This window comes from Oerskovia douganii (assembly GCF_015142735.1).
Lineage (GTDB): Bacteria > Actinomycetota > Actinomycetes > Actinomycetales > Cellulomonadaceae > Oerskovia > Oerskovia douganii.
The window spans coordinates 1-51,468 of the sequence record NZ_JACSPN010000017.1 but is presented as its reverse complement, the minus strand read 5'-3'; the positions used below and the strand labels follow the sequence as shown (position 1 = coordinate 51,468).

Below are 51,468 nucleotides of genomic sequence, written 5' to 3'. Positions count from 1 at the left end.
GGGGCCCCGTGCTCATCGGTGTTCACGAGGGTCAGTTGGGCCCAGTCCGCGGTGATCGAGACCGCGTGCGTCAGGGCCAGGTCCAGGCCCAGGGCCTGCACGGCGGCGGCATACTGGGCAGGGGTGATGACGATCGGGGGGGCGGTGCTCACGAGCGCTCCTCAGGTCAGGCGGGGTAGTACGGCATGAGGCCGTTCTGATTCATGCGGGCGTCCATGCGGTCCATCCGCTCGCCCGCGGCATTGAGCGCTCCCACGAGGCTGTTGATGGTCGCGGCCTGGGTGTTGATCGTGGACTGCATGGCTGTGACGTCGTTCTCGGTCCCGCCGAGCCGTGACGCGTGGGAGTCCAGGCGACCGTTCTGGGTCGAGTTCATCGACTCGGCGGAGGTCAGGCGACCTTCAGCGGACCCAAGGCGGGTCGCGTGCGAGTCCAGTCGCCCCTCGGCCGTGCCAACTCGCCCAGCGAGGGCAGAGGTAGCGGCGGCGGCCGAAGCCTCAGCGGCGGCTTGGGCGGCGTTTGCGCGGACCTGCGCGTCGTCCTGGACTGTGTGCCACCCGCCAGCCCCATTCGGGACGCCAATGCCGAAGCCGCCGCCCGGCAGGTCGCCCAGATGCATGACGGTCCCGCCGGCGTCCGTGGTGCGGAGCTCGAGGGAACCCTCGCCCTGGGTGATCGACGAGGAGCCGAGGTTGCGGGACTGTGCCCGCAGCCGGTCGGCGCCGAACAAGGTGCGGAGGTTGGATCCGACGCTCTCGCGGTACGGGAAGCGCATCGGCCCTCCTCAGATCGCTTGGACGGTGACGGTGGCCGTGTGGGAGCCGGTCAGGGAGAAGGACACGTCGCCGAGGCGGGCCGTCCCTTCCCTGCCCGTGGGCAGAGTGTACGTCGGCTCGACGTCGATCCCGACCTGGTCCCCGACCCGGGGCCACGCGGGGATCTTCTCGACAAGGAGCGTGGCTTGGGCTGGGTCGCGCAGGATCTGTGCTGCCGCCAGTGCGCCGCGGGTCAAGGCCGTCAGGGTCGGGATGTCCTTGACGCCGGGGAATGACACGTTCTTCGTCGTGATGAGGTAGCCCTGGTTCGTCAGGGTCGGGTCGGACAGGCCGACCCACTTCTGCTTGCCGCCCTCGCCCGCGCCGATGCCGTATACGGACTGCGCCGCGCGCCGGAAGTCGTACCCCTGGTCGAACGCGGTGCAGTTCCCTGACCGGGCGCTGGGCCCGTCGTGGTCGATCACGATCTGCGTCGCCCGCGAGATCGCCGGGTACCCGAACTCGATGGTGCGGGTGACCTTCGTGGGCGCGCCGCCCGACCAGGTCAGGGTCTGGGTGACGCGCCAGTCGAAACCGTCGTCCGGCTCGCTGATCTCGTCCAGGAGGTCGCCGTAGTACGCCGAGTGGGACTTGTAGTCCATCGTGCGTGCGACTCCCGACGTCGCGGTGGGGATCGTGATCTGCATCGTGGGCTGGTAGGACACGAACGCCGCCTGCAGGAGCGTGCGTGCGATCGTGATCTGGTCGACGCCCGTGTAGATGTAGTTGTCGTTGAGGGAGCGCAGGGCGGGGTATCCGTCCCACTCCATGCCCTCGACCTGCAGGATGCCGTCGGTCGTGGTCTCGGTGTGGCGCATGATGAGCCACTCGCCGAGGCAGGTGGTACCGCGGGTCAGGACGAGGGTGTAGCGGCCGCCGGTGCACCAGGACACGACGCGGGAGACCGCAGCCCAGTCGATCTTGGTGCGGTCGCGTGTCAGGAGGTGTCCGACGGAGATCCCGGCCCGGAAGGTGCCTCCGCCGAAGCGGGAGGACCAGGACGAGGATCCGGCAAGGGTGACTTCTCCGACGATGTTCCCTGTGAGCGCCTGGGCGACCCACGCGCGGACCGCGGTCACGACCACGCCTCGTAGCGTCGGACCCGTGCGGAGCCAGCACCAAGACCGGTGACGGTCCAGGACGCCCCGCCGGACGGTACGACTGCAGCCCGGCCGGACGTGGACCCGAAGACCCGTGCCTGACCGTTCCAGACGTCGCCGTTGCGCAGGTCTACCGTGCGTGCCTGACCGGACGCCAGTGCCGCGAGTGTCCACGTGCCAGCCGCGTGCACGACCGTCAGGGCGCCATGCGGGCCCGTGACGTCCAGCACCGGGAACGCCGTCACGTCGCCGCGGTTCGGCAGCACCGTGGTGGCCTTGAGATCCATCACCCCGGACCCATACCGCAGGGGGTCATCTGCCCGCAGGAACAGCGAGAACTGGATGAACGTCGGCGTGTGCCGCTTGTACGTCAGACCGGTCTGGCGGACGTCAGCCTCGCGTGAGAAGTCACCGCCGCGCTCCGAGACGACCAAGGTCCCAGAGCGTGCGCGCTGGATCCTGCCGAGCTGCTCGATTGCCGACCCGTCACGGCCCGCATGGATCGAGCCCACGAGCTCGATCGTGCGGGCGCCCAGGCGGCGCAGCGTCGGGATGTCGCCGTCGCCGCCCGGGTGCCTGATCGTCTCGGTCTCGTCGGGCGCGCCTTCCCACCAGCCCGGCAGGTCCCGCACCGTGAACAGGTCACGGCGGACCGCGTTGAACTCGAGGCCGGCGTACCGGACCCGGATACAGCGGGACTGGAAGTCGCCTTCAAGCCAGCCGGGGGAGGTCAGGCCAAGGTCGGATGGTCGCCCGAATCCTGGTGCTCGCACGTCGCCTCCTATCCGTTCACGACGGTCATGTCGCCAAGCTCGGCGCGGATCTGGGAGAGCACCTTCATGGACACTTCGTTCGCGTCGGCCCCGAACGCTTGGATGGTGAGTTGCGCGGGGGCGCGGTTGCTCGTGGCCGCCGCGGGCTGCGCGGGCTGCGAGTACACGGCGGACTGGGTGCGCCCGACCGCCCCGCCGTCAGCGAACCGGGCACGCCCGGCCAGTGCAGCGTTGCGAAGGCCCATGACGGCGCCATGCCCGCCAGCTGCCCGGACCTCTGCTGCGGTCCACACGTGCTCGTTGTTCGAGAGCAGCGCGGGGATCGAGTCCGACGTCTCACCTCCAGGCCCGAAGACCGGCCCACCCTCGGCACGCATGATCATCGACGGAGCCCGGGCAGGCGAGTAGGACGGGTCAGCGTTCACCCGGGCCTGGATCACGATGGTCTGGGACCGTGCGACCGCGAGGAACCGGTCGATCGCAGCACGTGCAGGGTCGGTGTCAGCGATGACGCGGGCCGTGTAGTCACCCGGGATCAGGCCAAGCTTGTCAGCCAGCGCCTCCGCGTCACCCCCAGTCATGCCCATCTGGGTAGCCATGGCGATGAACTCGCCGCGGGTGCGCTCGACGGCCGCCGAGATCTCCTCCTGAGAGGCGCCGTTCGCGACCATCTGCTCGACGAGCTTCGCGCCCGAGGACGAGATCGCATCGAGGGCCGCCTGGTTCGCGCGGCCCTTCTCGGTCGTGATGTCGAGCGTTGCCCCGTTCGTGGCCAGGGCCTCCGACGCCGCATCCAGTGCAGCCTCGAACCCGCGCTGCGCGTCACGCTCCCCGAGGACGATGTTCATCAGCGTGGTGTGCGCCTCGGCCGTCTTCGCGAGGAGCTCGGCCTGCGTCGCGAGTTCGCTGTTCGCGCCGGAGGTCGACTCGCCGAACTCTTCCTGCGCGCCTGCAGCCTCTTCGGTCACGGGCTTGATCTCACCGAGGATGATGCCGAGCAGTGTGGCGTCGTCGGTCGCGAGGCCGGCGCCGTCCGCGATGCCGATCAGGGCGTCGCGCAGGCCCGGCATGGACTTGAGCAGGTCCTGTCCGACCTTCTCGGTACCGCCCGCCTCCTCGTACAGGGCAGTGAACGCATCCGACGCGGCCGGGAGGTCCGACGTCGCGAGCATCGAGATCTGCGTGCCGACCGCAGCGAGACGGTCCTCGAGCTCGGACCACTTCGCCGTGTCGTCCCCGAAGACACGGGTGATCGACACACCGAGGTCGCCAGCTTTGCTGCCGATGCGGTCCCACGTGCCAGGGTTCGCCATGTCGTCGAGGAACCCGGCGAACGCCTCGCCGCGCTTGAGGTCGGAGTCCTTCGGGACCAGGTCGCGGAACAGGTCGCCGACGACATCCTTCGAGGACCCGAGCTTGCTGATCTTCGAGTCGAGCTCCTCGGTGCCCATGTCGGCCTGGTTCGTGGCCGCGTCCAGGGCGATGAGGCCAGCGGTCACGAGGCCGATGCCGGCGGCCCACTTCCCGACCTTGCCGACGACGCCACCGACCTTGGACCCGGTGGCGTCGGTGATGAGGCCAAGGTCCTTCATAGCGGAGATGGACTCTGCGGTCGCGATCGCGAGCTTGCCCATCCCGGCGACGCCCAGGAGGACGAGGCCGCCGCCACCGACGATCGCGAGCGTGGCCTGCTGTACGCCAGCGGGCATCTCTCCGAACGCGTCGGTGACCTTCGTGGCCTGCTGCACGAGCATGCGCAGGGGCCCGTTCGCGCCCTCGCCCATGCCGATCAGTGCGCTGTCGAGGGAGCCGGTGAAGGCCTCCCAGTCGCCCTTCAGGTTGTCGAGCTTGGTCGCTGCAGTCTCGGCGGCGTACCCGCTGTCGTCGACTGCGGCCGTCCACTCCTCGATCGCCTCGGCACCCTGCGCGTACAGGATGCGGGCCGTGGTGATCTGTTCGTTGCCGAACATCCGGCCCAGCGCCGCGGACCGCTCAGCCTCGGTGAGGCTGCCGAGCTGCGTGTGGAGTTGCCCGGCGAGCGAAGTCAGGCCGACGAACTCGCCCTGCGCGTCGAACGCGCTGATGCCGTACTCCTCCATGGCGCCCTGAGCGGCCTTGGTGGGGGCCGTGAGGGACATGAGGACTCCACGGAGCCCGGTGCCTGCAGAGTCGGCCAGGAGACCGTTCTCGGCGAGCAGCGCGAGCGTGCCTGACGTCTCCTCGAGGGAGACGCCAAGCTGGGACGCGACGGGGCCCACGTACTTCATGGCGAGGCCGAAGTCGGCGACTTCACCGTTGGCCTTGCCCGCGGACGCCGCCAGGACGTCCGCGATGTGCGTGACGTCTGTGCCCTTGAGGCCGAACTGGTTCATGACCGTCGCAGCGATGCCTGCGGCGTCAGCCACAGCGAGCTCGCCAGCAGCAGCCAGGTCCAGGGCGCCCTTGAGTCCGCCACCGAGAATGTCCGCGGCCGAGACGCCAGCCTTGGCCATCTCCTCGATGCCGTTCGCAGCCTCAGTTGCCGAGAAGACCGTGTCGGCCCCGAGCTCGAGGGCCGCCTCACGGAGACGGTCGATGCTCCCTGCGGCGTCGTCGCCGGTCGACTTCACGCCAGACATGGCCTGGTCGAAGTCGGCGAACTTCGCGACTGCGATCGCCGCGACACCGGTCATGCCGGCGCCGACGAGGCCGAGCCCGTTGGAGAGGGTGTTGATCGACTGGGCGTTCTTGTCGACGAACGCGAGGGCGCCGGTGGCGGCGTCCTTCGTGCCCTTCGCGGCCTCGCCCATCTTGCGCTGGAAGTCGGAGATGTCGGCGCGTAGGCGCACCACGACGGACCGGTCGGCCACGGATACCTCCCGGTGTCAGCACTGTGTGGTTGGGGTGTTCAGTCGCCGAGGGCGCCTTCGACGAGCCGTGACGTGTCGGGTTGGTCGCCGAGGGTGTGGTCCGCGAGGGATCCGCGTGCAGGGCGATCACGGGGGCGCGGTGCGTCACCGTGGGGCTTGGTGTTGATGACGCGCGGGACGACGCCGGGCTCGGGATGCTTCGTGTCCCGTTGCCAGCGCTGGTACGCCGCTTCGGCGTGGTCGACAACCTCGTCGTCGACCTCGAACCAGCCGTCCATCTCGTCGTCCTGGGCAACGCGACGCGGGATGCCGAACCGGTTCAGGGAGTCCTCATGCAAGAGGAGCCCCTCGGTCAGCCCGCGGTCGCGTGTCGACCACGGATCACCGGCAGGCGACAGGCCCAGGTACTCGGTGGGGCGGACCTTCCATGAGCGCGCGGCCCGCAGCGCTAGGACGACACCTGGTCGTCGCTCGAGGGCCTCAGCGATTTTGGGGCCGGGATCACCACGTCCTGCATGGTGATGGCCTCGAGCGCGAGGACGAGCTCGTTGAAGTGCTTCTTCCCGCCGGGGCGCAGTGCCACGCGGCGGATGCCCTCGAGGGACGGGGCGGGCTTCACGGTCCCGGCGACGTCGACCTGCACGACCGCGGCCTGCAGGATCCGGTACTTCGACTCGGCGGTGAAGTCGGCCATGTCCTTGAGCCACGTGTCGTACTTGGTGCGGTACCGGGTCTTGGCCGTGGTGTTCGCGTTCGGGGCGAGCTTCGTCGGCTCGGTGGGTACGGTGAGGTCGGCGGTGACGGCGCGGATCTCGGCGGGCTCCAGGGCCCGCAGCGTCCACGTCTCCTTGTCGGCGTCGTACTGGGCGTACAGGTCCTCGGCCCGGGCGTACAAGGCCTCGAGGCGGGTGCGCGCTTCGGTGACGGACTCCGGCTCGGCGGCTGTCTCCCCGAGGGACTCCTCGCCGTCGGCCGGGGCTGGCGCGGCGGACTCTTCTCCGAGGCTCGATTCGTCCGAGGTGCGCTCGGTGCTCGTTGCACGGGCGGTCAGGCGGGCGAGGTCTGCTTCGGCCGCCTCGATCTCCTCGTACAGCGGCTTGATGTCCGCGTACAGGGCGGGGTTGCGGTGGATCTCGACCTTCACCTGCGTGAAGCTCACGCCGTCGATCCAGTCCTCGACTTCGATGTCGACCTGCTCGATGTTGATGCTCATGACGCCTCCACGGGTCAGTTGTCCACGGGTCTTGCGAGAGGGGTGCCTGCCGGCCCGGACCCGTGGAAGAACGGGCCGGCAGGGGTCTGGGGTCAGGGAGCGGCGACGACGCCGCCGAGCCATGCGCGCTGCACGCCCAGGGGCACGACGCGCTTGATGAACCCGGCCCGGTCGGAGGGCTTCTGCGGGTTGTCAGTCACGACCTCGTACCCGTCGACCTCGTCCGCAGCGGCCCATGCCGCGTCGTACTTCGGTCCCTCGCGCTCGTAGAGCCAGAGCTCGGTGCCCTTCTCCTTGAGCGTGTCCCAGGCGATGTCGTTGGCGGCGTCGGCCTTGCCGGCCTCGGTGAGGTAGCGGAACGGCGTCACGCTGCCCTCGTAGTTCGAGGCGCCGAACGTGACGGCGTTGCCCTCGGAGCACAGCTCGGTGTCCGGGACGGTGTCCGACGCGACGGGGGAGAGTCGGTAGTCGGACTTGAGGATGCGGCAGGACAGGTCGATGCCGGCGGTGAGCTCGGTGACCGTGGGGGCTGCGGGGTTCGCGGGCTTCGTCGTCAGTGCGACGAGACGCGTGCGTGCGTCAGCGAGAGTCTTCGGCACAGGGGATCACTTTCCCTTCGTGGTGTCCCCGGTGGCCGGGGTAGATGGTGCCGCCTGGGCGGCCTGGTCCTCCGCCTTCTGGCGGGGGGTCTTGGAGAACGGCTTCCCGAGGACCGGGTGGCCGATCCAGTGGGCGGGGATCTGGGTCTTGGCCCCGGTGTCCTTGCGGTAGGCGTCGATGAGCGCCATGACGTGCCTCCTGGGCATGACGACGGGCCCCGCGCCGGTCGACGGGGGCTAGTGGGGTGCGGTCAGGCGCTCTGCGTGCGGAACAGAAGCGGAATGAACCACCTGGCCGGAGAGACGGCCGGATCGAGAGTGGCGGGGATCGACACTTCGTCCTGGCGGAGCAGCCCTGACCGCGGGGTGAGCCTGGCCTTGTTGAGCTTCTTCCGGACGAGGTCTGCGGCTTGCAGGCACCAGGTCGGGTCGCCAGCAGCGACAGTGACCTGGACGGGCCAGGTCAGTTCGTCGCCCGGTTCCTCGCAGAGGGTGTCGGCGTCAGTGCCGGGGTAGAACCCGGCGGACGGCCACAGGACCGCGTAGGGGTATGTGCGCCCGGCGGCGTCGCCCGCGGGCGAGGGTGGGACCTTGCCATCGTGGATGGTCACGGTCCCGATGGTGCGGAGCAGCGCCAGCGTCGCGGCGTGCAGGTCGGCGGCGGTCACAGGACGCTCGCCGCGATCTGCTCGAGCACGGACGCGAACCCGGGAGCGTTGCGGTCGAACGCGGGCCCCATGTACGGCTGCGGGGCCATGCGGGAGGTGCCGGTCTCGACGAACTCGCCGTAGTTCGCGGTGGGGCCGATCTCGACCTCGAGCGTCCCGGACTGCCCTACCGTGCGGAGGTCGGAGTGGCCGATGCTGGACTTGAGGTTGCCGGTGTCGACCGGGGCTAGCTGCTTCGCGTCGGCTTCGATGTCCCGGGCGGTCTTCCGCATCGCGGTCTGGACGAGGGGCCCGATCTTTCCTCCGACCGTGGTCATGTCGGCCGCGAGGGCGTTGAGCTCGGAGGTGTCGATGCTGAAGCTCACGGCGCCTCCTGGTTCGTGTGGTCGTCGATGCAAGTCAGGTCTCGCTCCCATCGCAGGGACGAGTACCGGGCATCGGAGACCGTGAGGATGCGACCAGGAAGCGCGGCGTCGCCGTTCTGGTCGACGGTGAGGACGCGGACCTTCGCGCCGGCGTCGCCGGTCGGGATGATCGGCTGGTCGGACGGGATCACGACGAGGTACGTGTGCTGGGTGACGAGCTGGCCCGCGGCGTCCCCTGTCGTGGGGGTGGTCGCTTGGGCTTGGATGCGGCACTTGCCCTCGTACAGGACGGTCTCCGCACCGGGCCCGGTAGCACCGGTGTCTGGGTTCCAGCCGCCCGCACCACCGGTCGTGATGCGGCACGTCGCTCCCATGGCGCCCTCGGTGACGGGCTTGTGATGCGCGGCCCACCCGGCCGGGATGACCGTGGTTCCGGGGAACGGCATCAGATCCACGCCCTCTCGGTGAGCTCGGGCCCGCGGGACGGGTAGGGGTGGAACTCGACGACGCCGAAGAACCCGTCCTCGGCGGCCGCCTCTTCCTCGTCCGCCGCCTTGCGCCGGGCCACGGCCTGCGCGCGGAGCTCAGCGGCGACCTTCGCGCCGTCCGTGGACAGGTCGAGGGTCTTGATGACCTTCGACACGAGGACCTCGGACGTCGCGATCGCGTCGAGTGCGTCCGCCGCGGCCCGCTTCACGGACCACGACGGGGGCGCGGCCTCGTCTGCGGGGACGCCGTTCAGGGCGAGGTAGCCCGTGAGCATCTCGTTCGAGAGGAGGAACGCGTCCTCGTTCACGTCCGCGATGAGGAGGCGCACCTGCCCTACGGGGGTGGTGTAGTCGATCGGCATGGTGCGCCTCCTCGCTCAGTGGACGGTCAGGCGCCGACGCCGGTCGCGGCGTAGGTGTGGATCGGGTCCACGGTCGCGCCACCGACGATGTGACGGACGCGGAAGTACACGCCGTCCTCGTTGAACGAACCCTCGTCGGGGCTGATGGCGCCGCCGCCGACACGGGTCCCGGTCAGGTTCTGCTGGCGCAGGTCCGGGGTCTCCCAGCCGCGCAGGAACGCGACCGCGATCGCGGGGCGGGCCGACGTCGGGGCGGGCAGCACGAACCACGCCGTGCCCTTGAGCCGCGCGTTCACGACCAGCGTCACGACGCCCTTGAGCCAGTTCGGCTCGAGCGTCGTCTTGCTGCCGTTGGTCACGCGGACCTCGGTCGCGTTCAGGATCCGGCGCGCGTTCATCTCCTGCGCCGGGCCCACGACCAGGACCAGGCCGTTCGGGACGACGAGGTTGCCCTCGGTGTCCTCCTTCGTCGACACGACGGTGATCGCGTCCGAGAGGTTCGTGTGGTCCAGGATCTTCGCGACCGGCGCGTTGCCGTTGCCCGCGTTGAAGAACGCCGGGTTCGGGGCACCCGCGCTGGTGACGATCAGCGCGTTCGCCGTCGTGTCCTCCGTGATGCGAGCCGCGGAAGCGAACGCCTCCGGGATCGTCTTCAGCTCGTCGATGTCGTCGTTGACCGACGCCTCGAACGAGTACCCGAAGCGGCGACCGAACTTCTGCACCGAGATCTCGTACTCGTTCGTGTCGTGCACCGCGTTCGGGTACTCCGACAGCTCGGGCACGACGTCGAGGGCCGTGCGGCCGCCGAGGATGTCGATGAGCTTCTTCGGCTTGAAGTCCTTGACCGTGGTGCGGCGCGCGAACCCGGTCCACTGGACGGGGAGGTCCGTGTAGCGGGCGAGGAGCTCGCGGTCGAGGACGTCGCCGGTCGCGGAGCGGAACAGGTCGCTCGTGGACAGCGCCTCCTTGACGAGGAGTGCGGCACGGTCGGAGCCGCCCCACGCCTTGCCCCACAGCTCGGTCGCTTCGGCGATGGCCTGGCGGCGGGCGGGGGAGTAGGAGCGGCGGGCGGTGGGGCTGGAGCCGAGGAGGGTCCCGGCATCGGTGAGGCCGAACGCCTCACCCACGTTGGAGAGCGTCATGGTGGGTCCTTTCTCAGACCTGGGCGAGGATGACCGGGAGGGGGCCGGTGCCGGTCCCCTTGGTGCCGTGCGAGTACCCGAAGAGGGTGTCCGTGCCGGCGGTGGCGGTCAGCGTGTTGCTGGCCGTGATGTAGACCGGCAGGCCGACCGAGGCGATCGCGCCGGCGACCGGGAGCTCGTAGGAGCCCTCGCGCCAGACCGTCGCGGTGCCGGGGGCGTTGCCGCCCTCGCCCTCAGCGGTCGCCGTGACGCCGATGATGGAGCCGACCTTGACGGGGGCGCCGGATGCGGTGTCGGCGGGGACGGGCAGCGAGATGCGTCGCGCCTCGTGCAGGATGAGGTTCTTCATGTCAGGCCTCCTTCACGCTGCGGCCGAACGCGGACGCGCCAGCCTCGTCGAGCTGGGCGACGGTCGGGGCGCCGCCGCTGATGGTCGTGCCGCCTCCGACGCCGCGGACGCTGCCGGCGCCCTGGGCTTCGGCGATCTTCGCGGCGTGCTCGGCGACGGCCTTGGTGAAGGCGTCGGTGTCGAGGCGGCCGGACTCGGCGATGCGCGGAGCGGAGGCCAGGAGGCCCGCGGTCTGCAGCTCGTCGAAGTCGACGTTGGCCTCGGCGATGATGCGGGCGGCCGTTGCGGTGTCGGTCGCGGCGTGTGCCTCGGCGAGCTCGCGGCGGGCGGTGTCGCGCTCGGACTCGAGCACGGTGGCCCGGCCGGCGTCCGTCTCGAGCTGAGCCAGGCGGCTCTCCTCGATCTCGGTCGTTGCCATGGTTCCCTCCTGGGATTCGGTGGCGGTGGTCTGCCCGGCCGGACGGCTCGGGACATCTGTGGGGGTGGCCTCGACGGCCTGGGTGGCCGCGGGTGGCTCTTCCCAGACGTCGCGGGTGTACAGGTCGGGGGCGCCCGACTCGAGGCGGTTGACGAACGCGTCGAGGGCCTCGCCGATGGCGCCGGAGAGCGCGATGCGCTCCTCGCGGGTCAGGCGACCATCGCCGAACATCTCGTCGGCGATGACGGTGAAGTCGCGGTGGATGCGGGACTCGACCCACTGCCCGACGTTGCGGGCCTCCTCGACGCGCGCGGCCTCGAGGACCTCGATGATGTGGCCGCCGCGGCCGGCCCGGGTGACGAAGTCGACGGTGTTCGCTTCGACGAGGCGAGTGATGATGCGGGCGGGTTCGCCGTCCCAGTCACCGGCCTCGACCTCTGCGCTGGCACGGATGGAAACGCCGATGTCGGGGGCCATCTCGGCGAGCATCGTGCGGAACCGGGAGTACACGCGGGCCTCAGACACGAGGGACTCCGTCGCCTGGTCCCACCAGGCGTCCTCGGTCAGGACCGCCGCGGTGTCCCAGACGCTGCCCTCGGGGCGGTCGTACCGCTCCTGGTCGGTCTGGTGGTCGATGCGCATGTGCGTGCCGGCCTTGAAGACCTTCGCCTCGGCTGCGGCCTTGAGCGTCTCGGCAGGGTAGACACCGGACGATCCGCGGCCTGCCGAGATGATGCGGATGAGCAGGCGGCCGGGCCCGTCCGCGGGGGTCGCGGCCTGCGCGAACGGCGCGGACTCAGTGATCGCGACGGGCATGGTTGACCTCCGGGAGATGATGGGTCGGTGAGCGAAGTCGACAGGGTCGACTGCGTCGAACACGTGTGGGTGTTCACGGGCGCGGTGCTAGGCCGTGATGGCGCGCACCTGGAGCACGCCTGCGCCCGGTGCGGGTCAGTCGCGCTCGAAGGGCCGGACGACAGGTTCAGGCCGACGCCAGGGCAGACACCGGGGTGACGGTGTAGGAGTCGCGCCACCCGGTCGCGGTGCGGCGCTGGGACAGGTCGTCCCACCCGATGTCCCCGGACTTGAGCAGCTCGAGCCGGGCCGGGCCCATGATCTGGAGCTGGTCCTTCTCGGGCAGGCCGTCGAACCACGCGCGGGCGTCCTGGGTGAGGGACTTCGGTTCGGTGATGCCCTTGAACCCGAGCTCGGCCCACGACTTGGTGACGGGGACGCGCGCGCACCGGCCCTGCTGGTGGTCGTAGGGGCCGGGTTCGTCGATCGGGTGCTGGCGGCCGTGCTGCGCGAGGCAGGACGGGCACGTGCGCCGGTCGAGGCTGGCGGACCATTCCCATCCGGCGAGGACGTCGGCGTTGGCCTGGTCCTGCGCGTAGGCGGCGCCGCGGTGAGCGTCGAGCATCTCGGTGCGGGCCACGTTCATGGCGCGTGTGAGGCCACCGTTGAAGGTTGACTCGATGCGCTTGAGCATGGCCCGTGCCGCGGTCTTCGGGTTCTCACCGAGGGCGACCCCGCGGAGTAGGGCCGCGTTCATCGACGCTGTCGCTTCCATAGACAGGGGCAGGAGCGTCGAGGTGACCTGCTGGGTCGTGCGGTTCACGATCGCGGCGAGCGCGTCCGGGTCGACTCGGTTGAACGACGCGGTCAGCGTCGCCTGCGTGCCAGCCTGGGCGGGCATCTGGGACGCGGTCAGGCGCGCCTGCCACTCCGCGGCCTCGGTCGTGATGCCGGACAGGTCCTCGACGATCCGGACCCCGGCCTCACGCGCGAGCCGCTCGAGAGCGTCCTGCGTGGCGTCGAGGGCCTTGAGGACGCGTTCGGCACGGTAGATCGTGGACCGCGTGGGCCAGGCCCCGTCCTGCGACTGGGCGATCAGGTCCGTGAGGGCCAGTTCCCAGTCGCGGGACAGGTTGTCCCACGCGTACACCCACGCCTTCACGAGGTCGTTCGTCGCGGCGTCGACCGTCTTGTCGACGGCGACACGCATCGACCGTAGGAGGCGCAGGGTCTCCCGGTTCACGGCCATCAGCGCACCGCCTCGGACGGGTCGACACCCCTACGGAACGCTGCCGTGGCCGCGTCCCCGACGGCTTGCCCGACCGTGGCGTAGGGGTCGAGCCAGTTCCCGTCGTCATCGGTGAGGTCGTCGATGATCTCGTCCGCGTCCTTCACGCCGAGCGCGGCGAGCAGGAGCTTTGCGATCTGCACCGGCGGCAGGGTCTTCGTGGAGTCGGCCTTCGCGATCGCTTCGATGATGACGTTGAGCGGGACCTCGTCCAGCGGCGGCCAGTCGAACTCGATCGTCGTGTCGGTGTCGCCCGTCAGGACGATGACCTCACGGCGGGAGAACGGGTCACGCGTGATGACGCCCTGCAGCGGGCCCCGGGGTGCCTTCACAGCCTGCGTGATGACGTACTGCAGGATCGACCGGTAGGTCTCCTCCCACAGGGAGCGGCGCTGCGTCATCTCGAGGCGGGTCGGGAGGTTCAGGGTCTCGGCGACGGCGCGGGCACCGGTCTGGCCGGGGTCTGCCATGAGGGTCGTGACGGGGATGCCGAGAGCGGCTGCGATCATCGCGGCGAGGGGGCGCCCGGACTCGGAGTCGATCGTGGCGCCGGTCTTCGGGATCGCCTCGAGCGAGGCGTCCTGGCCGAGGACCGCGGTCGCACCGGTGTTGTTCTCGTTCCCGGGGACGTCGGGACCGCCGGGGCGGCGTCGCAGTGCGGCGCGAGCCGTCTGCGCCTTCGAGCCCTTCGTCGTGACCTTCCACGCGAACTGCGACAGGGACTTCACGAGGACGGCCCAGTCGGACAGGAAGTCCTTGTACAGGCGAGCCCAGGGCAGCGCCGCGTAGGCGTCGCCGATGCCGAACTGCCACCCGTCCAGGCGGTTCACGCTGGTGTGGTGGATCGGGGTGTCGAGGTTGACCTTGTACCCGTCGATCCACTTGTGGCGGGTGCGGCCGGCGTACCCGAGTGCCGGGTAGTACTCGGTCTTCGTGGTCTCCGTCTGCTTGCCGTCGAGCGTGAGCTCGCGCTGGACCCATTCCCGCTTGTAGTACCAGGGGTCGTCGAGGTCGTCGGGGTTCGTGATGGTCTCGACGATCTCGTCGAACGGGATGGAGCGGACCTGCACGAAGCCTGTCAGCGGGCTGGTGAAGCACGCGAGGAAGAAGTTCCCGTCGGTGCCGAGGACCCGCTCGGACTCTTCCTGAGCCTGATCGCCGGTGAACGCGGCCCGGTTGCCCGGGTCGTCGAGGAAGGCCTGCACGACGGCGTTGACGTCCTGCTCGGCCTTGTTCGTGTCGTTCTTCCCGGTGGCGCGGGCCTGGATCTGGACGCCCTGCCCCCACACGTACGCCTGGCGGATGCCGAGGCCTCGCTTGATGAGGGGGTTCGCGACGGCCATGACGCGGGCGGCCTGCGCGGCACGCCGCAGCCCCTCGCGGTTGAACTCCCGGTCGCCGCCCCGGATCAGGGAGTCCCAGCCCGGGTCGTCGAGGGCACGCTGCAGGTCGGCCATGGACTCGGCGAGCTGCTCGGCCTGGTTCTCGGCTGCGCGTGCGCGGTCGAGGGCGGCGGTCACGACGGGGGACTCCTGGATGCCGAGGATCTGGCGGATGCGCAACACGTCACCGCCTTCCGGGGTTAGTAGCCGCCGAGGTAGGCGTGCGGGTTGTCGTCGACGAAGTCGTCGGAGTCGAGGTGGTCCTCTTCCCACAGGGGCATGAGGAGGAGCCGGTTCACGGCTTGGGAGAACGCGTCGACGGTGTCGTCGTGTGCGCCGTTCGGGAACGCGCGGGTCTCTTCGAGGAACTCCTCGACGTTCGGGAGCATCTCTGCGGTGGGGAGGTGCACGTTCCCGGAGTGGACGAACGGCGACACCGCGGCTGCGCGCGCATACTTGCTGCCCTCAGGCTCGACCGGGATGAGGCCGGCGAGCTGGCGGGACAGGGCGTTGATGACGGCGGGCCCGTTCGCCTTGTCCTCGACGAACTTCGCGACGGCCTGGGGCCACTTCGCGGACATGGCCTTGATCGCGTCCAGTGTCGCCGTGAAGGACAGTCGGGCGCGGACCTGGTCGAGGAGGTAGACGTCGGCGCCGATGCGGAGCCAGACCTGCCCGACGACGTAGTCGCTGGCCTTGGTGTCCTTGAACGCGAGGTCCCAGGACTGCACGAGCTCGTAGTCGTGGCCGGGGATCCAGCAGGACCCGTCGGCACGGTTGACGTGCATGGGCTGGTCGAAGCGGGGCCATTCCGCGGGGAACAGGTCGCCCTGGTCCGGTGAGGGGCGGCCCTGGAAGAGTGCGGCCCAGGTGCGGGGGCCGGACTGGATCTTGCGGCGCTCCCACTGGGCCGGGGTGCGGCCGCGGGCGGAGATCATGTACTCGCCGGGCTGGCGGCCCAGGACGTCGGTCTCGCCGTGCTCGGGCCGGTGGTCGGCCTGCGCGGGGATGTTCAGGACCTTCCAGAGGTGCCCGTCTTCGGCGGCCTTGAGTCGGCCGGCGAGGTCGTCGTGGTGCCACCTGGTGAGGATGAGGATGACGGGGGCCCCGGGGGCGAGTCGCGTGGAGGCGACGTCGGTCCACCAGTCCCAGGCCCGGTCGCGGTAGACCTCGGAGTCGGCCTCGGCGCGGTCCTTGAGGGGGTCGTCGATGATCATGAGGTCGGCGGGGCGTGAGGTGAGGCCACCGCCGATGCCGACTGCGTAGACGCCGCCGAGGTGCCCGGAGATCTGGAACTCGTGCTGGGCTGCGACGTCGTCCGCGATCCGCATGCCGAGGGCGTCGGTGTGGGTGCCGACTTCGCCGCGGATGAGGCGGCCCATGCGGCGGGCGACGTTCGCGGCGTAGGACGCGATGATGATGCGCGTGTCGGGCCGGTCCTGCAGGAGCCAGGTCGGCGCCCACTTCGTGGCGAGCGTGCTCTTGCCCTCCTGCGGGGGCATGGAGACGATGAGGCGCCCGTCGGGGGTGTTCAGGGTCTCGAGGATCGCGGCGTTGATGACGTCGATCGCGGGGGTGCGCCGGAACTTCGGGTCGAGCTCGACGGCCATCTCTGCGGGGGAGGGCCAGCGTGGGGGCGGTGCGGGCTCGAACTGGCGGGCGGCGTGCTCGAGGAAGGCGAGCGACATTTCACCCTCCTTGGGGCGAGTGTCCTCGCTACTCTCGGCTCATGGCTCACATCGTGTACGGCGGACAGGCTTACCCGTTGGCTCCGAACAGTGCAGATCAGATTCGGGCTGCGATCAAGGACATCTTGCGCACGGGATCTTGGGGGGAGTTGAACCTCGGCTCTGTGCGCGAGGAGTACGAGACTCACATCTTCGTCATGCCTGGAGTGCCGATCGCGGTGCATTCATGGGACCTGGATGAACCGGATCCGCGGTTGGTGCCCTGACGGGCCGGGGTCGCTCTCCGCGCTGGTCTCGACCGTTGTTCGCGGGGTTCCATCAACACCGTCAGGGAGCTTGAAGTCCGGCGCGCAGACCGGCATGCGCGCATGCGGTGTGGTCCACGTACCGGACTGTGCGGTGAGGGAGAGGGTCGAACTCCCACGCGGGTTCCCCCGCAGGCTGGTTTCGAAGCAGCTGCCGCCGCCATCTATCGGCTGGCCTCACCAAGGGCCCGTTCGCCGGTGTTCGGCTCTGGAGGTGGGCTAGACCCCCACGATCCGCGGCCCCGTGACGGGCCCGATCGCGTTCCCCGTCCTAGTCACGTCAGGGGACCACTACAGCTGGCAGGCGCACCTTGTGGGTGCGCCCGCCGCGCACGGGTGCCAGGAGTCGAACCTGGGCTGAACGGGTTGGAGCCGTCCGTGCTTCCGTAGCACTTCACCCATCGGGCGCATCGACGACGGGCTGACTACTGTCAACCAGCCTGCACCCGCCGGCTCGCACCGGGTGGCGTCGTCGATGGCGAGGTGCAGGGCCGGTGGCCGAAGCGTCCGGGGGAGTTGCTGCACCTGCGCGTTTCCGCGCTGAACCGGGCATGCGAAGAGCCCGGGGCCTATGCGGCTCACCGGGCTCTTGTGACACGTCCTTCGATTCGACACGAATGTATCACCGCAACATCGGGCACGTAACCCCTGCGGAATCCGGTCAGCGGCGGGTGACGTACCGGTGGATCTTCACTGCACGAGTGATGCCGATAACGCCCCAGATCACCGCGCACACGATCAGCAGGAACGGGACCACAGGGACCTGCGCGACGGCGAGCAGGATGCCGAGGACGAGCGCGCCGAGCGCGAACCAGAGCTGGTATCCGACGGGCTTGAGGTCACTCGGTGCGGTCATGTGGCGAGTATGGCGTGAACCACCGACACGGGCGACGTCAGGCACCGTTCGCGATGGCGCGGAGCTCACGCGGGACGACGTCGGCGACAGCGGTCTGCCAGGCGTCGGCGAGCTGGTCCGCGGTGAGCCCGGCCGCGAGGAGTGCGGCGTAGAGGCCGTCGAGGATGCGTCGGATGACGGCGACCACGAGGTCGCCCTGGGACTCAGCGAGGCGGACCTTGCGTTCCTCGACGCCGGCCTTGAGCGCGGCGGAGCAGACGGCAACGAGGTGGGCGCGCTCGGCCTGGTAGAGCGAGTACCAGACAGAGGGCTTCGCTGACACCGTGTACGAGGTCTCGCGGCCGTTCTTGTCGGACTCCTTCTCGGACTCAGCAGTCGTCCCCCACACGAGGGCTTGTTCGTCGAGCTCCTGGACCTTCTCGCGGAGCCACTTCACATGCCCGGCGGTCCACTGGACTTCCTGCAGGAGGGCGTCGGTGGGGGTGATGTCGACGGGGAGGCCGAGGGTGGCGACCTGGCGTGCGGCTTCGGCTTCCTGGGCGCGACGAAGACGGGCGGCACGGACCTGTGGCGCCGCGCCACCATGCGAATTGCAGGTCTCGCCGGGCAGGCAGGGGCGGGCGCAGGGGAGGCCGGCGCGGGGCCCGTTCTTGGTGTGGCCGGTGCAGCCGGGGTGGGGCTGCCCGCACTTCTCGCAGGTGGGTGTCATGGTGCTGTGACTTTCGCGTTTGTCGTGGTGCTGTGACGTCACGGGCGCCATGCCTCGTCGTAGTCCGGGTGGTCGCTGTACGGGAGCGCGAGGTCGCGCAGCGTCTCCTCAGCGTGCTCGTTCGGCCAGATTGGGGCCGAGTGCGCGAGGGTCGGCATGTGCGTCTCGTCGAACGCGCTGGCGAGAAGCCGGTCAGATTCCCGCCAGACGACTGCCACGATCGGGCGGCAGCGCTCGACGATGCGCCGCTTCGCCTCGCACTCCACCAGCACACGCTCGGTGTTCCACCTGACCTGGTGCTCGCTGTCGTAGGTCGGCAGGAGCGACGTGTTCGCGTAGTCGGCGTCCTCCTTGTGTGCTGCCGCCTCGTCTTCGGCGATGCGGGCGAGGACGAACTCGGTGAGTGTCATCGCGTGATCCTTCCGGGTTCGTGGGTGCCGCCGCTCGGGCACTGGGTGCAGGCGTGGCCGCGGTCCAGGGTGCGCCAGACAGGGGTGCCAGGGGAGCCGTGCCAGCCCTTGAGGAGCAGGCCGTGCTCGATGGGGCGGAGGCGCTTCGTGCAGGTCGACAGTTCGCCGGTCGTCTCGTCGTTCGTGACGGTCATCGCTTCTCCTTGGCGGCGTGACCGTCTGTGGTCAGGGCGAGGTGAACCCAGCCGACGACGAGGACGAACATGATGGGCTGTCCGCAGACCCGGCAGCGCTTCACGGTGCGACCTCCACGGGTGTCGTGAGCGGCAGGTTCTCGGTGGTCCAGGCGCCGACGGCGAGCGTCATGGTCTGCCGCCCGGGCACCTGCTCCGACTCGTCGGTCCCGAAGCGCATCTCGGTGATCCAGTCCGTCTCGACGCGGAGTGTCCGGAGCTGGCCCGTGATGCGTGCGCCGGACCCGTCGATGGTGACGGTGCGGCCGATGTGCTGCGGGGTCAGGTCCCCGACGGTCAGGCTCACTGGGTGTCCTCGGCTGGTCGGTGCTTTGGTCGCTTCGGGGCGCCGTGGCGTTCGAGGACCTTCCAGTACCCGGCGCCGGACAGGCCGGACGCGTCGATGATCTGGTCGGAGGGGTAGTTCGCTCCGTGTGCGGTGAGGATCGCGGCGTCCCGGGCTGCGCGTGCTTCGGCTTCGGCGGTGATGGTGTCGCGGTGGGCGGCTGCTGCTTTGCGGAGGTCGTCGAGTTCTGCCATGTTCCTTAGTTTACCGGGGCGAGTTCCGACATGGAATGGTTGTGTTCCTGAGTTCATGGCTTCTCCTGTGGATAATCTGGAACAGAATCAGAAGATGGGACAATGGATGAATGGACCCCGACCTCGTCGCATTCACAGACCGGCTCAACGCGGCGTTCGCGCAGTGCGGACATGAGGAGGTTGAGGGGTTGATCGGCTTCCCGCAATGGAAGTGCACGGTCGCGTCTCGGATCGCCGCGGCCCTGCTCGAAGAGCATGGCTTCGGCACGTGGCAGCTCGTGGAGGGCCGAAGGCTCGCAACGCCCGACGTCGGCAAGCATGTCTGGCTGGAACGTGACGGACTGCTCTACGACCCGACAATTCATCAGCGCGATGATTTCGACGCGCCTCTCCTTGGCCGGAATGAGCACCCGTTGGTCAACGAGCAGTTCGCCGTGTATCAACGGGCTGCCCACGACATCGACAAGCACACAGGACTCAAGCAAGCCCGAGGTCGGGTGCAGGAGCTTGTAGGCATGGGATCTTGACGCGTGGTCGGATGACGCGGAGGTTGTCCCAATTCCCTTCATCGTCGACCGTGAATGTGACAATTCCGGGTTCGGACGTGTCGCCGGACAGGTGACGCCACCAGGACGACCCGCCGTCGAGCGCGGGGGCCTGGATCCAGTACTTCGCGCGGCCGTCGACAGCGCCCGTTGGTTGCATGCTGAACGAGTGGTAGTGCCCTGTGACGGCGATCGTGGCGGCCGCGAGGGGCTGGTCTCCGTGGGTCTGCTTCGCCCACCACGTCGGGAACTGGCCGGAGCGGGCCTGGTGTCCGTGGACGAGGCCGATGATGGCGCCGCGGACGGTGAGCGCGAGGGACTCTTCCCACGGGTCGGGCATGGTGAAGGTGATGTCGCCGCGCTTCGCGAGGGTCAGGGCGTCGGCGACGGCACGGTGGGTCTCGAGGCCGAAGTCGTCGCCAGGCTTCCCGAGTCGGTCCTTCCCGCGGCGCCACTGGGTGTGGTTGGACGGCACGGTCGCGACGAGCGTTGACCGGTGGCGGGCCGCGAGGCGGGTCACGACGTTCGTCAGGATGACGCGCGCGTGCCGCAGCTGCTCCGGGAAGGACAGGTCGTTCGTGTGGGCCTGCTGGGCGGTGTTCTCGAACCCTTCGGTCAGGTCGCCGGGGTCGAGGATCACGGCGTCGTCGCACGGGGTCTCGCGCACGATCTGGTCGTGCTGGGTCAGCATGTCCTCGAGCCGGTTGTAGAGCTCGGGTGTGCCGCCGTGCTGGTCGACCTTCCCTATCTGGGGGTCGGCGAGGACGGTGACACGGGTGCGGCCAGTCTTGGTCTTCGTCGCGGGGGTGCGCCGGTTGGTCTTGGCGACGCGCACGAGCTCCGCGTGGTCCACGGCGGGTCCGTCCGCGTGGTCGCGGTCGCGGATCCCGAACCGCACGTAGACCATCGGGTCCTTGGGGTCGCCCCAGTAGCGGACCTGCTGGATCTCGACGCGCCGATGGTCGGGCAGATCGAGGGTGGTGACGCGCTTGATCTCGTCGCGCCACTGCTTCTCGTCGTCGGGGATCTCCTTGAGGGCGAGTGTGACGACGGACGGTTCGCCGGCGTCGTACTTCACCCCGGGCTCGAACCCGGTGGGGGCGGTGCGTGGCCGGGGGACCTTGGGCGCGATGCGGGCGTGCGTGTCAGCGAGACTCACAGGTGGAGGCCCTTCTCGGGTTCGGCGTCCCGCACGGCGGGGAACGTGTAGGTGCTCTGGTCGGAGCCGTCGAGGTGGCGCATGAGGTGCCAGGTCGGGCAGGGCCAGAAGTGCGGGCAGTCGGTCGCCGCGCACGAGAACAGGTGGTGGTTCTTCTCCGAGATGCTGTACCCGAGACGCGTCTGTTCCGGGTCGAACACTGGGACGTGGCGGGCATACTCGGCCTTGATCCGTTCGAGGACGCTGGTGGTCGGGTCGTCGTCCTCGTCGAGGGCGACCTCGGCGCGTGAGGTGTCGTTCAGCCAGTACCCGTGGGAGAAGACCGCGCCGACGCGGCCGTCGGCTAGGCCGGACTGGTAGCCCCGGCCGATGGCTTTGTGCATGTCGTCGTTGGAGTACCGTTTGCGGCCGCTCATGGCTGGTCCTTCCAGTTGATGGGTTCGCCGTCGAGGAGGCCGAGGAGGAGGCGTCGGCGCCCGTCGAGGGCGCCCCAGTTGCCGGGGTGCTCGACGTACTCGCGGACGGCGGTCAGGCGCGCCAGGGCGTCCGTCAGGGCTGCGGCGGTGGGGTCGTCACTCACAGGTGCACTCTCCTCGTCGGTGGCGGGCCACGGTCTGGCCCTTGATGGGGTGGCCGTCGGCGGTCAGGGTGCGGGCGATGCCGGCGGCGGGTTCGTCGTCGGGGTGGGCGGCGAGGGCGGTGTCGAGCCATGCGAGGTCTTCGGGTGGGAGTGCGGCGCGGATGCGGGTGACGGTGCAGGTCCCGCCGCGGCGCACCGTGTCGCGTGTGTGAAGTTCGGCGAGGCTCATTCAGTGCCCCTGACGACGGTCTCGCCCTGCGGGTCCGCGTAGAGCGTGTCGAAGCGGGAGGGCTCGGCGAGGACACCGGCGGCGTTCGCAGCGCTCATAGCTGCGGTGTTGCGCGGGTAGATGGTCTCGGCGTCGAACGCCGGGTGGTCGAGGCGCGGCCCGGCAGGGTCGTAGCCCCACGCGGGGGCTGCGGGCTCCTGCACGACGTCGACAGCGGCCGACCTGGACGCGATCTCCCCACCGAGCGCGACGTACCCCGCCGCGTCCACCCACGAATCCTGGTGCCCCGGCGACGTGATGAGGCGCGCGACCTTGAGCTGCGTCAGACACAAGGCGACGTCGGTCGCTGTCACGTCGACCCCGAGGATCGGGCACCAGAGGTCGGCGATGCGTTGGAAGTTCTCGGCGGCGTCGCCGTAGTCGCGGGCGCGGTCGCCGTTGATGAGGCTGCCTGCCGTGTCGAGGATCTGGTCGCGGTTCACGGGTGCTCCTAGTGGCGGGGTGGTCGGGGGAAGAAGCCGAGGATGGCGAGGCCAATGAGGGCGGCGAGGACGCAAGCGGGCGGGAACCATGCGAGCCACTCGTGCGGGCCGTCCATCAGCGCCGCTCCTTCGGGTGCAGGATCTGGTCCTCGTAGGACTTCTTCGCGGCCGTCCGCTGGCTGGCGTACACGTCGAGGAAGCGTCGGAAGGCCTCGACCTCGTCGTCGGTCAGGACGAACTCGGTCTCCTCGGTGTCCCACTTGTAGGGCCCGTGGTGCTTCGTGCGGGCCCAGAACCGCCACCCGTTGCGCACGGGTTCGGCGGTGACCTCGCGGACGGCGGAGTCGGAGCGGTAGAGCTTCTCGTTCAGGTCCTCCGCGGCCTTGACGCGCGCCTCTTCCTCCTTCACGCGCCCGAGGAGGTACTCGACGCGCTGCATCGGCGTCTCGGTCATGCGACTGCCTTTCCCTTGCGTGCCGCGGCCAGCGCGGCGAGGTGGCGGACGTCCCCGACCCGGTACATGGGCCGGTCAGGTGTGCCCCGGTTCGTGAGGCGGTCCCGGGCGCACCACTCGTGGATGCGCTTGGCCCGGACCTCGGTCCCGAGGCCACCGAGGGCCTTCTCGAGTTGGGGGGCGGTGAGGAGCATGTCGTTCGCCCGTTCGAGGAGCTCGTCTTGGCGTGCGGTGAGTTCGACGGTGGCGGTGCAGTCGCGGCAGTGGGCGAGGCGGGCCTGGTCGTAGGCGATGAACTCGCCGTCGCAGTCGGGGGTGGTGCAGGGCCCGGCGTACTTCCGGTCGGCGGGGCGGTCAATGACGCGGGTCGCGTTGCGGAGTGCCGCGGTGATCTCGTCGAGGGCTTCGGCGCCGGCGGCCTGGGCTCGGAGCCAGGTGACCTGGTGTTCGAGGAAGGCGGCGAGGTCGCGGAGGAGGTAGGCGGGGTGGGGGAGGCCGCGTTGCTCGGCGATGAGCGCGGTCCAGGTGGCGAGGGCGGAGAGGAGGACTGTGCGGGCTTCGGAGGCGCTGGTGTTGAACAGGACTGGGGTTTCGCCGGATGCGCTGCCGCCGGTGCCGAAGTTGGTTTCGCGGGTGATGGCGGTGTCGAGGTCGGTGGCGAGGCCGGGGATGACGCGGCGTGGTGGGCCTTCGATGAGCTCGTCTTGGACGGACTGGAGGAGGCGGGTGGTGGTGGTGCCGCATGGTGGGCAGATGTAGGACGAGTCAGGAACTTGGCGGCCGCAGTTGAGTGCGCATTCCTGGTTGGTCATGGAACTAGCGTAGGTGTAGGGGGTTGACTTTGGAACTGTTGCGGGTTGACAGTGGAACTACACGGTGTAGAGTTCCACTCATGACGACAAACCGGACACGGTGACGTTGACCAGCACCAACACCCGCGCCCCACCAACCCAGCCCCCACAGGAAGGCCCCACGATGACCAGCAACCGCGGCCCACCAAGACCGGCACGGCGACCCAACCCCACCCAGGGAAGGCGGCGACCGATGCCACCACCAACACCACCAAGACCCCCGGACTCAACGCCGAGCCGGGGGTCTTCTGGCGTGCGGATAGGGTCCAGGCATGAAGATCTCAGCCCCACGCCAACGCCTAGCGGTCTCCGAAGGCATGGCCCTCGGCCTGCTCATGTGCGGCCGCGAACACCTCGATGAGCCCCGCTGGCTGGTCGACCTCGCGTTCGAGGACGTGTTCCCTCGCTGGGCGTACAGCGGCGACTTCTCCCAGGTCGTCACTGACCTGCGGAACGGCACCAACGGCGCGATCGTCATGACCCGCGCCGACGCCAGGAAAAAGACGTTCAGCCTCTGCTGGGAGCCCGACGGGCCGGAGCTGTGGATCCGCTCCCGTGCTGGCGACGAGGTCAGTGTCTCGATGACGACAAGGATGATCGATGGAGACGTGCCGGCGGAGGGTTGGCACGAGCTCGCGGAGGCGTTCCTCGACCACCTCGACATGCACACGAACAAGGCCTGAGGCTAGATGAGGGAGTCATCTAGTCTCAGGCCTTGACTCAACCTTGCGCTACGGGCCGGTGCGTCCAGGTTGCGGGGGTCAACCTTGACGCGGGGCCTCGTCTCGGTACGGGTTGGGGGTCGTGTTCGCGCGCTGGCGGCTGAGTACGTCGGCGCGCCCGGCCCGCTTCCCCTCGTCCCATGCGTTGGCTTGGGCTTCCTGCACGAGGTCACGCCCCGGCACGTGCAGCAGGGCGTGGGGGCCGTCGTGCTCAGCCAGGACGTGGGCAGATCCCCAGTAGTCAGCGCAACCTGGGGTTTGCCAGTCCCATCGCCCTTCAAGGTCGACGCGGACGAACACCTGCCCGCTGCCGAGTCGGATCACGCTGCCGATGGGTAGTGCGTTGAGCTGGTCCACGGTGTCGATGCGGGTCATGAGGGCTTCCCTTCGAGGGCGGCGATGCGGAGGTGGGTGACGATGGTCTTGCGGTGAGCGAAGTCGCTGTCGATCCCCTCGATGCGGTCCGTGAGCGCCCGTACGCGTTCGAGTGCTGCCCGTGCCGCGTCCCTCTCGGCGAGGAGGTCGTTCTTGCCGTGGCGGTCCCAGAGGTTGCGGTACCGCTCGTTCTCGGCGCGTAGTCGGTCTACCTCGTCGGCCAGCTCGGACACGAGGGCGCCGATGCCCGTGGCACGAGTTCGCGCCCACTCCCTCGCGCGTGGGGTCAGGTCGTCGGTGCTCATGCGTCCTCCAGTGCGGTGATGGTCGGGCAGGGGTAGGTCGACCGGCACTCGCAGCACAGGTCCGGGTAGTCGGTCTGCCCGAATGCCACGCCGTCGCGGATCGCGTCGTAGGGCCGTGGCGCGTGCAGGTCGAGCACGGCGCGGAGCTTCTTGGTCGCGGCGGGCAGGTCAGTCCGCGCGGCCGCGATGTGCTCGGCGTTCGCAGGCCGCAGGATCGTCCCCACGACGAGGTTGTCCCGGTCGCGGATCTCCCGGTCCCTGACCTCCCACGGCCCGGGCATGGCGTTGGTGCGTGCGTCCACCTGGTCGAGCCACGTGCGTGCGTCAGTCATCGGTTGCGTCCTTCCAGTCGTGTGCGGGGCGGGCGATGAGCGCGAAGTCGTGGATCGCCCTGGACCTGGCCTCATCCTCGGTGAGCGGGCCGCCTAGAGACTGCTGCGGGACACCTCGCCAGGACACGCCCCACTCGACGCTCGTGGGGATCAGGCCAGCAGCAGCCAACACCTCCGCCTGATGGTTGGCGTGACCGTTGCACTCGTCCATGCCGCAACGGCACCAGTCCACGCCGTCCGTGTCGGTGTAGTGGAAGCGATGCTCGGTCAGCAGCTCGGCGACGCGGGCCGTGTAGTAACGGGTCGTCATCGGGTTGCTCCTCTCGCGATGTCGGATGCGGTGCCCTCGCCGACCGCACGAGCGATGTCCTGGGCGATGCGCTCCCGAACCTCCGCCTCGTGCGCGGCCAGCCACCGGTCGAACTCGGCCTCGAACTCGTCGCCCCGTGCACGGCCATAGCGGTACGCCCCGTGCTCCCAATACTCCGCACGGACAACGTCCGTCGTGGGCGTGTACTCAGTCATGGGTTGCTCCTCTCAGGCGGGCATCAAGGGCGTCCTCGACTACGTACAGCGGGACGGCGTAGACCGGGAAGTTGTCACCCTCGAACGTGGCGCGCCCGACACGGTCGTTGATGTCGCGCATGATGTCAGCCACCACGGGCGGGGCGGGGAGCGCGGCCAAGATGGCGGCGGTCACCTGGTTCGCAAGGTGCCACCGCGCGTCGATGGAGTCGCCGAACTTGGCGCCGCACGCGCAGCCCATGTGTCGGGGCTCGTGATCCCGCATGGCCTGGTACTTGGCGACTCGCGCCACGTCCTCGCGTCGGGTGTCGGACACGACCTCTGCCGGGTGAGCGGCGAGCAGGGTGCGGACCTGGGCCTCGGGGATGAGCGGCGCACGTCGCATCCACTCGTCCGCGAGCTTGGTGAGGGCGGTGCGCAGATCGTTGGGGTCGGCCGGCGTCGTGGGCTTCGATGCGGTCGGGGCGGTCACAGGGTCTCCTCGATCACGCGGCGGACGGGGTAGGTGGGGAGCGTGATCGGCCCGTGGTAGGTGGCGGGCTCGGGCATCGCGCCGTCTCCGCTCTCCTCGGGGTAGGAGATGACGAACGGGTCGTCTTCGCTCCAGGTGAGGATCCAGGGGCGGTCGTCGGCGTCGCGCAGGAGGTGGCTGAATGGCGGTTCCATGTCGGTCTCGTCGAGCCAGGTCCGGAGGTCGTCCTGGATGGCGAACACCGTGGGCTCGGTCGCCGGCACGTGCAGCACGGGGTGGTTGCTGGCGATGGTGAAGGAGGTGACGGTGGCGCCGTCGGTGGTCTGCCAGATGTCGCGGCCGTGGGTCTGGGCGTTGCCGGTCTTGATCGCGAGGACGGTGCGGTCGTGCGCGGCGGTGCAGCGGAGCGGGGTGCCGACGGGCAGGGCCTCGACCCACTCGGTCGACACGGACTGGGCGATGGGTGCTGGGCTCATGTGGTCTTCTCCTTGTGGTGGCAGCCGCACGCGCAGTCGGCGGGCTGGTCGGTGGTGTAGTTCCAGGCGTCGCCGGAGCACGCGCGGTGCTTGCCCGCGGCGCAGTCGGGGGAGTAGGGCATGGGGTCCATCACGCGGCCACCGCCTCTCCGGTGAGGGCGGCGACGACGGTCGCGACGAGGTCGCGGGCGGCGGGCGGGGTGACGGCGTTGCCGGAGAGCTTGACCTGCTCGCGGCGGTTGCCGGCCATGAGGTAGTCCTTGGGGAAGGCCATGGCTTGCTTGATCTCTGAGGGCTCGAGCATCCGGAAGCGGACGTCGGCGATGTCGACGGTCTGTCCGGTGAGGAGCGACTGGTGGCCTGCGGTGGTGATGGTGCGGACAGGTTCCCCGGCGGGTGTCGTCATCTCGGCGCCGCCCTCGTTGTGCCGGTGGATGAGGGCGTGGTGGTTCCCGGATGCGGTGACGGTTGCGAGCGGGTCGGCGGCTGGTCGCGCGGTGGAGCCGCCTCCGCGGAGCTCGGCGAGGAATGGTGGGAACGCGAGGCCGGACTCGTTGCGGGTCGTCTGGGTGCGCAGCGCGTCGCCCATGGTCATGGGCTGCTTCCCGTCGCGGCCTTCGACTGGGACCATGACGGGCGTGTACGCGATCGCCTTGGACTCGCGGGTGTGCATCGTGCGCAGCGGCTCGGATGCGGGCCAGGCCCGGTAGTACGAGCTTGGGTCGCCGAACCCGGCGTGCTTGGGGTCGGCGGCGTCGTACTGGTTGCCGCCGTGCTCGACGTGGATCGGGGACCAGTACCGTTCGATGCCGACCTGGATGCGTCGCATCGTCTTCTCGGCGAGCGGCTTGGCGCGGTCCCCGATCCTCGTGCCGGGGTTCGACCAGTCGATGATCGAGGACGCCGGGAGCCACGCGGGCTCGACGACCTGGTTGCGGCACGCGACGTTCGGGCACCGGTACAGGTACTGCGAGCGGTAGCGGCCGGGGCGGGTCTGACCGTCGCCCTTCTTCCACCACTGCATGGCGTCGACGATCTGGTCGCAGCGCGCGCAGTACGCCTTGGGGCGCAGCATGTGCTCGAAGTCCGGGGCGCGGTCCCCGGTGCGCCAGAACGCGATGTAGACGCGGTCGCGCGACTGCGGGGCCGGGAGCCCGTAGGCCTGGGCGTGCATCGAGTTCATCGAGATGATGCGGTGCCGGTACCCGAGGGCGTGCATCGCGCCGAGCCAGGACTGGAACAGCCCGCCGCGCACACCCCAGGGGGAGGACCAGTCGACGACCTCGACGACGTTCTCGACGAGGACCGCCTTGTAGTGGTGGGCCTCGGCGAACCGCACGACGTCCCACATCGTCGCCCTGCTGCGCTCGGCTGCGGCCTCGGGCAGGACGTCGCCGAACAGGTCGGGCTGCTGGCCCGCGAGCTTGCGGCCCTTCGCCCGCGAGTGGTTCGTGCACTCCGGTGACGCCCAGAGCAGGTCCGTCGTCGGGATGAACCTGGGGTCGGTGTTCGAGATGTCGGCCTGCAGGTGGTCCGTGTCTGGGTGGTTCGCGTTGTGCGTCTCGATCGCGATGTCCCAGTGGTTCGCCGCGAGCTTCACCTCCACGCCCGGGATCTGGACCATGCCCGTGGACGAGCCGCCAGCCCCGCAGAACAGGTCGGTCGCGGTGAGGTTCGCGCTCATGCTGGGGCTCCTGCGTGGGTGCGTTCGGTGGACTTGGTCCAGGCGTTGTAGTGGCAGCGGATGGTGGTTTCGGCGCCGAGCTTGTGCCGCTTCCCGCGGAGGGGGCCGAGGTCGCCGGTGAGGGCGTGGTCGTAGGCGCGGATCTCGAGCGCGACGTCGGACGGCGCGGCGTGACGGCCCTTCACCGGTCGGCCCAGACGAGGCGGCCGGCGGGGGTGATCTGGAAGAGCTTGCGGAGCGGGCGGTCGCCGTCGATCGCGTGCTGGTCGCCGTCGACGATCTCCGCGATCGTGTCCGGCCCTGCCGGCGTCGGGGACTTCGGGGTGAGGGTGTTGTTCATGGTGAACTCCCGTGTCTGTGGTGGATGACATTGGAACTCTAGCCGGTAAAAGTGGAACTAGGCAAGAGGTGGAGCCGTGAAGTTCCACGTTGTTCTGACGGGAGATCTCAGGTCGGGTGGTCCCGGAGTGCCCACGGGGCCTGTTCGTCCGCCCTTGCCCCCGGGAAACGTCCCGTGAGGGTCAGTGCGCCCGCCACGCCAGGTCGTCGAGGCGGGCGAGATGTCCGCGGCGGACGAGCTTGAGGGTGCCGGTCGGTCCGTGGCGGTTCTTCCCGACGCCGACGTTGAGCTCGGTCTCGTCCTCGGGGTCGATGTGGAGCAGCAGCACGACGTCGGCGTCCTGCTCCAGGCTGCCGCTCTCGCGAAGGTCAGCTACGACCGGGGCGGCGCCGCGCGCAGACTCACGGTTGAGCTGGGCGAGGGCCAGGACGGGGACGTGGAGCTCCTTGGCGAGGATCTTGAGGTCGCGGGAGAACTCGGCGACGACTTCCTGCCGGGGCCGCTTGTCGCCGGGGGCGGCGGACATGAGCTGGACGTAGTCGACGATGATCGCGCCGAGGGTGCCGGTGCGGGCGACGGTGCGGGCGTGGGCCTTGACGTCGACGGGGCGGGCCCGCGGGTTGTCGTCGATCGAGAGCGGGAGCGCGGAGATGGCGGGGGCGCACTTCGTGATGCGCGCCCAGTCGTCGTCGGTGAGCTTGCGGTCGAGGATGCGTCCGAGGTGGACGCCTGCCATCTGCGCGGTGATGCGGAACATGACTTCCTGGCGGGACATCTCGAGGTTGTTGAGGGCGACGGCGCCGCCGGTGCGGGCGATGCCGACGGCTGCGGCGCGGGCGATCTCGACGGCTGCCTGGGTCGACATCATGGTCTTGCCGGCGGCTGGTCGGGCGCCGATGACGTAGAGGGCGCCGGGGCGCCATCCGCCGATGATGTGGTTGAGGTCGGCCCACGGGGTGGGGATGAGGTCGGGTTCTTCCTCGAGGGCGTCGAGCATGTCGCCGAAGTGGTCGGCGACGAACCCGGTGGTGGCGACGGCTCGGACGCAGGCGTCGATCTCTGCGCGGGCCATCTCGATGGCGTCGGGGCCGGGGACCTTGTCGCGGACCATCTGCTGGATGCGGGTGGCGGTGGCGGCGAGGCGCCGCAGGGTGGCGGCTTCGACGACGAGGCGGGCGTAGTGCTCGGCGAGTGCGGCGACGGGGGCGTTGATGACGAGGTCGCCGAGCCACAGGAGGTCGATGCCGCGGATGCCGGTGCGGAGGTTCGCGTGGACGGTCACGGGGTCGACGTGCCCGCCCTGGCCGCGGAGCTGGGCGATCGTTGCCCAGACGGCCTCGCAGCGGGGGTCGTGGAAGTCGGCCGGTTCGATGCTGACCTCGTCGACGATGTTCGCGTCGTGGAGGGCGATGCCGACGAGGCCGTGCTCGGCTTCGGTGCTGGTGGTCTGGTCCCACTCGGTGATGGTGCTCACGGGTTCGTTCCTTCGAGGCCGTAGGGGTCGGTGACGGTCTTGCCCCAGAAGTCGCCGCCTGGGCGTGGTGGCTCGGGGCGGGAGGCTTCACGGGCGGGCAGGGGCTCGTCGTCCCAGCGGCCCTCGTTGAGCCAGGTCGCGGGGTGCGGGGTGAACGTCTGCTCGCGGTTCGGGTCGGCGGCGAACTTGCGGGCTGCGATGAGGAGCTTCGCGGCGGGGACGGAGCGGCGGGCCTTGGTGTAGGCCTTGGCTGCGGCCTGCTTGCCGACCTTGCGGGGGTACTGCTCCCAGAAGGTGTCGAACTCGGTGCTGGTCGATGCTGGCGGCGGGGTCGGCGTCGACGGCGTAGCCGGTGACGAAGAGTTCTTTTCCCCTGTTCCTCTGTTCCCCTGTTCCCCTGTTCCAGGCGCGAGGGTCTCGCGAGGGCTCGCGACACTCTCGCGAATCACGGACTCGCGGAAGTCGAAAGTGCCGTCTGGCCTGGGCAAACGCCCCTTGCCGGGCTTGTCGATGCGCTGGATCTCTTCCCAGCTCGAGATGTAGATGAGTGCGCGCCCGTCGACCTCGTACCGCCACACCAGACCCGCCTGGTGGAGGTCGGAGATGGCTTCGGAAACCCTCGCGAGAGTGTCGCGAGGGTTCGCGACCATGTCGCGAGGGAAGACGTCGCCGACGATGAGGGCGAGGTCGTCCTTGCCGACGCCGTTGTCGTCGACGTAGGACTCGAGGCCCTTGAGTACGAGGCGGGCATCCCAGGGCACGGATGAGACGGTGCGTGACCGCCAGAACTCCGGCTTGGTGCTGCGGATGCGCATCAGTGGTCCTCCGTGATCGTGATGGTGAGGCGGACTCGGGCGCCGGTGGTCTTGGTGGCGCGGAGTGCGGGGTCTGTGGTGTGGGCGGGGAAGACGGTGCGGGTGACGTGCTTGTCGGAGTCGTCGGTGATGAGTGCGGCGTCGACGAGGCCGTCAATCGCGGCCTTGGCGGTGGGCCACCAGTTGGGGGCGTCGCGGCGGGCGTTGCGGCCGAACTCGAGCTGGAGTTCGACGTGGACGGGGGTGGTGAGGGGGTGCATGCCGTGGGCGGCGTGGCGGAAGGCGCTACGGATGGCGTCGGTGCGTGGGGCGCGTCGGTAGGGCGCGGAGTCTGCTCTGCGGTTGGAGTTGAGCGTGGTGTCGGCCGGCAGGACGACCGACACCACGCGCGACTGTGGGGACATGGCTAGAAGGGCGGCTCGTCGGTGAAGGTGCCCGTGCTGGCCGGGGCGGTGGCCCACGGGTCGCCGCCGGACGCCTGCGGGCTCGCGGGCCTGGCGGGCCCGTTGCCGCCCTTCACGGCACGGGCGACCTTCGCCGTGGCGTACTTGAGCAACGGGCCGACCTCCTCGACCTGGAGCTCGACGACGGTGCGCTTCTCACCCTCGCGGCTCTCGTAGGACCGCTGGACGAGGTTGCCCTGGGCGATGACGCGCATGCCCTTCGTGAGGGACTCGGCGACGTTCTCCGCGGCCTCGCGCCAGATCGAGCAGCGCATGAACAGGGTGTCGCCGTCCTTCCACTCGTTGCTCTGGCGGTCGAACGTGCGGGGCGTGGACGCGATCGTGAAGTTCGCGACGGCGGCCCCGGCTGGGGTGAAGCGGAGTTCCGGGTCTCCGGTGAGGTTGCCGACGATCGTGAGCTGGGTGTCTCCGGCCATGGTCAGTTCTCCTTGGTGAGTGCGTGGATCTGGTCGGGGCGGTACCCGGACCAGTGGGTGTCGCCGGCGATGACGACGGGGGCGGACTGGTGGTTGAGGGACCGGACGAGCTCGAGGGCCGTGGGGTCGGTGGTGAGGTCGATCTCGGTGAAGGGGATGCCCTGGCGGTTGAGGAGTCGCTTGGTGGCGAGGCAGGGCATGCAGGCCGGCTGGGTGTAGACGGTGACGGTCACGCCGCCACCTCCTCGGCCTGCGCGGCTGCCCGTGCCGCGTTCTCCTCGGCGACCTTGGCGCGGGCCGCGCGCAGTGCGCGGATCAGGACGCCGCGCTCCTCGGGGCGCAGGCCGCCGCGGATGGTGGCGATCCGGGCCAGGTTCCCCATGTCCTCCTCGCGCAGTGCGGCGTCGAGGCAGGCCTGACGGACGGGGCACCGGGTCTTGCAGATCTCGATGGCGTCGTCCCCGCCACCCTTGCCGCTGGTCCATGCGTCGGACTCGTTCGGGAAGCGCCGGCAGAGTGCCTGCTCTTCCCAGGCGGCCGGCTTGTAGTTGAGGGCGGTGAAGAACGGGTGGGCTGGTCGTGGTGGTGGGGTGATGGTGGTCATGCGGGCTCCCCGTGTGCGGTGAGGACGTTGTGGACGGTGGTCTTGCCGACGCCGAGGCGGGTGGCGATGGTGCGGACGGACAGCCCTTCGGTGCGGGACAGGCGGAGGATCTCCGTGTCTCGGTCGAGGACGGCGACGATCGCGGGCGCCGTCGGGACGAGCTCGGTGTGGACGGCGTGTCCGGTGGGCTGGACGGGGACCGGGACAGGGGCGTCCAGGGCGTCCAGACCGGGGCGGGCGATCATGCGGTCGGCGATCTCGTGTGTCCCGAGGAGGGACCCGATGGGGAACAGGCCAGCGAAGATCGCGCCGACGATGCCTTCCCATCCCTGGGGCCCGAACGACCAGGCGTGCGCCGCGTTGGTCGCGGAGGACACGACTGTCCAGAGGACGACCCATGTCCACGGGCGGACGGTGGATTCACCGCGGGCCCGTGCTGCGAATGCGGAGTAGGTGTAGACGAGGATCGCGCCGTCGACGAACAGCGGGACGAGCGGGGCGAGGCTGTCCGGGACGGCAGCCCAGGGCGCGATCGCGGACAGCCCGGCGAAGGACAGGGTGAAGCTGATGGAAACGATGCCGAGCGTCCCGAGCATCGCGATGGTCAGGGCCCCGCGGGTGTCCGGGTTGATGCGGGCGGCGGAGTGCGCCGTCCGGATGGGCGCCTTGCGGTGGGGCGTCGGGCGGCGGCGCAGGATGACCACCGCCCGACGCAGAAGAGAGCTGGTCACCCCTCACCGCCGAGGGCGAGGAGGATCTGCTCCGCCTCGTCCGCCGTCAGGTCGCGCGTGTGGGAGATCTCCCGCCCCACCCGCTCGGACAAGGCCGCGAGGATGGACGCCGGGTCCTCCGGGACGCCGTCCGCCGCGAGGGCCACGATCACGGCGTTTCGCTGCTCCGGGCTCGCCATGACCTCGGCGTCCACGACGTCCACCGGGGCGGCCGGCGCGACGGGCGCCACGGGCTCCTCGACGTGCACGGCGGCGCGGAGCCGAGCCATCCCCGACCGGTCCGCCACCGGTGCGGAAACCTGACGTCCAGGCGTGGACACCGACTGGACGACGTCCCCGGCCGCGTCCACCTCCGCGCCGAGCTCCTCGGGCGTGTAGATCACCCCGAACAGCGCGTCCGGTGCGGCCATGCGTGCGACCTCGGTGATGGCCCGCGAGCGGAGCATCGCGGACGGGTACGCCTTCCACACGCCCTTCCCCGTCAGCCCGGCCTGGCGCGCCTTCGCCATGTCCCACCGGACCGTGAACGGGTAGTCCGGGTCGTCCGCGCGCAGGATCGTCGCCTCTGCGAACGTGTCGTCCCCCGAGACGCGCAGGCGGTGCCCGGCGCGCCGAACGAGCGACGCGATCAGGTCGGCCGACGCGGACGGCTTGCCCTCGATCACGTGGATCGATGTGATCGCGTTGATCGGAGCAACCCCCAGGGCGTCGGCGTACTCGAGCGCGAACAGCAGGTTCGCGGGCTGCTCCCTGTACTGCTTCGGGAGCAGGTTCGACCCGGACAGCGCCTGGGCGTAGCGGATCTTGTCGTTGAGCGCCGCGGGGGCGCCGGGCTGGTGAACGGTCAGGTCAGTCACGGGTCAGTCCTCCGAGGGGATGGTGGGGAGCTTCGGGGCGGCCTTGACGTAAGGGGCGCCGTTGGCTGCGGCCTGGCGGGTGGCGACGAGGAGCGCGTCCTCACCGACCACGACCAGAGCGCGGCGGGCGTTCGTCATGGCCTTCGACATCTCCGACTTCGCGGCCGTCAGCGCCGCCTTGCCGGCCTTCTCCGCCTCGACCGCGGCGACGTATCGGCGGGCCAGATCGGTCCCGATGTAGACGTCGGTCGCCTTGTCGATGTCGGAGTACACGCGGCGCAGCGACTCGAGCGTGGCCGGGTGGTCGTCGAGCGGCGGGGCGTCGTCGTACAGGAGCGACTCCCAGAACTCGAACGCCTGCCGCTCGAGTTCGGCGCCGACGAGGGGGTCGTACTCGATGACGTACTCGGAGAACGTGAGGTACTCGCCGAGCACGGGGAAGTAGGTGATCTGGTGTCCGCCGAGGTGCATCTGCCACATGGCCTGGATGGCGTAGTAGAGGGGGATCTCGTCGGTGCCGGGCTTGCCCCAGGCGTCGCGGGTGTCGGCTGCGGTCTTCGCTTCGACGCCGACGATGGGCACGCCGTCACCGGTGGCGATGCCGTCCGGGGTGGCGGCAGCCCAGGGGAGCTCGCCGCGGGACAGGACGGTCTGCTCGGCGACGTGCGTGTACTCGGGGTGCTGGTCCTGCCACCACGCCATGACGGCGGGCTCGAGGTAGTGGCCGCGGGACTGCTCGCGGGTCTGTGCTGCGCCCGGGTCGATGCCCTTCATCTGCTGCCAGATGGACAGGGGCGACGCCCAGGGCGAGTGGCCCATGATCGCGGCGACCTTCGACGCGGTCACGAGGGAGTTGTGCTCGGCGGAGCCGGGGACCAGGATGCGGTCCTCGGTGGCGGTCATCGTGCACCGCCCGCGAGGGAGAAGGTGGCCGCGGCCGCACCGTGGCGGTTGGCGCCCGGCCGGACTTGGAGCGCGGGCTCGGCCACGTCGATCGTGGCGATCTCCGGGCCGAGGTCGATGGCCTCGGGCGAGGCGGCACCGTAGGCGACGACCGTGATCGTCGACTCGACCTCCTCCTTGAGGATGTGACCGGTCGGCTCGTAGTGGGTCAGCGTGTGGTGCGGCTTGTTGGGCGAGCTCTGCCACGACTCGTGGTCGGGCGTGGAGTGGAGCCCGTCCCTGCAGTAGCAGACGGCCCACTGGGTCTTGGTGGTGGTCATGGCTGGTACCTCCGTGCGGTGCGTGCGAGTCGGTGCAGCAGCAGTGCTGCGGTCAGGAGCAGTCCGGGGGCTGCGATGAGCTGGGCGCCGGACATCGGGGGAGCGGTCACCCCGTAGATCACGGCTGCGACGGTGAGGGTGGTCGCGGTGGCGAGGACGATCGCCACACCCAGCGGGTTCACTCGTCGTCCCCGGTCTGCTCGTACTGCCGGGCGTAGTCGATCTGGATCCGGAGCAGCTGGGCGGTGGTGAGCTCCCGGCCGGCGTCGATCAGGTCCTCGGTCACGCGGCACCTCCGATGACCTGGATGGGGTAGGCGCCGTCAGCGATGAACGTCTCCCCGGGCTCGGTCGGGATGTACGGCTCGACGGTCAGGACCTCGACCGTGCCGTAGCGCCCGAGCGTGTACGCCCGCGTCTTGCGGACGGTCAGCTCGCGCCCGCCCGGGGTGAGGAAGCGGTCCCCGGGGCGCAGGTCCCGGACGGCGCTCATCGGTCGCCTGCCAGTTCCCAGCGGCGCTCGGCCTCGTCAGCCATGAGGTCCGCGAGCGTCTCCAGCTCAACCTCGGATGGGGCATCCTCGCGAAGCGCGAGGTTCCTCTCGTACCTGTCCATCGGTAGTGTTCCTCTCGAGTGATGGGGTCCGGTCGTCTGTGGTGGATGCGCCGGGCCCCGTTGCTATGTGCGGGGTGAAGCAGGTGCGTCAGGCGTCGACGAGGCTCGCGAGGTACTCCTCGGGCGTCGTCGTGATCAGGTACCGGGCACCGCGGGCGCTGGAAGCGCGCTTGGCCTCGATCCGACCGGAGTAGATGAGGTCGTAGACCGAGGACGCCGGCAGGTCGAGTGCAGCGGCGAACGTGGACACCGAGCGGGACACGCGCTGGGGAACAGGGCGGGTCTTCGTGGAAGGACGTGGCATCGGGGGCTCCGTAGGTCTGGGGAACTCCGTTGTTGTTCCCTTGATGTCTCCGATAGTTCCACTAAGTTCCGGTGAAGTCAACGGTGAACACGGAAGATGGCATGGAAGTTCACCCGAACGACAGGCTTGAGGGCAGGGCGAGATCCCTGTTGACCAGCACTTTTGCCAGTCAAACCGTGTAGAGTTCCATACTGTTCAGACCGAGATCCTTGGTGTTCCATGAAGACGACGGAGACACAGTGACCACAGCGAGGGGTTCCCCATGCCTGACTACGACAAGGCACGAGAAGCAGTACGAGTGGCCCTCCGAGAGCGCTCCATGGAGCCGATCCAGCTCGCCCGCGAGGCGAAGCTCGACCCCGGCACGGTCCACGACTTCCTGAACGGCCAGCGATGGCCGCGATCCACGAGCCTCGGCAAGATCGAGACCTACTTCGGGTGGCCCCTGGGCTACCTCGACCGCGTCGCACGAGGACTAGCCGAAGCCGATGTGGCACCCTCATTGCAAGCGGCGGACGGCATCCTCCTCGACATCGACGCCAAGGCGCTCGAGGGGCTATCGCTCGAGGAACGCGACGAAGTCGTCACCGCAGCCAAGCTGCGAGCACTGCAAGTAGCGCGAGAGATCAGGCAGGCCAAGTAGGAGGCAGGATGAGCAGGCACTCCCCGTGGCGCGACGCTGCCGAGCGACACCCCGATGTGAAGATCGGACTCGCGAAGATCGCGCCGCTACGGGGGGCCTGGATCACCACCGAGAACGTCATCGTTCTCGACGTCGACCTCGACCAGGCGAACTGCAACGCCACCCTCGCGCACGAGCTCGCGCACATCGACCTCAAGCACCACGCCCACCAGGCGCCAGCGAAGTGGTTCGCCATCCGGTGGGAGCGCGAAGCCGATGACCTCGCATGCGATCGGCTCCTCGACAACGTCGACGAGATCGCCGAAGCCATGGCCCTGCACCCGCAGAACCTCGACATGGCATCCGACTACCTCGAGGTGCCGTCCGACGTCCTCTGGCGCCGCCTGACTCGCCTCACGAACGCGGAGAAGCTGCTCATCGTTGAGCGCCTCGACCGCATCGAACGGGCCTGCTAGGCCCCGAGCCCCAACAGCCCGGCCACCTGCTCCATGGCGTCGCGCGTCTGCTTGTCCGCGGCGTGCTGGTAGCCCTTCGACGTGACGATGCTCGAGTGCCCCAGGATCGACGTCACCACGACGTCCGGCACGTTGGCCTCCATCAGGAGCGTCGCGGTCGTGTGCCTAGCCTCGTGCAGTGTGTACCGCTCGCCGTTCGCCTTGGCGACGCCGGCGGCTTCCTGGGTGGCGTTCCAGGCCTCGCTGTCCTCCGGCGGGTCCAGCGGGTCGCCGTTCGGGCGGGCCCAGACCAGCCCGTACTGGCTCTCCGGGGCGACGGCCTTCCATGTCTGCAGCGACGTCGCGAACCAGGGCAGCATGGGCAGCACCCGGTAGCCGGACGACGTCTTCGGGCGCACCAGGTGCCACGAGAGCCGCAGCTGTCGCGCCTCGTACCCGTCCGGGACGCGGAAGATGCCCCGGGCTCGGTCCTTGTACGGGAGCTGCTGCAGCTGCCAGGACACGTCGATGAGGCCGCGGTCAAAGTCGACGCAGTCCCAGGTGAGGCCGATGCACTCGGCCTGCCGCATGCCCTGCAGGAGCGCGGCGACCCAGCGGGACCCACCCGGCTGGTCAGCGGCGACAGCGAGGATGGCCTTGGCCTGCTCGATGGGGATCGCACCGCGCGTGGACGCGGCCTTCGCGGGCGCCTTCGTCATCAGGACGCGCTGGGGGACGGCGTGGCCCTCGACGATCGCGGCGCGCAGCATGCGGGTCAGGACGCCCTGCGCGTATCGGGCCGTGGTGGACGAGCGGCCGGCGTCGCTGACGGCCGTGGTGACCTGGCGGACGTCCGCGGGGGTGAGCTCGGCGAGGCGTCGGCGGCCGATGGTCGGGATGATCCAGCGACCCACGCTCGAGCGGTCGGTGGCGAACGTCTTCGGGCGGACGGCGCGCTCGTGCATCTTGAGCCACTCGGCGGCCCAGGTCTTGACCGTGGTGCTGCCGTGCACTCCAGCTGCAGGTGCGCCGTCGCGGTCGATCTCCTGCCGCTTCTTCTTGAGCTTGGCCTTGCACTCGGCCTCGGTCTTGGCGGAGACGGTGATCCGTCGGCGGGTGCCGCTGATGGTGGTGCCGGCCTCGATGGTGGCGATCCAGCGGCCGTCGGATGCGCGCTGGTAGACACCTCCGGAGCCGTGCTCGCGCCTGGTCCTGGCTGTCATCTGGAACTCCGTTCGGTATGTAGCCAACACTGTAGCCGACTAGTCGGAACTGTCGAAGAACTCGGAGGCTGCCTGGGGCGCCGAACGGCGCCTTATCCCTAGTCTAGTTCCAATAAGTTCTGACTACGGATCAGAAGGTTGGGGGTTCGAATCCCTCCGGGCGCACAGTACGCGAATCGGCGCGGTTCCTAGGAAACTAGGGGCCGCGCCTTCGTCGTTCCCGGGGTGGTTGCGGCTGCTCCCCGTCGCGTTCCCCGTCACGGTCACTCACCGCCCCGCTGCGAGTAGGCCGCCAGGGACTCCACGGCCCGGGTGAACGCGTCGTCGTGGGACCGCGCGTAGCCGTTCGTCACCTTGATGTCCTCGTGCCCCAGGATGTCACGCACGACGTGTGGAGGGACGCCCGCTGCGAGCATGTTCGTGGCGGCCGTGGCCCGCAGGTCGTGCACCCGGAGGCCTGCGAACCCGAGCCACGCGACGAACGCAGTCCATCCCTGGATCGCCGTTCCGTCGCCCTTGGACACCTTGACCTTGGACTTGAGGACGTTGCCCCGGATCACGTAGCCCGTGCGCTCCGATCGGAACACCTGGGCCGACCGGGGCTGCTTGGCGAGCAGCTCGCTCAACGGGTCGACCAGGTGCCTCGGGATCGGGACCAGGCGGCTCTTGCCTCCCTTGGGCGGTCCCCAGACGAGGTTGCCTTCACGTGAGTAGCCGGCTGCCAGGTCGGCGTCGTCCTTCGTCATCTCGGAGACGGAATGCGTGACGCTCAGGATCCCGCGCGTGAGGTCGACGTCACCTACCTGGAGGGCGGCAGTCTCGCCGTAGCGAAGACCGGCGGATCCCATGAGGTCGACCATCACCGCGTAGGGCTCACCGTTGGGCAGCGCACGGACCGCTTCGACGAGGGATGCGAGCTGCGCGGGGGTGAGCGTCATGCCGACCTTGCGCTCCTGGCGGTGGCGCTTCTCCGCGTTCGACGATGTCGCGGACCTCGCGGACCTCGCGGACCTCGCGGACCTCGCGGACCTCGCGGGGTTCGCGGAGAGCAGCCCGTCCCGAACGGCGACGCCCAGCACGGCCGAGAGGGCGAACCGTGCCTGGCGTGCTGTGTGGACGCTGCCGGTCCGTGCCCACTCCGCCTGAGCGCGTTCGACCTCACCGACCGAGATGTCACCGACCTTCGTGGCGCCGAAGGTCTTGATGACGCGCGCGTTCCACCCGTCGCGGTAGTAGCTGAACGTCCGCGGTGCGAGCCGGCGTCGAAGGACCGGTTCGGCCCGCTCCCAGAGTCCCGAGTCGGACAACCGGGTGCGTTCGAGGTCGAGGTTGCGTCCCCTGGCCGAGTCTCGCTGCTTTCGCTCCCACGCGTCGGCCTGGGCACGTGTCGAGAACTCTTCCTCGACCTCGCGGCGGGGGCCGTGCGGCGGGTAGGTCCAGACGCGGGCGCGCCAGACGGTACGCGTGCGGGGCTCACCGTTGTCGCCCGTGTACGAGTAGACGCGCTTCTTGACGCTCATGGTGCCTGCCGCTCGCCCCGGGAGGCGATGAACGCGTCCACGTCCGACGCGAGCCACCGCCACGCCCTCCCGACCTTCCACGCGCGCGGGATCGAGCTGTGTCCCCGCCTCGCGAGGTCCTGCAACGTCGCCTCCGGAATACGGAGAAGGGTGGCCACCTCGGCCTGCGTCAGAACCAGTGACTCGCCGGTGAGTGTGCTCATGAGCTGTTCCTTTCGTGCCTCGAATGTCTGGGTCGGCTATCGCGCCGGGTGGTGGGTGGTGCGCTGCTCCTTCCGCCACTGCGCGTACTCGCGGGCGCGGGAGGCGGCAGCGTCGGCAAGGGCCTTGTCTCCTGCCCGGGGCCAGCCTGACCCTTCGAAGGTCCACGACCCGACGACGAGTGTCGCCTCTTCGGCGTCTTCGGCCATGAGCCGGGCTTCGAGCTCGCGTGTGTCAAGGGTTCGACCGTCGCGGCAAGCGTCGGCCATGAGCCGCTGGAACCGGTGCCGAGCACGACGCAAAGCACCGAGAGTCACGGAGTAGCGCCGAGACTTCGTGGAGAAGTGGCCTCGGAATCCGAGCATCGAGGACCAGTGGCCGAGCAGTGCGTACTGATTGGCGGAGCAGTCACCGCACAGGCTCGGGTGCCGGTCTGCGGCGCGTTCAGAGCACTGGAATGGGCAGCCGGCGAGCGCACGTGCTGCGAGCCGGCGACAGGCCGCGGTCATGGTGGCGAGGTGGGGGCGGGGCCGGGCGGGGTCGACGCCCGCCGACTTGGTCGAGTACTTCGCCAGGTAGGCGGCGACCTGCTCAGCGGTGACGTCCTGACCAGCGGGCGCACCCCCGCGAACCTCTCGCACATCGACCTGCTGACCGAAGCGGAGTACCCGGTCGGCGTCGCCGTTGTCGGCGGCAGGAGCCATGTACCGAACGGACTCCGCGGCAGCGCGAACGACGTCGGCCAGCGAGGCTGCCGGTACGGGGGCGGGAGAGCCGGGTCCGTCCGGCCCGTCGATGCGTACGAGGGCGTGGAAATGGACGAGGCCGCGAGCCTGGAACTCGGCCACCTTGGCGTACTCGAGGCGCAGGTGGTTCTTCAGGCCGGAAGCTGCGACACCAAGGGTTGCGGCGAGGTGTCGACGCAGGGCGATGGTGAAGCGACGCCACAGCTCGGGAGCGAACCACTGCCAGACGGCCGCGGAGTCGACGTCGTAGCAGTCCGGGCACAGTGGAGCGCCAACGACGGCGTCGTCCTTCTCGTGCCGGGTCCAGCATGCCGTGGATCGACCATGCCGACAGACCGTCGCACGGGATCGAGGGTGGCACGGTTGCGGCCTCCGGTCCTTCTCCCGCACACCGTGGACAGTGCCGAACGATGGCGCTGTGAGGGTGACGAACAGGAGGGGGTTCGCTGCGACGGTTGAGGGGACGCCCTTGCCGCCGTGCAGGCCGGTCGAGATGAGCTCGAAGGTGTCACGCGCATAGACGCGCGAGCAGGCAGGGCAGACGTCCTCGCGCCGGTTGCCGCAAGGCTTGTAGAGCATCCCGAGGGGCTGGTCGGCGGAGTGGAACGTCTCGACGATCTCGCCCGTCCGCGCGTTGACGACATCGAAGCGGCCGACGAGGCGCACAGGGTGGGAGCAGTTGCCGACCCGCGCGAGGGTGTCGGCGAGGGCGGGCATGGTGCGGTCGATCAGGCGTGAGGCGATGGACTGGACCTCGAACGGCCTCAGGTCTCCGAGGTCGAGCGGGGCGTCGGGGGAGTGGCCCCAGAAGCCCGCGTCCACCGCCTCAGCCGTCGTCATCAGGCGACCTCGGAGCCTTCGGCCGTGGTCCTGGGCGTACGGGGCTTGCGGGGTGCGCGAGGACGACGAGCGGTGCCTTCGGCCCTTGCCGACTCCTCTGGCTGTGAGGCGTCCGAGAGCACGGGTGCGACGGGGGGCGCGTCCTCGGGCAGCGGCGGTGCGGGCGGAGCTGGGTAGGTGGCGGCGACCATGCGGATGAAGTCGTCGGCCCAGAAGTCGGCGCGGACCCGCTGGACGAACCCATCGTCGGAGACGGCATACCCGGTCCCCGGAATGGTGCGGGGAATGTGGTGTGCGGGCGAGTCAGAGGCCGTGCCGTCCCCAAGGACCATTCGCGTCTCAGCAGCGGAGGCCAGTCGCAAGGCGATGGTCTGCGTGAACAGGTCGCGCATGCCGACGGTCTCCTTGCGGGGGTCCTGCACGAACGCGACGACGATGACGCCGAACGCGCGACCCTGGGTCAAGATGAGCTTGAGAAGGCTCGCGGCCTCGTTGACGACTTCCTTCGAGGCGTAGGCCGTGAGCACGGCGAGCTCATCGATCATCAGAACGTGTACCGGGTCCCCCGGGTTCGGCGCGAACTGCCGGGTCAGCCCACGCATGATCCGCTGCCGCTCGACGATCACGCGGTACAGAGCCCGGAGGAGGTGGACTGCGTTGTCCTCGGTCATCGCGACGTGGGAGAACATCGGCGCACCGACAGCGACCTCGACGCCTCCCTTGAGGTCGATGCCCCAGAGGTTGACCATGCCCGCGTGCGCAGCCGGCGCGAGGTTGCCCGCCACGCCCCAGAAGATCGAGCCCTTCCCCGAGCCGGTGCGGCCGACGACAAGCGTGTGCCGTCCGCTGAGGTCGAGACGCCACGGCTGCCCGTCCGAGCACCGCCCGAGCGTGACAGCGCACGTCTCGACCCGTACCGGGATGGTCGGGAACGTGGGGACGTCGAGCAACTCACGCATCGTGAGGACGAGCTCGACCCACCCCGCGCCGAGTCGGCGGGTCTCGACGGACTGAGCACCGAAGGCGGTGGCGATCGCCTCTGCCGCCTCGGTGATGTCGTCGGCTGTCTGCCCGATGCGAGCTCGGATCTGGAGGCACAAGGTGTTCTCGGACGCACGGACGCGCTGCAACCGGGGAATCACGCGGGGCTCGTTGCCACGAGGCGTCGACGCCAGACCGCAGTGCTCGGCAACCAGGACCCAGTTGCGCCGAGCCGTGCGTCGCCACCCACGGCGGCGGATCGGTCCACCGAGAACCGCGTCATAGGTGAGCGGGTCGACCGCGAACCACACAGCCCGGACGAGCGAGAATGCCGGGACGCTCCACAGCACCGCGTAGCCGGCGGCGGCGTGCGATCCAAGCAAGAGGACGTTGCCCAGCACGACGCAGGCCAGCAGCAGCCGCCAGGGCCGCAGAGTCCAGGCGAACAGGTGCCCGACCACGCCCGCAACCTGGCGGGTGACCGCCCACGCCGTGCTGAGCGTGTCCATCAGGCCGCGTCCTTCGCGTCGGACGCCTTGCCGGCCTGCCCCGGAGCGACAAAGCCCTGCGCGCGGAAGGACCACGCGATCCGGGGGCGGCTCCCGGCGTCGTCGACGTACGGCAGGGCCGTGAGGCCCACGAACTCCACCGGCGTCCACGGCAGGGGCGAGGTGTTCTTCGGCGGCACCGGCTGAACTTCGGCAGAGAACTTGACCGAGACACCGATCTCGCGTCGGCCGGCGTCTGCGTCGGCATCGATGACGGTGCACTGCCACATCGGCAGGCCGCTCTCCTTGTCTCGCTGCTGGGGACGCGAGCCGTCCGCGCGCTTCTCGGCCTGGAAGTCCGCGACGGGCTCGACGAGTCCGTGCAGGAACGCACCGTTCGGGAAGACGAGACCGTGGGCGACGGGGAACCGCTTGGCGATAGCCACTTCAACCAACTCCTATTCGCATGTGGAGCGCGTCAATCGCTGCTCCTGCGACCAACTACACACTCACACGAGTCGCCTGTCAAGCGATTGGGCCCATCCGTCTCGCATGTCAGGCGATTCGTGCGAGAATCGACAGCGTGAGTACGACATGGGACACAGTGGTGCGAGAGGTGCTTGACCATGCCCGGCGAGCGGCTGGAGGTGGGGCAGCACTCGCCCTGGCGTTGCGTTCGGCCGACGTTGGTCCTGAATCGGGCACGTACTCGGAGTCGGCAGTCAGCAACTGGATCAAGGGACGCGCGCGGCCCCCGGCGGACGTTGTTCTCGCCGCGGCATCGATCTACGGACTGTCGCTCGACACCCGGCTTGGACTCGCGTCAGAGATGGACGGGGAGGGGGCCGGCGATGTCGCGGAACTACGCGGCGCTCTCCAGCGACTCGAGAAGCTCGTGTTCGAGCGCCTGACCCCGCCATCCGACGACGCGACGTTCTCAACGCGAGATGTACGAGGGGTCTTTCCGACCAGGTCGGAGGCGCAGGCGGCGATGCCCGTTCTGCGGACGCTCGCGACGTCGGAGCGCGTCGACGCGATGGGACTGAGCCTCAACGCGCTCTGTCAGGGAGTGTCTGACGTGACGCTCGCGGAACTTGTAGAGAACGGTCTGACCCTGCGGTGCCTGTTCCTCGACCCGAACGGCGCGGCGACTGCGGCACGGGAGGTTGAGGAGGAGCAGCCGGCTGGGCACTTGGCCGAGCTCACGCGGGCGAACATGTTGGCCGTCGCACGTCTGCGCAAGCGACTGTCGTCCGAGGCCAGGGGGCGCGTCCAGGTCCGCACGTACGACGAGCCAGTGCGGTTCAACATCACCCGGTTCGACGGGGCCCGCGCCCTCGTACAGCCGTACTTGCCGCGCCTTCGCGGACTGGACGCACCCACGTTCCTGATCGAGGCCGACGAGGCGCACCCGCATGGCCTCTTCCCGATCTTCGAGGCGATCTTCGACGAGACCTGGGAGCGTGCAGATGTTGTCGGCAACTGAGCGGGCGGCTGACGCGGCGATCGACCTCGCGCTCTCGCTACTTGGTGAGGGCGAGACTGGCGAGCGCGTCTACAAGACAGACCGCGACTTCGCCACGGCCACCGACTTTGCCATCGAGGACGCCGTCCGTGAGCTGCTTGCTCGCGAGACCCCCGATGTTGGATTCCTCGGGGAAGAGCGTGGCCATACCGGCGACCGTGAGCAGTACTGGTGTCTCGACCCCATCGACGGGACCACGAACTTCTCGCGCGGACTGCCAAACTACGGTGTGTCGCTCGCCCTGATCGAGGATGGCATCCCGGTCTTCGGCACCATCGCGCTACCGGCTCACGGCGAGCGATACGTCACCCGGGACGGTGTGGCGTTGCTCAACGGGAAGAGCATTCGCGTGGCCGCGACGTCAGGGCTGGCCGAGGCGATCGTCTCCGTGGGCGACTTCGCGACCGGGCCAAACAGCGCCGAAAAGAACGAGCGCCGGCTCGGCATGATTGAGCAGATGGCGCAGTCTGTCGGTCGCGTGCGGATGCTCGGATCGGCCGCGACAGACCTCGCCTGGTTGGCTGCCGGTCGCGTCGATGCTGTCGTCATCGACGCGAATCGCTCCTGGGACGTCGCAGCAGGCATCGCCCTCGCGCGATCAGCAGGCGGGGTCATCAGTCACATCGATGGCGCGCCTTACACGCTCGACGGAGGTGATCTCCTCGTGACGATATCGGAAGTGCACGACTCGATGATCGCGACCTTAGCGGCAATCAAAACTGGCTAGTTCGCTGATGTGGCGAAGACTGGCTCCTCGCCGAGTTATTCCATTGGCGCGACGTGGGACTCGATGAAAACGATCTCGCTATCGTCGAGTCCGTACTTGGCGTAGAGTTGGGCGTCAATTTCGGGGACCGGCTTGGCCCAGTCAATGTCAGACCCATCGGTGAAATCCTGGAGCGGGACGTACTTCCAGGCGCTTGCCGGGTTGTGCTGTGTGACTTTGAGGATACCAAGCAGGGTGCGAGCGAACTTCGTTTTGATGTACTTCAGGCATGCCTCGGCTTCTACCTTCGCGTCGAAGGATCCGATGGTGATGAAGGTGTAAGTTGCACCGACCTGCGGTTCGAGCACCAGTGGCGACGAGAGAGGCTCTCCGAGTGCACCCGAGCCGTTCGATTTCGGTAGCGCAACCTTGAACTTCTCGAGGCTCTCCGGGCCGCCGAAGTATTCTCGTCTGATCCACCGATAGGCCCGTGCGCGAGCCGTGATTCCAAGGACCCTCAGATACTCGCAGCCGTCTCCTGGTTCTTGCTCATGAAATACTGTCGCAAATTGGCTGAAGGCCGTCGTTTCTACGAGGTACTCGTTGCCCTTCGGTCTTAGTGCGAGCAGATCTGGGTGGTCTTCGTACAAGCTGGGCAGGTACCTAAACGAACGCGAACTGGTGATGTATCCATCGAGCGCCTCGCCTCCTGCCCCGGTCACCTTGTGCTCGATTGAGTTGAGCTCAGGGTGTTTGGTGAACGTCCCTATTGGCTCGCCTTCGCGGTCGGCATCGCGGTAGGTAACTGCGATGCCGCCCTTGATGTCGGTCCCGGGGAAAAGGTCGTTGCTGTTGGGGACATAGTGTGGCACTGAAAGGCAGGGGTCCGCGAGCATCTTGGCGTTCCACTCCTTCGGAGTGAAACCTGCGTTGAACAGGAACCGTGCCGGGGTGATGAGCACAGCCTTGGTGCCGACCTCGTAGGCGGCGTCCATAAACTGGTGGTAGATGGGGGTGTCGCGGGTTCCTGAGCCCTGGGCTTCCTCCTGGTAGGGAGGGTTCCCGATCACGACGTCGAACTTCTTGTGATTCATCGGTTGTCTCCCAGCATCTCGTTCATGAGGATCTCGCGTTGTTCGGCGGTCATGCGGGCGAGGTTGCCAACCCGAAAATGTCCCGACTCCTCGAGCCAAGCCCGGCGCCCGGCCGCACCGCCGCTGACGGCTTCCAGCGTGATGTCGTGGAGGATCTCGTTGTGGCTCATCTCGAATACCTGCCGGGTGAGGATGTGTTGGAGCCGCTCATCTTGGTCGGGGATGGTGTCGGTCAGGCCCTTGTCGAGACGCCGGACGATCTCCATGAGGAACAGGCCAGCGGTGGAGAACGGGTCGGCGAACGTCTTGTCGGGGTCGGAGAAGATGCCTGGGTTCTGCTCCTCGAGGGTGTCGCACATGAGCGTGACGACGTGCTTCGGCGTGAACACGAGTGAGGTCTTCTGCTGGGGGATGTACGCAAAGATGTCCTCGGTCTGCGCCGGGTCGAAGTAGTTGGAGAGTTCTTCCTTCTTGGTGAGGAACTCCTGGATCGCCTGGGTGAACACGGCTTCGTCGAACAGGCCGGGAATCTTGGTGACTTCACCTGTCGTCGGGTCGGCTACTTCGCGGCCGTCGCGCAGCTTGCGGAAGTCCGCCTCGGTGATCCCTGTGATCTCGGCGAACACACCGTCGGGCGTGTAGTCGTCGAAGTTGGCGAGCGTCATGTTCTGGTCGCCATAGGCCATGAGGAACATCGGGACGGTACGAGCGAACCCGCGCAAATGGTCACGGGCGGCGTCCATCGTCTTGTTCGCCGCGGTCTGGGCCTTCTTGGTCTCCTCGCGCTTGACGACGGTGTCGCTGACGTTGTCGAGGGCGTCGTGGAAGATCGAGAGCACTTGTGCTTCGAGCCCTGTCGTAGCCGCGTTTTTCTTGGCTTCCAGCGCCAGAAACTCGGCCTCGGTCGTAGCCTCCTTGGCCTCGGTGTCGATGTGATTCAGGGCGATCTGGTGGTCTACGTAGGCGCGTTCCACCTTGGCCTTCACCTGTGCCTCGGTGACCTTCTCGTCGTTCTGGACCTGCTTGGCGGTCATGCCGTACTCGGCTGCGGCCTTGGTCCGGGTCTCGCGTGCCTTCTCAGTGACGATGGAAGCGATCTTCTTAGCCGCCTCGGTTGCCTTGGTCGTGGTCGGGTCCAGGCGCGGCACGTCGTCGTCGGAGTAGACGGGCTTGCCGAGCTGGGCGATCTTTGGGTTGATGACGGTGACTACGTCGACTTGCACGTTGCCGTCGGCATCCGTGGTGGGCGACGGGGACGAGATCTCGATGGGCTTGCCCTGCTCGGCCTTCCTCTCCTTGGCGACGGGCAGCTGGTTGAGGATGTCCTGGAAATGCTCCACGGCCCGGAAGATGCCGGAGACGTTCGTGAACAGCAGGTTCGACAGGAAGCCACGCCGCACGACCTCGCGAGCCTTGAACACCTGCGGGAACGTGAGCACCTGGGTGGCGTCGAGCTCGATCATCCGGCCCTCGGTGTCCTCGCCCAGGATCGGGAAGAAGTTCAGCAACCGACGGATGTTCGCCTGGCGCTCGGCAACGTCGACTGGCAGGCGCGGGGCGAGGTTGTTCGCGAAGGCGTCGAAGATCGTCAGGGTGCGCTCGGGGGCGAAGTCGAAGATGTAGGCATTCTTCTTCTGCCATGCCTTGTCGCCGCGCGTGAACGTGCACGGGTTCTGTGCACGGAACGCTGCTTGCATGTACAAGGCGGGGGAGGACAGGTTCGACAGCATGATGACGGCCGTCCACTCGGGCACCGTCACCCCGGTGGTCAGCTGCCCCACCGACAGCGTGATCGTCTTGCCCCCGGCGGCTTCGGCTTCCGCTATGGCGGTGCGGACCTTGTCCAGCGACTTGCCTACGGTCACCGCGTCGTCGGCGGCCTCGTCCAGCTCGTCGGCCGCCCCGCCGTGGGGCCGGCCGTCGCCGGCGGCCAGGGTGACCGTGTAGTCGCCGAAGACCGGGTGGGCCTTGAGCATCCGCTGTAGCGCCTTGGCCGAGGCGACACGGTTGAGCAGCCAGAACGAGTGGCGGATCTCCTCGCGCAGTTCGGGGGTGGAGAACGGGTACTTCTCCTGCGTCGTCAATGCATCCAGGAACCGGGCTACGTCGGCCTCGTAGACGAAGTAGCCGTTGTCCTTGGTGGAGAAGAACTCCGCCAGGTCGAACGTGTAGTCGACGTTGCCTGCCTCATCGTCCAGCGCGACGCCCTCGGCGAGCCTGTCGGTCACCATGCGGGAGAGCTGGTAGGTCAGCAGGTTCAAAGTCGGGAGCTGTGCATAGGGGTTGTCGGCCGTGTCGTCCGCCCACTGCTCTTTTGCGGTCTGCTCGTCCTCATACGTCCAGTTGAAGATCTGGTTCGGGAGGAACTTCTCCGATGCCAGTGCCTTGAACGGCGTGCCGGACAGATGCAGCGTGTGGCGGCGCGTGATCTGGTTGAACGCCACGTCGGTCTTCGTCGTGTCGATGCCCTCGTGCGCCTCGTCGATGACCAGCAGATCCCACTCAGCGTCGGCGATGTGCTTGAGCTTGTCGAAGGAACCACCGAAGTACTGCGAGCCCTTGAGGTCCTGCAGCGAGACGAACTCGATGATCCGTGGGTCAGAGTCGATGTGATCGCGCGCGTACGCCCTCCACTGCTCGCGAGACATCGGGTTGCGCCCGGCGAGTGACGGCGAGTCGGACACGAACCGGTAGCCGGTCTGGTGAGCGATGAACCGCTGGTAGTCGTCGAACCAGGAGTTGGCAATCGCCGGCCGGTTGGTGACGATCAGCGCACGCCGCACGTCCATCGTTCGCATCAGGTCGTACGTCGTGAGCGTCTTGCCGAACCGCGGCTTGGCGTTCCACAGGACCGTGTCACTGCCATCACCGAAGACCTTGACCGTCTGCTCGACAGCGGCCCGCTGCTCAGGCCGCAGGGCGTAGTCGTCCTGGGACGCAGTGCGCGGAGCCGTGAAGGACTTCGAGGCGAAGTCGAAGAAGTACTGCTCGCTGGTCTTCGGGGCGTCGACGAACTTGTGCCACTCGGTGCGGTGCGGGATGGCGGCCGGGTTGAACTCGCGCTCGATGCCCTGCTGCTTGAGGAACGCGTGGAAGTCGGAGTCGCGGAACGTCCCACCGCCCTCGGTCATGAACGTCGCCTTGTACGCCCAGCGCTTGACCTTGGTGATGTTGAGCTGAGACGCCTGCTGGTTGATGCGCTTGTCCACCGAGTCCTGCTCGGTGTACCCGATCTTCTCCCACCCCTCGTACTTGGGGATGTCAGGGGTCGTCCACGAGTAGATGTGCGGAACGACCTCGTGAAACGTGGAGATGCTTGGGGAGCCGGGGCTGCTGGTCACTGGTCGTGTGCCTTCACTTCTTCGTGGACATGGTCGATACGACAGGGTGCGTACCGGACGGGCTCTTGAAACATCGCGAAAAGGTCTGGTGCGGGCGCGTCAGCACGCAACGAGTTGAACGTGAACGGCTCCCGGATGACCCCACCGTGATCGGCTGGATCGCGGTTCCACCAGGAGAACACGACCTCATCCCCGCTCGGGGTCAGGCCGGTCAGGGTGTTGCCGCGGACGACGTTGGCGTCGATGAGGAACCGCGCGGCCTTGGCAAGATCGGTGTCGATGTCGCACGCGATGGTATGGCCAGTGTGGAAGGCCAGGAATACGTCGAGCATCGCGGCCTGTGCGTCCGCATGGTTGTCCTCCAGCAACTCGATCGCGTAGATCGAGGCAAGGGCGAACAGCGACTCCTCAGCCCAACGCTCCCTCGGGAAACGTCGCTCGATCGCATGAAGCTTGCGCTGTAGGACCACGACAAGGAAGTTGCCGTCGCCTGCCGCTGGCTCGAGGACTGTCTTGTCGACGAATCCCGGACTCTCCTCGAGGTCCTTTCGCACGAGGTCGAGCATCTGGTCGACCATGTGCCGCGGTGTGAACACCTCACCATGAGCCTTGACGCGAAGACGGGACTTCACCAGTACCTCCTCGGCGATCGTCTGCGTCACGCATGTCTCCCATAGCCTCCGGACGGCACATCCAGCCGTTCCCCGTTAGGCTACCGCGCTGCTCCGACACGGGGACGTAGTGAGGACTTTCCCTACTGACTCAAGCGCGCGGCTTCGCCGCGCGGGCGTCCTCCCGGGTGGGCCGGCGCCGCAGGACCCCGCGCTCCGCTCGCAAGCTCGCTGCGCGCACCCCGCGTCAACGGCCCACCCGTCCAGCCGCCACGACGAAGGGCGGTCCCGTGTCATTCTGGGACCGCCCTCAGGTCGTCGCTGGTTGCCGACACCGTCGTCGTGCCATCCGGCTCCGCACCGACAGCCGAGCATCCGGCCGTCTCCGCCCCGCGTCCAGGGCGCCTGCGGCGTCGCTCCGCGATGGCCTACGGCCACCCGTGACCCAGGACTCCGACAGCCTCTTGTGCTCCGCTATCGGTACGGCGCCTTCGAGTGTGCCCACTGAAAGCCTCGACTCGGCTCCCCGCCGTCCTCCCCGCCAAACGACGCGAACTCCCCGCCCGAGGGCCAGTTTCCCGGGCGAACTCCGCGAAGGGAACCGCGGAATCCTGCGGGAACGCCGGCCACCGTATTCCTACGGATCAGAAGGTTGGGGGTTCGAATCCCTCCGGGCGCACAGTACGCGAATCGGCGCGGTTCCTAGGAAACTAGGGGCCGCGCCTTCGTCGTTCC

74 protein-coding genes and 3 tRNA genes (1 of these 77 only partly in view) are annotated in these 51,468 nt (G+C 68.8%); 9 read left to right on the top strand and 68 right to left on the bottom strand.

Annotation, left to right across the window (positions count from 1 at the left end):
* The 19 genes from H9623_RS13325 to terL form a co-directional block, all read right to left on the bottom strand.
* Positions 1-152: the 5' portion of a hypothetical protein gene (locus tag H9623_RS13325; RefSeq protein ID WP_193720534.1), read on the bottom strand. It extends 64 nt beyond the left edge of the window; the window shows 152 of its 216 coding nt (coding positions 1-152); it begins with the start codon at positions 150-152; its stop codon lies beyond the left edge, outside the window.
* Positions 153-166: 14 nt separating this feature from the next.
* A complete protein-coding gene (locus tag H9623_RS13320) occupies positions 167-775 on the bottom strand; it encodes a hypothetical protein (RefSeq protein ID WP_193720533.1) in 609 nt (202 codons plus the stop codon).
* A gap of 9 nt (positions 776-784) precedes the next feature.
* Positions 785-1,894, bottom strand: coding sequence for a hypothetical protein (locus tag H9623_RS13315; protein ID WP_193720532.1), 1,110 nt, complete (start codon positions 1,892-1,894; stop codon positions 785-787).
* Complete coding sequence (locus tag H9623_RS13310) at positions 1,891-2,688, bottom strand: hypothetical protein (protein ID WP_193720531.1); 798 nt, start codon at positions 2,686-2,688, stop codon at positions 1,891-1,893. The genes H9623_RS13315 and H9623_RS13310 overlap by 4 nt, the downstream gene beginning before the upstream one ends.
* Before the next feature lie 8 nt (positions 2,689-2,696).
* Positions 2,697-5,537, bottom strand: coding sequence for a phage tail tape measure protein (locus tag H9623_RS13305; protein WP_193720530.1), 2,841 nt, complete (start codon positions 5,535-5,537; stop codon positions 2,697-2,699).
* 38 nt (positions 5,538-5,575) lie between these two features.
* Positions 5,576-5,875: a hypothetical protein gene (locus H9623_RS13300; RefSeq protein WP_193720529.1), complete on the bottom strand. Its 300-nt coding sequence runs from the start codon at positions 5,873-5,875 to the stop codon at positions 5,576-5,578.
* Between the two features lie 110 nt (positions 5,876-5,985).
* The gene (locus tag H9623_RS13295) at positions 5,986-6,750 is read right to left on the bottom strand and encodes a hypothetical protein (protein WP_193720528.1); all 765 of its coding nucleotides are present in this window, start codon (positions 6,748-6,750) and stop codon (positions 5,986-5,988) included.
* A 92-nt stretch (positions 6,751-6,842) separates the two neighbouring features.
* Positions 6,843-7,349 (bottom strand): phage tail tube protein, encoded by a 507-nt coding sequence (locus H9623_RS13290; protein ID WP_193720527.1) that lies wholly within the window; start codon positions 7,347-7,349, stop codon positions 6,843-6,845.
* A 6-nt stretch (positions 7,350-7,355) separates the two neighbouring features.
* Positions 7,356-7,538, bottom strand: coding sequence for a hypothetical protein (locus H9623_RS13285; RefSeq protein WP_193720526.1), 183 nt, complete (start codon positions 7,536-7,538; stop codon positions 7,356-7,358).
* A 62-nt stretch (positions 7,539-7,600) separates the two neighbouring features.
* Entirely contained in the window at positions 7,601-8,017 is a 417-nt protein-coding gene (locus tag H9623_RS13280) for a hypothetical protein (protein ID WP_193720525.1), read from the bottom strand.
* Positions 8,014-8,382, bottom strand: coding sequence for an HK97-gp10 family putative phage morphogenesis protein (locus tag H9623_RS13275; protein ID WP_321575435.1), 369 nt, complete (start codon positions 8,380-8,382; stop codon positions 8,014-8,016). Before H9623_RS13275 ends, H9623_RS13280 begins: the two co-directional genes overlap by 4 nt.
* The gene (locus H9623_RS13270; RefSeq protein ID WP_193720523.1) at positions 8,379-8,828 is read right to left on the bottom strand and encodes a DUF6093 family protein; all 450 of its coding nucleotides are present in this window, start codon (positions 8,826-8,828) and stop codon (positions 8,379-8,381) included. The genes H9623_RS13275 and H9623_RS13270 overlap by 4 nt, the downstream gene beginning before the upstream one ends.
* Positions 8,828-9,232, bottom strand: coding sequence for a hypothetical protein (locus tag H9623_RS13265; RefSeq protein WP_193720522.1), 405 nt, complete (start codon positions 9,230-9,232; stop codon positions 8,828-8,830). Before H9623_RS13265 ends, H9623_RS13270 begins: the two co-directional genes overlap by 1 nt.
* 26 nt (positions 9,233-9,258) lie before the next feature.
* Positions 9,259-10,374 (bottom strand): phage major capsid protein, encoded by a 1,116-nt coding sequence (locus H9623_RS13260; protein ID WP_193720521.1) that lies wholly within the window; start codon positions 10,372-10,374, stop codon positions 9,259-9,261.
* Between the two features lie 13 nt (positions 10,375-10,387).
* Complete coding sequence (locus tag H9623_RS13255; RefSeq protein ID WP_193720520.1) at positions 10,388-10,723, bottom strand: DUF2190 family protein; 336 nt, start codon at positions 10,721-10,723, stop codon at positions 10,388-10,390.
* Between the two features lies 1 nt (position 10,724).
* Positions 10,725-11,957 (bottom strand): hypothetical protein, encoded by a 1,233-nt coding sequence (locus H9623_RS13250; RefSeq protein WP_193720519.1) that lies wholly within the window; start codon positions 11,955-11,957, stop codon positions 10,725-10,727.
* A 166-nt stretch (positions 11,958-12,123) separates the two neighbouring features.
* Positions 12,124-13,185, bottom strand: coding sequence for a phage minor head protein (locus H9623_RS13245; RefSeq protein WP_227748637.1), 1,062 nt, complete (start codon positions 13,183-13,185; stop codon positions 12,124-12,126).
* A complete protein-coding gene (locus tag H9623_RS13240; RefSeq protein WP_193720517.1) occupies positions 13,185-14,789 on the bottom strand; it encodes a hypothetical protein in 1,605 nt (534 codons plus the stop codon). The genes H9623_RS13245 and H9623_RS13240 overlap by 1 nt, the downstream gene beginning before the upstream one ends.
* Positions 14,790-14,806: 17 nt before the next feature.
* Positions 14,807-16,294 carry a phage terminase large subunit gene (terL, locus tag H9623_RS13235; RefSeq protein WP_193720516.1) on the bottom strand — a complete coding sequence of 496 codons (1,488 nt, stop codon included), beginning with the start codon at positions 16,292-16,294 and terminating at the stop codon, positions 14,807-14,809.
* Positions 16,295-16,335: 41 nt separating this feature from the next.
* On the opposite strand from terL, the gene H9623_RS13230 reads away from it, so the two are divergent.
* Complete coding sequence (locus tag H9623_RS13230) at positions 16,336-16,560, top strand: hypothetical protein (protein WP_193720515.1); 225 nt, start codon at positions 16,336-16,338, stop codon at positions 16,558-16,560.
* Between the two features lie 131 nt (positions 16,561-16,691).
* Here the strand turns inward: H9623_RS13230 and H9623_RS13225 are convergent.
* The 4 genes from H9623_RS13225 to H9623_RS13210 form a co-directional block, all read right to left on the bottom strand.
* A tRNA-Ser gene (locus tag H9623_RS13225) sits at positions 16,692-16,781 on the bottom strand.
* 149 nt (positions 16,782-16,930) lie between these two features.
* A tRNA-Trp gene (locus tag H9623_RS13220) sits at positions 16,931-17,001 on the bottom strand.
* 259 nt (positions 17,002-17,260) lie between these two features.
* The gene (locus H9623_RS13215) at positions 17,261-17,455 is read right to left on the bottom strand and encodes a hypothetical protein (protein ID WP_193720514.1); all 195 of its coding nucleotides are present in this window, start codon (positions 17,453-17,455) and stop codon (positions 17,261-17,263) included.
* 37 nt (positions 17,456-17,492) lie between these two features.
* Positions 17,493-17,891, bottom strand: a complete 399-nt coding sequence (locus H9623_RS13210) for a hypothetical protein (RefSeq protein ID WP_193720513.1) — start codon at positions 17,889-17,891, stop codon at positions 17,493-17,495.
* On the opposite strand from H9623_RS13210, the gene H9623_RS13205 reads away from it, so the two are divergent.
* Positions 17,892-18,200: a hypothetical protein gene (locus H9623_RS13205; RefSeq protein WP_193720512.1), complete on the top strand. Its 309-nt coding sequence runs from the start codon at positions 17,892-17,894 to the stop codon at positions 18,198-18,200.
* A 2-nt stretch (positions 18,201-18,202) separates the two neighbouring features.
* Here the strand turns inward: H9623_RS13205 and H9623_RS13200 are convergent, their stop codons facing one another.
* The 4 genes from H9623_RS13200 to H9623_RS13185 all read right to left on the bottom strand — a co-directional run bounded on the left by H9623_RS13200 (position 18,203) and on the right by H9623_RS13185 (position 19,347).
* Complete coding sequence (locus tag H9623_RS13200; RefSeq protein ID WP_193720511.1) at positions 18,203-18,574, bottom strand: DUF6221 family protein; 372 nt, start codon at positions 18,572-18,574, stop codon at positions 18,203-18,205.
* Positions 18,571-18,768: a hypothetical protein gene (locus H9623_RS13195; protein WP_193720510.1), complete on the bottom strand. Its 198-nt coding sequence runs from the start codon at positions 18,766-18,768 to the stop codon at positions 18,571-18,573. The genes H9623_RS13200 and H9623_RS13195 overlap by 4 nt, the downstream gene beginning before the upstream one ends.
* A gap of 100 nt (positions 18,769-18,868) precedes the next feature.
* Positions 18,869-19,114, bottom strand: a complete 246-nt coding sequence (locus tag H9623_RS13190; RefSeq protein WP_193720509.1) for a hypothetical protein — start codon at positions 19,112-19,114, stop codon at positions 18,869-18,871.
* A complete protein-coding gene (locus H9623_RS13185; RefSeq protein ID WP_193720508.1) occupies positions 19,111-19,347 on the bottom strand; it encodes a hypothetical protein in 237 nt (78 codons plus the stop codon). The genes H9623_RS13190 and H9623_RS13185 overlap by 4 nt, the downstream gene beginning before the upstream one ends.
* A gap of 110 nt (positions 19,348-19,457) precedes the next feature.
* Between H9623_RS13185 and H9623_RS13180 the strand changes: the two genes are divergently transcribed.
* Entirely contained in the window at positions 19,458-19,874 is a 417-nt protein-coding gene (locus H9623_RS13180) for a hypothetical protein (RefSeq protein WP_193720507.1), read from the top strand.
* On the opposite strand, the gene H9623_RS13175 is transcribed toward H9623_RS13180, so the two are convergent.
* The 7 genes from H9623_RS13175 to H9623_RS13145 form a co-directional block, all read right to left on the bottom strand.
* Positions 19,825-21,051 carry a hypothetical protein gene (locus tag H9623_RS13175; protein ID WP_193720506.1) on the bottom strand — a complete coding sequence of 409 codons (1,227 nt, stop codon included), beginning with the start codon at positions 21,049-21,051 and terminating at the stop codon, positions 19,825-19,827. The two genes, H9623_RS13180 and H9623_RS13175, sit on opposite strands and share 50 nt — an antisense overlap.
* The gene (locus H9623_RS13170) at positions 21,048-21,467 is read right to left on the bottom strand and encodes a hypothetical protein (protein ID WP_193720505.1); all 420 of its coding nucleotides are present in this window, start codon (positions 21,465-21,467) and stop codon (positions 21,048-21,050) included. The genes H9623_RS13175 and H9623_RS13170 overlap by 4 nt, the downstream gene beginning before the upstream one ends.
* Positions 21,464-21,631 (bottom strand): hypothetical protein, encoded by a 168-nt coding sequence (locus H9623_RS13165; protein WP_193720566.1) that lies wholly within the window; start codon positions 21,629-21,631, stop codon positions 21,464-21,466. Before H9623_RS13165 ends, H9623_RS13170 begins: the two co-directional genes overlap by 4 nt.
* Entirely contained in the window at positions 21,624-21,860 is a 237-nt protein-coding gene (locus H9623_RS13160; protein ID WP_193720504.1) for a hypothetical protein, read from the bottom strand. The genes H9623_RS13165 and H9623_RS13160 overlap by 8 nt, the downstream gene beginning before the upstream one ends.
* Positions 21,857-22,342, bottom strand: coding sequence for a DUF6378 domain-containing protein (locus H9623_RS13155; protein ID WP_193720503.1), 486 nt, complete (start codon positions 22,340-22,342; stop codon positions 21,857-21,859). The genes H9623_RS13160 and H9623_RS13155 overlap by 4 nt, the downstream gene beginning before the upstream one ends.
* Positions 22,343-22,457: 115 nt before the next feature.
* Positions 22,458-22,796 carry a hypothetical protein gene (locus H9623_RS13150; RefSeq protein WP_193720502.1) on the bottom strand — a complete coding sequence of 113 codons (339 nt, stop codon included), beginning with the start codon at positions 22,794-22,796 and terminating at the stop codon, positions 22,458-22,460.
* Complete coding sequence (locus H9623_RS13145; protein ID WP_193720501.1) at positions 22,793-23,608, bottom strand: hypothetical protein; 816 nt, start codon at positions 23,606-23,608, stop codon at positions 22,793-22,795. Before H9623_RS13145 ends, H9623_RS13150 begins: the two co-directional genes overlap by 4 nt.
* Before the next feature lie 311 nt (positions 23,609-23,919).
* Between H9623_RS13145 and H9623_RS13140 the strand changes: the two genes are divergently transcribed.
* Positions 23,920-24,330: a hypothetical protein gene (locus H9623_RS13140; protein WP_193720500.1), complete on the top strand. Its 411-nt coding sequence runs from the start codon at positions 23,920-23,922 to the stop codon at positions 24,328-24,330.
* A 78-nt stretch (positions 24,331-24,408) separates the two neighbouring features.
* Here H9623_RS13140 and H9623_RS13135 read toward each other — a convergent pair whose 3' ends face one another.
* The 25 genes from H9623_RS13135 to H9623_RS13025 all read right to left on the bottom strand — a co-directional run bounded on the left by H9623_RS13135 (position 24,409) and on the right by H9623_RS13025 (position 36,380).
* The gene (locus H9623_RS13135) at positions 24,409-24,744 is read right to left on the bottom strand and encodes a hypothetical protein (protein ID WP_193720499.1); all 336 of its coding nucleotides are present in this window, start codon (positions 24,742-24,744) and stop codon (positions 24,409-24,411) included.
* A complete protein-coding gene (locus tag H9623_RS13130; protein WP_193720498.1) occupies positions 24,741-25,049 on the bottom strand; it encodes a hypothetical protein in 309 nt (102 codons plus the stop codon). Before H9623_RS13130 ends, H9623_RS13135 begins: the two co-directional genes overlap by 4 nt.
* Entirely contained in the window at positions 25,046-25,381 is a 336-nt protein-coding gene (locus H9623_RS13125; protein ID WP_193720497.1) for a hypothetical protein, read from the bottom strand. The genes H9623_RS13130 and H9623_RS13125 overlap by 4 nt, the downstream gene beginning before the upstream one ends.
* Positions 25,374-25,691, bottom strand: a complete 318-nt coding sequence (locus H9623_RS13120) for a hypothetical protein (protein ID WP_193720496.1) — start codon at positions 25,689-25,691, stop codon at positions 25,374-25,376. Before H9623_RS13120 ends, H9623_RS13125 begins: the two co-directional genes overlap by 8 nt.
* Positions 25,688-25,906, bottom strand: coding sequence for a hypothetical protein (locus H9623_RS13115; RefSeq protein WP_193720495.1), 219 nt, complete (start codon positions 25,904-25,906; stop codon positions 25,688-25,690). The genes H9623_RS13120 and H9623_RS13115 overlap by 4 nt, the downstream gene beginning before the upstream one ends.
* Positions 25,899-26,378 carry a hypothetical protein gene (locus H9623_RS13110; RefSeq protein ID WP_193720494.1) on the bottom strand — a complete coding sequence of 160 codons (480 nt, stop codon included), beginning with the start codon at positions 26,376-26,378 and terminating at the stop codon, positions 25,899-25,901. The genes H9623_RS13115 and H9623_RS13110 overlap by 8 nt, the downstream gene beginning before the upstream one ends.
* Positions 26,375-26,854, bottom strand: a complete 480-nt coding sequence (locus tag H9623_RS13105) for a hypothetical protein (RefSeq protein WP_193720493.1) — start codon at positions 26,852-26,854, stop codon at positions 26,375-26,377. Before H9623_RS13105 ends, H9623_RS13110 begins: the two co-directional genes overlap by 4 nt.
* A complete protein-coding gene (locus H9623_RS19835) occupies positions 26,851-26,976 on the bottom strand; it encodes a hypothetical protein (RefSeq protein ID WP_265332945.1) in 126 nt (41 codons plus the stop codon). Before H9623_RS19835 ends, H9623_RS13105 begins: the two co-directional genes overlap by 4 nt.
* A gap of 8 nt (positions 26,977-26,984) precedes the next feature.
* On the bottom strand, positions 26,985-28,538 hold the full coding sequence (locus H9623_RS13100) for a DNA cytosine methyltransferase (RefSeq protein ID WP_193720492.1): 1,554 nt from the start codon (positions 28,536-28,538) through the stop codon (positions 26,985-26,987).
* On the bottom strand, positions 28,535-28,723 hold the full coding sequence (locus tag H9623_RS13095) for a hypothetical protein (RefSeq protein WP_193720491.1): 189 nt from the start codon (positions 28,721-28,723) through the stop codon (positions 28,535-28,537). Before H9623_RS13095 ends, H9623_RS13100 begins: the two co-directional genes overlap by 4 nt.
* Complete coding sequence (locus tag H9623_RS13090; protein WP_193720490.1) at positions 28,720-28,878, bottom strand: hypothetical protein; 159 nt, start codon at positions 28,876-28,878, stop codon at positions 28,720-28,722. Before H9623_RS13090 ends, H9623_RS13095 begins: the two co-directional genes overlap by 4 nt.
* 181 nt (positions 28,879-29,059) lie before the next feature.
* Positions 29,060-30,352, bottom strand: coding sequence for a replicative DNA helicase (locus H9623_RS13085; RefSeq protein WP_193720489.1), 1,293 nt, complete (start codon positions 30,350-30,352; stop codon positions 29,060-29,062).
* Positions 30,349-31,167 (bottom strand): hypothetical protein, encoded by an 819-nt coding sequence (locus H9623_RS19540; RefSeq protein ID WP_227748635.1) that lies wholly within the window; start codon positions 31,165-31,167, stop codon positions 30,349-30,351. Before H9623_RS19540 ends, H9623_RS13085 begins: the two co-directional genes overlap by 4 nt.
* Entirely contained in the window at positions 31,167-31,571 is a 405-nt protein-coding gene (locus H9623_RS13075; protein WP_193720488.1) for a RusA family crossover junction endodeoxyribonuclease, read from the bottom strand. Before H9623_RS13075 ends, H9623_RS19540 begins: the two co-directional genes overlap by 1 nt.
* Positions 31,572-31,573: 2 nt before the next feature.
* The gene (locus tag H9623_RS13070; RefSeq protein ID WP_193720487.1) at positions 31,574-32,047 is read right to left on the bottom strand and encodes a single-stranded DNA-binding protein; all 474 of its coding nucleotides are present in this window, start codon (positions 32,045-32,047) and stop codon (positions 31,574-31,576) included.
* A gap of 2 nt (positions 32,048-32,049) precedes the next feature.
* On the bottom strand, positions 32,050-32,280 hold the full coding sequence (locus H9623_RS13065; protein WP_193720486.1) for a glutaredoxin family protein: 231 nt from the start codon (positions 32,278-32,280) through the stop codon (positions 32,050-32,052).
* On the bottom strand, positions 32,277-32,651 hold the full coding sequence (locus tag H9623_RS13060; RefSeq protein ID WP_193720485.1) for a WhiB family transcriptional regulator: 375 nt from the start codon (positions 32,649-32,651) through the stop codon (positions 32,277-32,279). Before H9623_RS13060 ends, H9623_RS13065 begins: the two co-directional genes overlap by 4 nt.
* Positions 32,648-33,382, bottom strand: coding sequence for a DUF2637 domain-containing protein (locus tag H9623_RS13055; RefSeq protein WP_193720484.1), 735 nt, complete (start codon positions 33,380-33,382; stop codon positions 32,648-32,650). Before H9623_RS13055 ends, H9623_RS13060 begins: the two co-directional genes overlap by 4 nt.
* Entirely contained in the window at positions 33,379-34,239 is an 861-nt protein-coding gene (locus tag H9623_RS13050; protein WP_193720483.1) for a recombinase family protein, read from the bottom strand. The genes H9623_RS13055 and H9623_RS13050 overlap by 4 nt, the downstream gene beginning before the upstream one ends.
* 3 nt (positions 34,240-34,242) lie before the next feature.
* Positions 34,243-35,142: a lambda-exonuclease family protein gene (locus H9623_RS13045; RefSeq protein ID WP_193720482.1), complete on the bottom strand. Its 900-nt coding sequence runs from the start codon at positions 35,140-35,142 to the stop codon at positions 34,243-34,245.
* Positions 35,139-35,462 carry a hypothetical protein gene (locus H9623_RS13040; RefSeq protein ID WP_193720481.1) on the bottom strand — a complete coding sequence of 108 codons (324 nt, stop codon included), beginning with the start codon at positions 35,460-35,462 and terminating at the stop codon, positions 35,139-35,141. Before H9623_RS13040 ends, H9623_RS13045 begins: the two co-directional genes overlap by 4 nt.
* Positions 35,459-35,644: a hypothetical protein gene (locus H9623_RS13035; protein ID WP_193720480.1), complete on the bottom strand. Its 186-nt coding sequence runs from the start codon at positions 35,642-35,644 to the stop codon at positions 35,459-35,461. The genes H9623_RS13040 and H9623_RS13035 overlap by 4 nt, the downstream gene beginning before the upstream one ends.
* Positions 35,645-35,744: 100 nt before the next feature.
* Complete coding sequence (locus H9623_RS13030) at positions 35,745-35,954, bottom strand: hypothetical protein (protein ID WP_193720479.1); 210 nt, start codon at positions 35,952-35,954, stop codon at positions 35,745-35,747.
* Positions 35,951-36,076 carry a hypothetical protein gene (locus H9623_RS19830; protein ID WP_265332944.1) on the bottom strand — a complete coding sequence of 42 codons (126 nt, stop codon included), beginning with the start codon at positions 36,074-36,076 and terminating at the stop codon, positions 35,951-35,953. The genes H9623_RS13030 and H9623_RS19830 overlap by 4 nt, the downstream gene beginning before the upstream one ends.
* A gap of 88 nt (positions 36,077-36,164) precedes the next feature.
* Positions 36,165-36,380, bottom strand: coding sequence for a hypothetical protein (locus tag H9623_RS13025; RefSeq protein ID WP_193720478.1), 216 nt, complete (start codon positions 36,378-36,380; stop codon positions 36,165-36,167).
* A 262-nt stretch (positions 36,381-36,642) separates the two neighbouring features.
* Here H9623_RS13025 and H9623_RS13020 point away from each other — a divergent pair, with 262 nt between their 5' ends.
* Together H9623_RS13020 and H9623_RS13015 are read left to right on the top strand one after the other, a co-directional pair.
* Positions 36,643-37,023 (top strand): hypothetical protein, encoded by a 381-nt coding sequence (locus H9623_RS13020; protein WP_193720477.1) that lies wholly within the window; start codon positions 36,643-36,645, stop codon positions 37,021-37,023.
* A 56-nt stretch (positions 37,024-37,079) separates the two neighbouring features.
* Positions 37,080-37,478, top strand: a complete 399-nt coding sequence (locus tag H9623_RS13015) for an ImmA/IrrE family metallo-endopeptidase (protein WP_193720476.1) — start codon at positions 37,080-37,082, stop codon at positions 37,476-37,478.
* On the opposite strand, the gene H9623_RS13010 is transcribed toward H9623_RS13015, so the two are convergent.
* Positions 37,475-38,680, bottom strand: a complete 1,206-nt coding sequence (locus H9623_RS13010; RefSeq protein ID WP_193720475.1) for a tyrosine-type recombinase/integrase — start codon at positions 38,678-38,680, stop codon at positions 37,475-37,477. The genes H9623_RS13015 and H9623_RS13010 overlap by 4 nt on opposite strands.
* Positions 38,681-38,767: 87 nt before the next feature.
* On the opposite strand from H9623_RS13010, the gene H9623_RS13005 reads away from it, so the two are divergent.
* Positions 38,768-38,845: transfer RNA gene (locus H9623_RS13005), tRNA-Arg, on the top strand.
* A gap of 98 nt (positions 38,846-38,943) precedes the next feature.
* Here H9623_RS13005 and H9623_RS13000 read toward each other — a convergent pair.
* Genes H9623_RS13000 through H9623_RS12980 form a run of 5 tightly spaced genes read right to left on the bottom strand, consistent with a single transcriptional unit; the run spans position 38,944 to position 43,902 of the window.
* Entirely contained in the window at positions 38,944-40,200 is a 1,257-nt protein-coding gene (locus H9623_RS13000; protein WP_193720474.1) for a tyrosine-type recombinase/integrase, read from the bottom strand.
* Complete coding sequence (locus H9623_RS12995) at positions 40,197-40,403, bottom strand: helix-turn-helix domain-containing protein (protein WP_193720473.1); 207 nt, start codon at positions 40,401-40,403, stop codon at positions 40,197-40,199. The genes H9623_RS13000 and H9623_RS12995 overlap by 4 nt, the downstream gene beginning before the upstream one ends.
* A 36-nt stretch (positions 40,404-40,439) precedes the next feature.
* The gene (locus H9623_RS12990; RefSeq protein ID WP_193720472.1) at positions 40,440-41,987 is read right to left on the bottom strand and encodes a replication initiator; all 1,548 of its coding nucleotides are present in this window, start codon (positions 41,985-41,987) and stop codon (positions 40,440-40,442) included.
* Positions 41,987-43,477, bottom strand: a complete 1,491-nt coding sequence (locus tag H9623_RS12985; protein WP_193720471.1) for an FtsK/SpoIIIE domain-containing protein — start codon at positions 43,475-43,477, stop codon at positions 41,987-41,989. Before H9623_RS12985 ends, H9623_RS12990 begins: the two co-directional genes overlap by 1 nt.
* A complete protein-coding gene (locus H9623_RS12980) occupies positions 43,477-43,902 on the bottom strand; it encodes a plasmid replication, integration and excision activator (RefSeq protein WP_193720470.1) in 426 nt (141 codons plus the stop codon). The genes H9623_RS12985 and H9623_RS12980 overlap by 1 nt, the downstream gene beginning before the upstream one ends.
* Positions 43,903-44,039: 137 nt before the next feature.
* Here H9623_RS12980 and H9623_RS20035 point away from each other — a divergent pair, with 137 nt between their 5' ends.
* Together H9623_RS20035 and H9623_RS12970 are read left to right on the top strand one after the other, a co-directional pair.
* Positions 44,040-44,942, top strand: a complete 903-nt coding sequence (locus H9623_RS20035) for a DUF5919 domain-containing protein (protein WP_193720469.1) — start codon at positions 44,040-44,042, stop codon at positions 44,940-44,942.
* Positions 44,926-45,708: an inositol monophosphatase family protein gene (locus H9623_RS12970; protein ID WP_227748641.1), complete on the top strand. Its 783-nt coding sequence runs from the start codon at positions 44,926-44,928 to the stop codon at positions 45,706-45,708. Before H9623_RS20035 ends, H9623_RS12970 begins: the two co-directional genes overlap by 17 nt.
* 35 nt (positions 45,709-45,743) lie before the next feature.
* Here H9623_RS12970 and H9623_RS12965 read toward each other — a convergent pair whose 3' ends face one another.
* The 3 genes from H9623_RS12965 to H9623_RS12955 are packed head-to-tail and all read right to left on the bottom strand — an operon-like array spanning position 45,744 to position 50,784.
* On the bottom strand, positions 45,744-46,781 hold the full coding sequence (locus tag H9623_RS12965; protein WP_193720467.1) for an Eco57I restriction-modification methylase domain-containing protein: 1,038 nt from the start codon (positions 46,779-46,781) through the stop codon (positions 45,744-45,746).
* Positions 46,778-50,122: a DEAD/DEAH box helicase family protein gene (locus H9623_RS12960; protein ID WP_193720466.1), complete on the bottom strand. Its 3,345-nt coding sequence runs from the start codon at positions 50,120-50,122 to the stop codon at positions 46,778-46,780. Before H9623_RS12960 ends, H9623_RS12965 begins: the two co-directional genes overlap by 4 nt.
* A complete protein-coding gene (locus H9623_RS12955; RefSeq protein WP_193720465.1) occupies positions 50,119-50,784 on the bottom strand; it encodes a DNA methyltransferase family protein in 666 nt (221 codons plus the stop codon). The genes H9623_RS12960 and H9623_RS12955 overlap by 4 nt, the downstream gene beginning before the upstream one ends.
* Positions 50,785-51,468: the final 684 nt, after the last annotated feature.

Bases quoted from the DNA above. Each gene is read 5' to 3' on its own strand.
- H9623_RS13320 (WP_193720533.1), bottom strand. From the start codon at position 775: ATGCGCTTCCCGTACCGCGAGAGCGTCGGATCCAACCTCCGCACCTTG.
- H9623_RS13295 (WP_193720528.1), bottom strand. From the start codon at position 6,750: ATGAGCATCAACATCGAGCAGGTCGACATCGAAGTCGAGGACTGGATC.
- H9623_RS13285 (WP_193720526.1), bottom strand. From the start codon at position 7,538: ATGGCGCTCATCGACGCCTACCGCAAGGACACCGGGGCCAAGACCCAG.
- H9623_RS13270 (WP_193720523.1), bottom strand. From the start codon at position 8,828: ATGCCGTTCCCCGGAACCACGGTCATCCCGGCCGGGTGGGCCGCGCAT.
- H9623_RS13265 (WP_193720522.1), bottom strand. From the start codon at position 9,232: ATGCCGATCGACTACACCACCCCCGTAGGGCAGGTGCGCCTCCTCATC.
- H9623_RS13260 (WP_193720521.1), bottom strand. From the start codon at position 10,374: ATGACGCTCTCCAACGTGGGTGAGGCGTTCGGCCTCACCGATGCCGGG.
- H9623_RS13255 (WP_193720520.1), bottom strand. From the start codon at position 10,723: ATGAAGAACCTCATCCTGCACGAGGCGCGACGCATCTCGCTGCCCGTC.
- H9623_RS13250 (WP_193720519.1), bottom strand. From the start codon at position 11,957: ATGCCCGTCGCGATCACTGAGTCCGCGCCGTTCGCGCAGGCCGCGACC.
- H9623_RS13245 (WP_227748637.1), bottom strand. From the start codon at position 13,185: ATGGCCGTGAACCGGGAGACCCTGCGCCTCCTACGGTCGATGCGTGTC.
- terL (WP_193720516.1), bottom strand. From the start codon at position 16,294: ATGTCGCTCGCCTTCCTCGAGCACGCCGCCCGCCAGTTCGAGCCCGCA.
- H9623_RS13230 (WP_193720515.1), top strand. From the start codon at position 16,336: ATGGCTCACATCGTGTACGGCGGACAGGCTTACCCGTTGGCTCCGAAC.
- H9623_RS13215 (WP_193720514.1), bottom strand. From the start codon at position 17,455: ATGACCGCACCGAGTGACCTCAAGCCCGTCGGATACCAGCTCTGGTTC.
- H9623_RS13205 (WP_193720512.1), top strand. From the start codon at position 17,892: ATGCCCGGCGGTCCACTGGACTTCCTGCAGGAGGGCGTCGGTGGGGGT.
- H9623_RS13200 (WP_193720511.1), bottom strand. From the start codon at position 18,574: ATGACACTCACCGAGTTCGTCCTCGCCCGCATCGCCGAAGACGAGGCG.
- H9623_RS13195 (WP_193720510.1), bottom strand. From the start codon at position 18,768: ATGACCGTCACGAACGACGAGACGACCGGCGAACTGTCGACCTGCACG.
- H9623_RS13185 (WP_193720508.1), bottom strand. From the start codon at position 19,347: ATGGCAGAACTCGACGACCTCCGCAAAGCAGCAGCCGCCCACCGCGAC.
- H9623_RS13180 (WP_193720507.1), top strand. From the start codon at position 19,458: ATGGACCCCGACCTCGTCGCATTCACAGACCGGCTCAACGCGGCGTTC.
- H9623_RS13170 (WP_193720505.1), bottom strand. From the start codon at position 21,467: ATGAGCGGCCGCAAACGGTACTCCAACGACGACATGCACAAAGCCATC.
- H9623_RS13160 (WP_193720504.1), bottom strand. From the start codon at position 21,860: ATGAGCCTCGCCGAACTTCACACACGCGACACGGTGCGCCGCGGCGGG.
- H9623_RS13150 (WP_193720502.1), bottom strand. From the start codon at position 22,796: ATGACCGAGACGCCGATGCAGCGCGTCGAGTACCTCCTCGGGCGCGTG.
- H9623_RS13145 (WP_193720501.1), bottom strand. From the start codon at position 23,608: ATGACCAACCAGGAATGCGCACTCAACTGCGGCCGCCAAGTTCCTGAC.
- H9623_RS13140 (WP_193720500.1), top strand. From the start codon at position 23,920: ATGAAGATCTCAGCCCCACGCCAACGCCTAGCGGTCTCCGAAGGCATG.
- H9623_RS13135 (WP_193720499.1), bottom strand. From the start codon at position 24,744: ATGACCCGCATCGACACCGTGGACCAGCTCAACGCACTACCCATCGGC.
- H9623_RS13130 (WP_193720498.1), bottom strand. From the start codon at position 25,049: ATGAGCACCGACGACCTGACCCCACGCGCGAGGGAGTGGGCGCGAACT.
- H9623_RS13125 (WP_193720497.1), bottom strand. From the start codon at position 25,381: ATGACTGACGCACGCACGTGGCTCGACCAGGTGGACGCACGCACCAAC.
- H9623_RS13120 (WP_193720496.1), bottom strand. From the start codon at position 25,691: ATGACGACCCGTTACTACACGGCCCGCGTCGCCGAGCTGCTGACCGAG.
- H9623_RS13115 (WP_193720495.1), bottom strand. From the start codon at position 25,906: ATGACTGAGTACACGCCCACGACGGACGTTGTCCGTGCGGAGTATTGG.
- H9623_RS13105 (WP_193720493.1), bottom strand. From the start codon at position 26,854: ATGAGCCCAGCACCCATCGCCCAGTCCGTGTCGACCGAGTGGGTCGAG.
- H9623_RS19835 (WP_265332945.1), bottom strand. From the start codon at position 26,976: ATGCCCTACTCCCCCGACTGCGCCGCGGGCAAGCACCGCGCGTGCTCC.
- H9623_RS13100 (WP_193720492.1), bottom strand. From the start codon at position 28,538: ATGAGCGCGAACCTCACCGCGACCGACCTGTTCTGCGGGGCTGGCGGC.
- H9623_RS13090 (WP_193720490.1), bottom strand. From the start codon at position 28,878: ATGAACAACACCCTCACCCCGAAGTCCCCGACGCCGGCAGGGCCGGAC.
- H9623_RS19540 (WP_227748635.1), bottom strand. From the start codon at position 31,167: ATGCGCATCCGCAGCACCAAGCCGGAGTTCTGGCGGTCACGCACCGTC.
- H9623_RS13075 (WP_193720488.1), bottom strand. From the start codon at position 31,571: ATGTCCCCACAGTCGCGCGTGGTGTCGGTCGTCCTGCCGGCCGACACC.
- H9623_RS13070 (WP_193720487.1), bottom strand. From the start codon at position 32,047: ATGGCCGGAGACACCCAGCTCACGATCGTCGGCAACCTCACCGGAGAC.
- H9623_RS13060 (WP_193720485.1), bottom strand. From the start codon at position 32,651: ATGACCACCATCACCCCACCACCACGACCAGCCCACCCGTTCTTCACC.
- H9623_RS13045 (WP_193720482.1), bottom strand. From the start codon at position 35,142: ATGACCGCCACCGAGGACCGCATCCTGGTCCCCGGCTCCGCCGAGCAC.
- H9623_RS13040 (WP_193720481.1), bottom strand. From the start codon at position 35,462: ATGACCACCACCAAGACCCAGTGGGCCGTCTGCTACTGCAGGGACGGG.
- H9623_RS13030 (WP_193720479.1), bottom strand. From the start codon at position 35,954: ATGAGCGCCGTCCGGGACCTGCGCCCCGGGGACCGCTTCCTCACCCCG.
- H9623_RS19830 (WP_265332944.1), bottom strand. From the start codon at position 36,076: ATGGACAGGTACGAGAGGAACCTCGCGCTTCGCGAGGATGCCCCATCC.
- H9623_RS13025 (WP_193720478.1), bottom strand. From the start codon at position 36,380: ATGCCACGTCCTTCCACGAAGACCCGCCCTGTTCCCCAGCGCGTGTCC.
- H9623_RS13020 (WP_193720477.1), top strand. From the start codon at position 36,643: ATGCCTGACTACGACAAGGCACGAGAAGCAGTACGAGTGGCCCTCCGA.
- H9623_RS13010 (WP_193720475.1), bottom strand. From the start codon at position 38,680: ATGACAGCCAGGACCAGGCGCGAGCACGGCTCCGGAGGTGTCTACCAG.
- H9623_RS13000 (WP_193720474.1), bottom strand. From the start codon at position 40,200: ATGAGCGTCAAGAAGCGCGTCTACTCGTACACGGGCGACAACGGTGAG.
- H9623_RS12995 (WP_193720473.1), bottom strand. From the start codon at position 40,403: ATGAGCACACTCACCGGCGAGTCACTGGTTCTGACGCAGGCCGAGGTG.
- H9623_RS12990 (WP_193720472.1), bottom strand. From the start codon at position 41,987: ATGACGACGGCTGAGGCGGTGGACGCGGGCTTCTGGGGCCACTCCCCC.
- H9623_RS12985 (WP_193720471.1), bottom strand. From the start codon at position 43,477: ATGGACACGCTCAGCACGGCGTGGGCGGTCACCCGCCAGGTTGCGGGC.
- H9623_RS12970 (WP_227748641.1), top strand. From the start codon at position 44,926: ATGTTGTCGGCAACTGAGCGGGCGGCTGACGCGGCGATCGACCTCGCG.
- H9623_RS12965 (WP_193720467.1), bottom strand. From the start codon at position 46,781: ATGAATCACAAGAAGTTCGACGTCGTGATCGGGAACCCTCCCTACCAG.